56 protein-coding genes (2 of these 56 only partly in view) are annotated in these 55,459 nt (G+C 64.0%); 23 read left to right on the top strand and 33 right to left on the bottom strand.

What is annotated here, in order from left to right:
* From LB529_RS17690 to LB529_RS17675, 4 genes are all read left to right on the top strand, one after another.
* On the top strand, positions 1 to 257 hold the 3' portion of the coding sequence (locus LB529_RS17690; protein WP_224711814.1) for a hypothetical protein. The gene continues 226 nt to the left of window position 1, outside the view; 257 of the gene's 483 nt are visible here — the last part of the coding sequence; its start codon lies off the left edge, out of view; its stop codon occupies positions 255 to 257.
* 195 nt (positions 258 to 452) lie between these two features.
* Positions 453 to 1,358 carry a ribokinase gene (locus LB529_RS17685; protein WP_224711813.1) on the top strand — a complete coding sequence of 302 codons (906 nt, stop codon included), beginning with the start codon at positions 453 to 455 and terminating at the stop codon, positions 1,356 to 1,358.
* A gap of 5 nt (positions 1,359 to 1,363) precedes the next feature.
* Positions 1,364 to 2,815, top strand: a complete 1,452-nt coding sequence (locus LB529_RS17680) for an amidase (protein WP_224711812.1) — start codon at positions 1,364 to 1,366, stop codon at positions 2,813 to 2,815.
* A gap of 94 nt (positions 2,816 to 2,909) precedes the next feature.
* Positions 2,910 to 3,524 carry a LysE family translocator gene (locus LB529_RS17675; protein WP_224711811.1) on the top strand — a complete coding sequence of 205 codons (615 nt, stop codon included), beginning with the start codon at positions 2,910 to 2,912 and terminating at the stop codon, positions 3,522 to 3,524.
* 164 nt (positions 3,525 to 3,688) lie between these two features.
* On the opposite strand, the gene LB529_RS17670 is transcribed toward LB529_RS17675, so the two are convergent.
* The gene (locus LB529_RS17670) at positions 3,689 to 4,630 is read right to left on the bottom strand and encodes a nucleoside hydrolase (protein ID WP_224711810.1); all 942 of its coding nucleotides are present in this window, start codon (positions 4,628 to 4,630) and stop codon (positions 3,689 to 3,691) included.
* 242 nt (positions 4,631 to 4,872) lie between these two features.
* Between LB529_RS17670 and LB529_RS17665 the strand changes: the two genes are divergently transcribed.
* A complete protein-coding gene (locus LB529_RS17665) occupies positions 4,873 to 5,298 on the top strand; it encodes an Hsp20 family protein (protein ID WP_095769269.1) in 426 nt (141 codons plus the stop codon).
* Positions 5,299 to 5,361: 63 nt separating this feature from the next.
* A complete protein-coding gene (locus LB529_RS17660) occupies positions 5,362 to 5,619 on the top strand; it encodes a DUF1150 family protein (RefSeq protein WP_036257920.1) in 258 nt (85 codons plus the stop codon).
* 89 nt (positions 5,620 to 5,708) lie between these two features.
* Here LB529_RS17660 and ptsN read toward each other — a convergent pair whose 3' ends face one another.
* From ptsN to lptC, 6 genes are all read right to left on the bottom strand, one after another.
* Complete coding sequence (gene ptsN, locus LB529_RS17655; RefSeq protein WP_042641064.1) at positions 5,709 to 6,173, bottom strand: PTS IIA-like nitrogen regulatory protein PtsN; 465 nt, start codon at positions 6,171 to 6,173, stop codon at positions 5,709 to 5,711.
* A gap of 61 nt (positions 6,174 to 6,234) precedes the next feature.
* Positions 6,235 to 6,822 (bottom strand): ribosome hibernation-promoting factor, HPF/YfiA family, encoded by a 588-nt coding sequence (gene hpf / locus LB529_RS17650; protein WP_095769268.1) that lies wholly within the window; start codon positions 6,820 to 6,822, stop codon positions 6,235 to 6,237.
* Between the two features lie 305 nt (positions 6,823 to 7,127).
* Positions 7,128 to 8,657 (bottom strand): RNA polymerase factor sigma-54, encoded by a 1,530-nt coding sequence (gene rpoN, locus LB529_RS17645; RefSeq protein ID WP_224711809.1) that lies wholly within the window; start codon positions 8,655 to 8,657, stop codon positions 7,128 to 7,130.
* 176 nt (positions 8,658 to 8,833) lie between these two features.
* Entirely contained in the window at positions 8,834 to 9,652 is an 819-nt protein-coding gene (gene lptB / locus LB529_RS17640; RefSeq protein ID WP_095769266.1) for an LPS export ABC transporter ATP-binding protein, read from the bottom strand.
* Positions 9,652 to 10,242, bottom strand: a complete 591-nt coding sequence (locus tag LB529_RS17635; RefSeq protein WP_095769265.1) for an LptA/OstA family protein — start codon at positions 10,240 to 10,242, stop codon at positions 9,652 to 9,654. The genes lptB and LB529_RS17635 overlap by 1 nt, the downstream gene beginning before the upstream one ends.
* Positions 10,229 to 10,942 carry an LPS export ABC transporter periplasmic protein LptC gene (gene lptC / locus LB529_RS17630; protein ID WP_140710212.1) on the bottom strand — a complete coding sequence of 238 codons (714 nt, stop codon included), beginning with the start codon at positions 10,940 to 10,942 and terminating at the stop codon, positions 10,229 to 10,231. The genes LB529_RS17635 and lptC overlap by 14 nt, the downstream gene beginning before the upstream one ends.
* A 392-nt stretch (positions 10,943 to 11,334) precedes the next feature.
* Between lptC and sppA the strand changes: the two genes are divergently transcribed.
* The 4 genes from sppA to LB529_RS17610 all read left to right on the top strand — a co-directional run bounded on the left by sppA (position 11,335) and on the right by LB529_RS17610 (position 14,255).
* A complete protein-coding gene (gene sppA, locus LB529_RS17625) occupies positions 11,335 to 12,291 on the top strand; it encodes a signal peptide peptidase SppA (RefSeq protein ID WP_224711808.1) in 957 nt (318 codons plus the stop codon).
* Between the two features lie 77 nt (positions 12,292 to 12,368).
* Complete coding sequence (locus LB529_RS17620) at positions 12,369 to 12,653, top strand: integration host factor subunit beta (RefSeq protein ID WP_027165368.1); 285 nt, start codon at positions 12,369 to 12,371, stop codon at positions 12,651 to 12,653.
* A gap of 117 nt (positions 12,654 to 12,770) precedes the next feature.
* Entirely contained in the window at positions 12,771 to 13,103 is a 333-nt protein-coding gene (locus LB529_RS17615) for a LapA family protein (RefSeq protein WP_224711807.1), read from the top strand.
* Positions 13,104 to 13,292: 189 nt separating this feature from the next.
* A complete protein-coding gene (locus tag LB529_RS17610; protein WP_224711806.1) occupies positions 13,293 to 14,255 on the top strand; it encodes an ornithine cyclodeaminase family protein in 963 nt (320 codons plus the stop codon).
* A gap of 53 nt (positions 14,256 to 14,308) precedes the next feature.
* Here LB529_RS17610 and LB529_RS17605 read toward each other — a convergent pair whose 3' ends face one another.
* Positions 14,309 to 14,680 carry a VOC family protein gene (locus LB529_RS17605; protein ID WP_224606893.1) on the bottom strand — a complete coding sequence of 124 codons (372 nt, stop codon included), beginning with the start codon at positions 14,678 to 14,680 and terminating at the stop codon, positions 14,309 to 14,311.
* A 70-nt stretch (positions 14,681 to 14,750) separates the two neighbouring features.
* The gene (locus LB529_RS17600) at positions 14,751 to 15,461 is read right to left on the bottom strand and encodes a helix-turn-helix transcriptional regulator (RefSeq protein ID WP_224711805.1); all 711 of its coding nucleotides are present in this window, start codon (positions 15,459 to 15,461) and stop codon (positions 14,751 to 14,753) included.
* Positions 15,462 to 15,562: 101 nt separating this feature from the next.
* On the opposite strand from LB529_RS17600, the gene LB529_RS17595 reads away from it, so the two are divergent.
* The 7 genes from LB529_RS17595 (at position 15,563) to LB529_RS17565 (ending at position 23,102) form a co-directional block, all read left to right on the top strand.
* Positions 15,563 to 16,048, top strand: a complete 486-nt coding sequence (locus tag LB529_RS17595; RefSeq protein ID WP_224711804.1) for a DUF1772 domain-containing protein — start codon at positions 15,563 to 15,565, stop codon at positions 16,046 to 16,048.
* Between the two features lie 88 nt (positions 16,049 to 16,136).
* Positions 16,137 to 17,219, top strand: a complete 1,083-nt coding sequence (locus LB529_RS17590) for a class I SAM-dependent rRNA methyltransferase (RefSeq protein WP_224610870.1) — start codon at positions 16,137 to 16,139, stop codon at positions 17,217 to 17,219.
* Complete coding sequence (locus LB529_RS17585; protein ID WP_224532228.1) at positions 17,220 to 18,080, top strand: TrmH family RNA methyltransferase; 861 nt, start codon at positions 17,220 to 17,222, stop codon at positions 18,078 to 18,080.
* A 10-nt stretch (positions 18,081 to 18,090) separates the two neighbouring features.
* Complete coding sequence (gene lspA, locus LB529_RS17580; protein WP_224711803.1) at positions 18,091 to 18,579, top strand: signal peptidase II; 489 nt, start codon at positions 18,091 to 18,093, stop codon at positions 18,577 to 18,579.
* A gap of 55 nt (positions 18,580 to 18,634) precedes the next feature.
* Positions 18,635 to 19,624: an MDR family oxidoreductase gene (locus LB529_RS17575; protein ID WP_224532229.1), complete on the top strand. Its 990-nt coding sequence runs from the start codon at positions 18,635 to 18,637 to the stop codon at positions 19,622 to 19,624.
* 124 nt (positions 19,625 to 19,748) lie between these two features.
* On the top strand, positions 19,749 to 22,031 hold the full coding sequence (locus LB529_RS17570; RefSeq protein WP_224711802.1) for a PAS domain-containing hybrid sensor histidine kinase/response regulator: 2,283 nt from the start codon (positions 19,749 to 19,751) through the stop codon (positions 22,029 to 22,031).
* 183 nt (positions 22,032 to 22,214) lie between these two features.
* Positions 22,215 to 23,102, top strand: coding sequence for a GNAT family N-acetyltransferase (locus LB529_RS17565; protein ID WP_224711801.1), 888 nt, complete (start codon positions 22,215 to 22,217; stop codon positions 23,100 to 23,102).
* A 107-nt stretch (positions 23,103 to 23,209) separates the two neighbouring features.
* On the opposite strand, the gene LB529_RS17560 is transcribed toward LB529_RS17565, so the two are convergent.
* Together LB529_RS17560 and grpE are read right to left on the bottom strand one after the other, a co-directional pair.
* Positions 23,210 to 23,842, bottom strand: a complete 633-nt coding sequence (locus tag LB529_RS17560) for a trimeric intracellular cation channel family protein (protein WP_224711800.1) — start codon at positions 23,840 to 23,842, stop codon at positions 23,210 to 23,212.
* 101 nt (positions 23,843 to 23,943) lie between these two features.
* A complete protein-coding gene (gene grpE, locus LB529_RS17555; RefSeq protein ID WP_224633644.1) occupies positions 23,944 to 24,576 on the bottom strand; it encodes a nucleotide exchange factor GrpE in 633 nt (210 codons plus the stop codon).
* 218 nt (positions 24,577 to 24,794) lie between these two features.
* On the opposite strand from grpE, the gene LB529_RS17550 reads away from it, so the two are divergent.
* The gene (locus LB529_RS17550; RefSeq protein ID WP_140845241.1) at positions 24,795 to 24,995 is read left to right on the top strand and encodes a hypothetical protein; all 201 of its coding nucleotides are present in this window, start codon (positions 24,795 to 24,797) and stop codon (positions 24,993 to 24,995) included.
* A 23-nt stretch (positions 24,996 to 25,018) separates the two neighbouring features.
* Here LB529_RS17550 and LB529_RS17545 read toward each other — a convergent pair whose 3' ends face one another.
* The gene (locus tag LB529_RS17545; protein WP_224711799.1) at positions 25,019 to 25,639 is read right to left on the bottom strand and encodes a DJ-1/PfpI family protein; all 621 of its coding nucleotides are present in this window, start codon (positions 25,637 to 25,639) and stop codon (positions 25,019 to 25,021) included.
* Positions 25,640 to 26,498: 859 nt separating this feature from the next.
* Here LB529_RS17545 and LB529_RS17540 point away from each other — a divergent pair.
* Positions 26,499 to 27,467: a LysR substrate-binding domain-containing protein gene (locus tag LB529_RS17540; protein WP_224711798.1), complete on the top strand. Its 969-nt coding sequence runs from the start codon at positions 26,499 to 26,501 to the stop codon at positions 27,465 to 27,467.
* A gap of 2 nt (positions 27,468 to 27,469) precedes the next feature.
* Here the strand turns inward: LB529_RS17540 and LB529_RS17535 are convergent, their stop codons facing one another.
* The 5 genes from LB529_RS17535 to cysG all read right to left on the bottom strand — a co-directional run bounded on the left by LB529_RS17535 (position 27,470) and on the right by cysG (position 32,375).
* A complete protein-coding gene (locus LB529_RS17535; protein WP_224711797.1) occupies positions 27,470 to 28,003 on the bottom strand; it encodes a DUF934 domain-containing protein in 534 nt (177 codons plus the stop codon).
* 171 nt (positions 28,004 to 28,174) lie between these two features.
* Positions 28,175 to 28,936: a phosphoadenylyl-sulfate reductase gene (locus tag LB529_RS17530; protein WP_095769247.1), complete on the bottom strand. Its 762-nt coding sequence runs from the start codon at positions 28,934 to 28,936 to the stop codon at positions 28,175 to 28,177.
* On the bottom strand, positions 28,911 to 30,581 hold the full coding sequence (locus tag LB529_RS17525) for a nitrite/sulfite reductase (protein ID WP_224711796.1): 1,671 nt from the start codon (positions 30,579 to 30,581) through the stop codon (positions 28,911 to 28,913). Before LB529_RS17525 ends, LB529_RS17530 begins: the two co-directional genes overlap by 26 nt.
* A 43-nt stretch (positions 30,582 to 30,624) precedes the next feature.
* The gene (locus tag LB529_RS17520; RefSeq protein ID WP_095769245.1) at positions 30,625 to 30,930 is read right to left on the bottom strand and encodes a DUF2849 domain-containing protein; all 306 of its coding nucleotides are present in this window, start codon (positions 30,928 to 30,930) and stop codon (positions 30,625 to 30,627) included.
* Positions 30,927 to 32,375, bottom strand: a complete 1,449-nt coding sequence (gene cysG, locus LB529_RS17515) for a siroheme synthase CysG (RefSeq protein WP_224711795.1) — start codon at positions 32,373 to 32,375, stop codon at positions 30,927 to 30,929. The genes LB529_RS17520 and cysG overlap by 4 nt, the downstream gene beginning before the upstream one ends.
* Before the next feature lie 416 nt (positions 32,376 to 32,791).
* Here cysG and LB529_RS17510 point away from each other — a divergent pair, with 416 nt between their 5' ends.
* A complete protein-coding gene (locus LB529_RS17510; protein ID WP_095769243.1) occupies positions 32,792 to 33,232 on the top strand; it encodes a host attachment family protein in 441 nt (146 codons plus the stop codon).
* Between the two features lie 214 nt (positions 33,233 to 33,446).
* Complete coding sequence (gene ybaL / locus LB529_RS17505) at positions 33,447 to 35,246, top strand: YbaL family putative K(+) efflux transporter (RefSeq protein WP_224711794.1); 1,800 nt, start codon at positions 33,447 to 33,449, stop codon at positions 35,244 to 35,246.
* A gap of 6 nt (positions 35,247 to 35,252) precedes the next feature.
* Here ybaL and LB529_RS17500 read toward each other — a convergent pair whose 3' ends face one another.
* Entirely contained in the window at positions 35,253 to 36,059 is an 807-nt protein-coding gene (locus tag LB529_RS17500) for an AraC family transcriptional regulator (RefSeq protein ID WP_224711793.1), read from the bottom strand.
* 124 nt (positions 36,060 to 36,183) lie between these two features.
* On the opposite strand from LB529_RS17500, the gene LB529_RS17495 reads away from it, so the two are divergent.
* Positions 36,184 to 37,101, top strand: coding sequence for a zinc-binding dehydrogenase (locus LB529_RS17495; protein WP_224711792.1), 918 nt, complete (start codon positions 36,184 to 36,186; stop codon positions 37,099 to 37,101).
* 10 nt (positions 37,102 to 37,111) lie between these two features.
* Here LB529_RS17495 and LB529_RS17490 read toward each other — a convergent pair whose 3' ends face one another.
* The 7 genes from LB529_RS17490 to LB529_RS17460 all read right to left on the bottom strand — a co-directional run bounded on the left by LB529_RS17490 (position 37,112) and on the right by LB529_RS17460 (position 45,016).
* Entirely contained in the window at positions 37,112 to 37,861 is a 750-nt protein-coding gene (locus LB529_RS17490; RefSeq protein ID WP_224513785.1) for an SDR family NAD(P)-dependent oxidoreductase, read from the bottom strand.
* A gap of 65 nt (positions 37,862 to 37,926) precedes the next feature.
* The gene (locus LB529_RS17485) at positions 37,927 to 40,203 is read right to left on the bottom strand and encodes a transglycosylase domain-containing protein (protein WP_224711791.1); all 2,277 of its coding nucleotides are present in this window, start codon (positions 40,201 to 40,203) and stop codon (positions 37,927 to 37,929) included.
* A 200-nt stretch (positions 40,204 to 40,403) separates the two neighbouring features.
* Complete coding sequence (locus LB529_RS17480) at positions 40,404 to 42,371, bottom strand: acyltransferase family protein (RefSeq protein WP_224711790.1); 1,968 nt, start codon at positions 42,369 to 42,371, stop codon at positions 40,404 to 40,406.
* Between the two features lie 48 nt (positions 42,372 to 42,419).
* Entirely contained in the window at positions 42,420 to 42,566 is a 147-nt protein-coding gene (locus LB529_RS17475; protein ID WP_095769237.1) for a hypothetical protein, read from the bottom strand.
* A 60-nt stretch (positions 42,567 to 42,626) separates the two neighbouring features.
* Positions 42,627 to 42,833: a hypothetical protein gene (locus tag LB529_RS17470; protein ID WP_095769236.1), complete on the bottom strand. Its 207-nt coding sequence runs from the start codon at positions 42,831 to 42,833 to the stop codon at positions 42,627 to 42,629.
* Between the two features lie 39 nt (positions 42,834 to 42,872).
* A complete protein-coding gene (locus tag LB529_RS17465) occupies positions 42,873 to 43,493 on the bottom strand; it encodes a ribonuclease D (protein ID WP_095769235.1) in 621 nt (206 codons plus the stop codon).
* Positions 43,494 to 43,630: 137 nt separating this feature from the next.
* Positions 43,631 to 45,016: a M20/M25/M40 family metallo-hydrolase gene (locus LB529_RS17460; protein ID WP_224711789.1), complete on the bottom strand. Its 1,386-nt coding sequence runs from the start codon at positions 45,014 to 45,016 to the stop codon at positions 43,631 to 43,633.
* A gap of 426 nt (positions 45,017 to 45,442) precedes the next feature.
* Here LB529_RS17460 and polA point away from each other — a divergent pair, with 426 nt between their 5' ends.
* Positions 45,443 to 48,409 (top strand): DNA polymerase I, encoded by a 2,967-nt coding sequence (gene polA / locus LB529_RS17455; RefSeq protein ID WP_224711788.1) that lies wholly within the window; start codon positions 45,443 to 45,445, stop codon positions 48,407 to 48,409.
* Between the two features lie 240 nt (positions 48,410 to 48,649).
* Here polA and LB529_RS17450 read toward each other — a convergent pair whose 3' ends face one another.
* From LB529_RS17450 to LB529_RS17415, 8 genes are all read right to left on the bottom strand, one after another.
* The gene (locus LB529_RS17450; RefSeq protein ID WP_042640862.1) at positions 48,650 to 49,054 is read right to left on the bottom strand and encodes a Fur family transcriptional regulator; all 405 of its coding nucleotides are present in this window, start codon (positions 49,052 to 49,054) and stop codon (positions 48,650 to 48,652) included.
* A gap of 148 nt (positions 49,055 to 49,202) precedes the next feature.
* Positions 49,203 to 50,249, bottom strand: coding sequence for an L-glyceraldehyde 3-phosphate reductase (gene mgrA, locus LB529_RS17445; protein ID WP_224711787.1), 1,047 nt, complete (start codon positions 50,247 to 50,249; stop codon positions 49,203 to 49,205).
* 112 nt (positions 50,250 to 50,361) lie between these two features.
* A complete protein-coding gene (locus tag LB529_RS17440; protein ID WP_095769230.1) occupies positions 50,362 to 51,504 on the bottom strand; it encodes a Gfo/Idh/MocA family protein in 1,143 nt (380 codons plus the stop codon).
* A 5-nt stretch (positions 51,505 to 51,509) separates the two neighbouring features.
* A complete protein-coding gene (locus LB529_RS17435) occupies positions 51,510 to 52,262 on the bottom strand; it encodes a sugar phosphate isomerase/epimerase family protein (RefSeq protein ID WP_224711786.1) in 753 nt (250 codons plus the stop codon).
* A 24-nt stretch (positions 52,263 to 52,286) separates the two neighbouring features.
* Positions 52,287 to 53,387: an ABC transporter ATP-binding protein gene (locus LB529_RS17430; protein ID WP_224606961.1), complete on the bottom strand. Its 1,101-nt coding sequence runs from the start codon at positions 53,385 to 53,387 to the stop codon at positions 52,287 to 52,289.
* Positions 53,388 to 53,389: 2 nt separating this feature from the next.
* Positions 53,390 to 54,322 (bottom strand): carbohydrate ABC transporter permease, encoded by a 933-nt coding sequence (locus LB529_RS17425; protein WP_224548178.1) that lies wholly within the window; start codon positions 54,320 to 54,322, stop codon positions 53,390 to 53,392.
* Entirely contained in the window at positions 54,315 to 55,208 is an 894-nt protein-coding gene (locus tag LB529_RS17420) for a carbohydrate ABC transporter permease (protein ID WP_140544557.1), read from the bottom strand. The genes LB529_RS17425 and LB529_RS17420 overlap by 8 nt, the downstream gene beginning before the upstream one ends.
* A gap of 85 nt (positions 55,209 to 55,293) precedes the next feature.
* Positions 55,294 to 55,459 carry the 3' portion of an ABC transporter substrate-binding protein gene (locus LB529_RS17415; RefSeq protein WP_224633656.1) on the bottom strand. Its footprint extends 1,073 nt past the window's final position, so the window shows 166 of its 1,239 coding nt (coding positions 1,074–1,239); the start codon falls outside the window, past its right edge — the gene reads right to left on this strand; it ends in the stop codon at positions 55,294 to 55,296.

Raw genomic sequence — 55,459 nt, 5'->3', positions numbered from 1 at the left:
TGAACCTGCTAGACTGCTATACCGTCTCCGCGCCGGCGCCGATCGCCTTCACCTCGGCTCCGAGCGGCGGCGACACCGATGTCTCTTTCGCCTCCGTCTTCCGCCTCGACGGCTCGGGGCTGGATAACCCGGGCGGCTCGCCGCAAAAGCTGACCAACGGCACCCATACGATCCAGGTCGATCTGACCGCCACGAAGTCGCCGGGCATCTTCCCGGCCGGCAGTTACCAGGCGGAGGTCACTGTCCGTTGCGAATGATGCTGGGGGCCAGACCGCGCCAGCGACGACATGATCTGGCAACCGGCGGCCTTTGCGGCTAGCTTCACGCCCAGTCTGCAATTCCAGGGGAAAAACACTCCATGTATTTTCACCTGAAATTGCGCAAGAAAGCAGAAGTCTTGAAGCAGGTCCGCCTTTCAGCGCAGGCTGACCCGCTTCACCGGGAGGCAGTTTTTGATTATTGTTGTCGGTTCGATCAACCTCGACCTCATCGCCAATGTCGACCGCTTGCCGGAACCCGGCGAGACGGTGCGCGGCTCCGGCTTCGCCACCGCGCCCGGCGGCAAGGGCGCCAACCAGGCGCTGGCCGCGGCGCGCGCCGGCGCGCAAGTGCGCATGGTGGGCGCGGTCGGCAAGGATAGTTTTGCCGCCGAGGCACTCGCCCTTCTCAAGGCCGGCGCTGTCGATCTGTCCGGTGTCGGCGAGAGCTTCGCCTCCACCGGCACGGCGTTGATCCTGGTCGGCGGCGACGGCGAAAACGTCATCGCCGTGGTGCCGGGCGCCAATGATTCGGTTGTGCCGGGCGATGTCGCCAAGGCCTATCTCAAGAAAGGCGACGTCGTGCTCCTGCAGCACGAGATCCCGTTGCAGACCGTCGAGGCCACGCTCGACGCAGCGCGCGCGGCCGGCGCCGTCAGCGTGCTCAACACCGCCCCCTTCCGTGCCGAAGCCGCCGGCCTCCTCGGCAAGGCCGACTATGCCGTCGCCAACGAAACCGAGTTCGATCTTTATGGCGAGGCGCTCGCGCTTTCGGGGCGCGACCGCCCGGCCCGCATGCGCGACTATGCCAAAAAGACGGGCCGCATCATCGTCGTCACGCTCGGCGGCGACGGGGTGCTGGCCGCCACACCGGGCGATTTCCTTGCCGTTCCGGCGCTGAAGATCACCCCGGTCGACACGGTCGGCGCCGGCGATACGTTTTGCGGCTATTTCGGCGCCGGCCTATCGTCCGGTCTCTCACTTCAGGATGCGCTCACCCGCGCCGCCGCGGCCGGGTCGCTCGCCTGCCTGAAGCCAGGGGCGCAACCGGCGATCCCGCTGGCCAAGGATGTCGACGCGGCTTTGGCGGCGGCGCGGTAGCAGCCATGCGTCCGATAACGAAGCACGCAGTGCCGCCGGCCGGCGATATCTGCCGCCTTTCCGCCGTCGAGCTCGCAGGCGAGATCAGGCAGCGCCGTTTGTCGGTGCGCGAGGTGGCCGGCGCCTTCCTCGACCGCATCGAGGCGGTGAACCTGCTGGTCAACGCCATCGTCTCGCTGCGCGAGCGCGCCGATGTCTTTGCCGAGGCCGACAGGGCCGATGCCAATCTGGCGCAAGGCGGTGAGGCCGGATCGCTGTACGGCCTGCCCATCGCCATCAAGGACCTTGCCCAGACCAAGGGGCTCAGAACCACCTTCGGCTCGCCGATCTTTGCCGATTTCATTCCCGACACGGACGATTTCTTCGTCGAGCGCGTCCGCAAGGCCGGCGCCATCATCATCGGCAAGACCAATGTTCCGGAATTCGGCCTGGGCTCCAACACCTACAATCCGGTTTTCGGGCCGACGCTCAACGCCTTCGACCCGGCACTGACCGCCGGCGGCTCGAGCGGCGGCGCGGCCGTGGCGCTGGCGCTCGACATGGTGCCCGTCGCCGACGGCAGCGACTTCGGCGGTTCGCTGCGCAATCCGGCGGCCTACAACAATGTTTACGGTTTCCGTCCCTCGCAGGGTCTTGTGCCTGCCGGCCCGGACGTCGATGTCTTCCATTCGCAGATGGGCGTCGAGGGGCCGATGGGCCGCAACATTCGCGACATCGCGCTGCTCCTCGACGAACAGGCCGGCTATCACCCGCATGCGCCGCTTTCGCACGACAAGGCGGGCTCGTTCCTTGACGGTTTGCGGACCGAAGCGTCAGGCGGCCGCATCGCCTGGTTGGGCGACCTCGGCGGCCACCTGCCGATGGAGCCCGGCGTGCTCGACCTTTGCGAGGCCGCGCTTGCCCGCTTCGCCGATGCTTCCTTCCATAGCGAGGCCTTGGTTCCGGATGTCGACTTCGAGGCGCTGTGGCAGGCTTTTGTCACCTTGCGCCAGGCGAGCAGCGGCTGCGGGCTGAAGGCGCATTATGACGATCCGGCAAAACGCAGGCTTCTGAAGCCCGAGGCTGTCTGGGAAGTGGAGCAGGCGATGCGCCTGACCGCGCCGCAGATCCATGCCGCGACCGTCCGACGCACCTCCTGGCACAGGACGCTGCTTGCGCTTTTCGAGGGCTTCGACCTGATCGCGCTGCCCACCGCGCAGATCTTCCCGTTCGACGTGACCACCCACTGGCCGCGCGAGGTCGCGGGGCGGGCCATGGACAGCTATCACCGCTGGATGCAGGTCTCTGCCTTCGCCACGCTGGGCGGCTGCCCGGCGCTCAACGTGCCGGCCGGCTTCGACGAGAGGGGCCGGCCCATGGGCATGCAGTTGATCGGCCGCCCGCGCGGCGATCTCTCCGTGCTCAAGGCCGGCGCCGCCTATGAGGCGACCCTGCCATGGGCGGCGGGGGCTGCATGACGGGCCGCCCTGCCCGACCAGCTTGCGCCAGCATCAATCCCGTGCATTGATCGCGCTCCGCCCAAGTCGGCGCTGTCCTGTTCGGGGGAAGATCATGTCGCTGGAACTCTACGCCACCTATGTCGTCGCCTGCATCGTCATCATCCTGGTGCCAGGACCCACGGTCACGCTGATCATCGCCAACAGCATCCGCCACGGCTCGCGCGCGGGCTTGGCCAACGTCGCCGGCACCCAGGCTGGCCTTGCCATCATGATCGCCATCGTCGGCATCGGCCTCAACACGCTGATCGCCGGCATGGGCCACTGGTTCGAATGGGTGCGGCTGATCGGCGCCGCTTATCTCATCTGGATGGGCGTGCAGATGTTTCGCGCCAAAGGCGCACTGAACCCCGACGGCTCGGCCAAAAAGCCGCGCGGCGGCTTCTTCCTGCAGGGTTTTCTGGTGGCGATCTCAAATCCGAAGACTTTGGTGTTTTTCGGCGCCTTCTTCCCGCAGTTCATCGCCCCGCAGGGCAACTATTCGCTGCAGATCGTCGTCATGGGCCTGACAGCGATGATCTTCGCCGCCATGTCGGACTCGACCTATGCCCTTGCCGCGGGCCGCGCCGGGCGCGTTCTGTCGGCCAGCCGCGTCAAGCTGATGTCGCGCATCAGCGGCACTTTCCTGGTCGGCGGCGGGCTGTGGCTGGCGTTCTCGAAGGCGAAGTAGCATCTCTCCCTTCTCCCCTTGTGGGAGAAGGTGGATCGGCGCGATAGCGCCGAGACGGATGAGGGGTGTTCCAGCGGAGTGAGACGTCGGCGTTCCCTGGAACACCCCTCATCCGACCGAGCTTCGCTCGGCCACCTTCCCCCACAAGGGGGGAAGGAAAGGCGCTAAAGCCGCCCGAGCCGCTCTACCAGCAGCGCGAAGAAGCCGTCATGGTCGATGTCGCGCATCACCATGGCGTTCTTTTTGCGCTTGGCGACGCCCCACCAATCGATCACCGTCATGCCCATAGTGAGCTCGGAGGTCGTCTCGACGCTGACATTGCAGTGGCGGCCCTTGAACAGCTCCGGCTTGACGAGATAGGCGATCACGCACGGGTCGTGCAGCGGCCCGCCATCGGTGCCGTATTTTTCCTCGTCATAGCGCTCGAAGAACTCCAGCATCTCGGCGGTCGCGGTGCCGACCTTGGTGCCGAGCTTGCGGAAGGCCTGGATGCGCTCGGACGTGGTCAGCGCCTTGTGGGTGACGTCGAGCGGCATCATCACGATCGGAATGCCCGATTTGAACACCAGATCGGCGGCCTGCGGGTCGACATAGATATTGAATTCGGCGGCCGGCGTGACATTGCCGCCCTCGAAGAAGCCGCCGCCCATCAGGACGATTTCCTTGATCCGCGGCGCGATCCTGGGCTCGCGGATCAGCGCCAGCGCGATGTTGGTGAGCGGTCCGAGCGGGCAGAGCGTGATGGTGCCGCTTTCCTCGCGCATCAGCGTCTCGACGATGAAATCGACGGCATATTGTTCCTGGAGCGGCATGGTCGGCTCGGGCAGCTGCGGGCCGTTCAGGCCGGTCTTGCCATGCACCTCTTCGGCGGTGACGAGTTCACGCGCCAGCGGCCGGATGGCGCCGGCATAGACCTTGATGTCGGGCCGGCCGGCCAGCTCGCATATCTTGCGGGCGTTGTTCTGGGTCAGATTCAGCGGCACGTTGCCGGCTACCGCGGTGATGCCGACGATCTCCAGCTCGGAACTGCCGAGCGCCAGCAATATGGCGACGGCATCGTCCTGGCCGGGATCCGTGTCGATGATGATCTTTCTGGACTGGGGCATTTCAATTCCTTTTGGGAAGTCTTTTTGGGCGGGTTTTAGAGCATGGTTCCCGGAAGGTGGGAACCGGTTTTCGGACGAAATCATGCTCCAATGAAAGGCTGGATGAAGATGACGGTTCGACGAAACGCCATCCTGATTTGGCGGCTTGAACTTGATCGCGCGACGGACCATATCAAGACCATCGGGAAAAATGCCATCCGGGTTTTTCCAGTTTGTGTCGCTCTTCAGAGGACAGTGTAACAATGAGTCGAATGACGCCTTTCTCCAGCCCGCTTCTCCTGGGTTTTGATGCCATGGAAAAGACGCTTGAGCGTCTGGCGAAGTCCGGAGACAGCTACCCTCCGTACAATATCGAGCGCCTCAATGCCGCCGACGGCAAGGCCGAAAGGCTGCGCATCACGCTGGCGGTTGCCGGTTTTGCAGAAAGCGACCTCGATGTCACCACGGAGGAAAACCAGCTGATCGTGCGCGGTCGTCAGACCGACGACACCGAGCGCGAATTCCTGCACCGCGGCATCGCCGCGCGCCAGTTCCAGCGCTGCTTCGTGCTGGCCGACGGCATGCGGGTGATCGCGGCGGAACTGAAGAACGGTCTGCTGTCGATCGATCTCGATCGGCCGGAGTCCGAGCGGATGGTACGGAAAATAAACATATCGGTGAAAGACTGACCTTTGCCGACGGCTCTATGCGAGGCGGCCGATCCTGGCGTCCTCGCGCCAAGGAGGCTTGAAATGACCAGAACTGACGAAACGATCACCATGACCAGCGGCGAACTCGCTCATCTCGGCGAAGGTTCGGTCGCTTATCTCAGGAAAGTGTCGAGCGACGACCTGCGCGGCCGCTTCCCCGGCCTCGGCGAGATCGCGCCCGGCCTGGAGCTGTGGGCGCTGTTTGCCGCCAACGGCCAGCCGATTCTGCTTTCCGACGCCCGTGACCGGGCACTGGCGGGTGCGTTGGAGAACGACCTGACCACTGTCGCCATTCACTAAGGCGATTGCTGGCAGTCTGAAATGGAAAGGGCCGCTCCCGGCGGCCCCTCTAGGGTTTTATCCCAAAAACCAGGTTCGATCTCAAAACGTCAGGCCGCGTGCGAGGCCTGCGTATCCGACAAGAGCGCGTGGATCGCCACCGCGTCGCGCGTGCCCCTGATTTTGGCCACCGTGTCGGCATCGCGCAGCACGCGTGCGATGCGCGACAGCGCCTTGAGATGGTCGGCGCCGGCACCTTCCGGCGCAAGCAGCAAAAACACCAGGTCGACCGGCTGGTCGTCCAGCGCCTCGAAATCGACCGGCGTTTCCAGCCGGGCGAAGACGCCGGCGATCCGCTTCACGCCGGCGAGCTTGCCATGAGGAATGGCAATGCCGTTGCCGACGCCGGTCGAGCCCAGCCTCTCGCGCTGCAGGATGGTGTCGAACACCTCCCGCTCCGGAATCCCCGAAATCGCCGCCGCCCTCTCCGACAGCAATTGCAGAAGCTGCTTTTTGGAATTCGCCTTCAACGCCGGCATGATCGCCGGAACGCTGATGAGATCGCTGAGATCCATGCTTGAAAAATCCCTTGCTCGCCTGCCGCGCCAGTCGTCGCCCCCTTGCGCGGCTGGCTTTTTATCCTTGCGCGACTTTGGTCGTCGACGGATCGATCCAGCCGATGTTGCCATCCGGCCGGCGGTAGACGATGTTGAGATGGTCGGTTCCAGCGTTGCGGAACAGGAAGACCGGGCTGTCGCTGTTGTCGAGCTCGATGACCGCGGAAGCCACCGACATGGTCCGCAGCGTCAAGCTTGATTCGGCGACGATGACCGGAGCGAAGTCCTCCGGAATGTCTTCCTCGTCATCGGTGAGGGGAGCCATCACGGTGTAGGCGATGTCGGTCGGCTCTTCGCCATTGCCGTTGCCGGTGTTACGCGACTTCAGCCGGCGCTTGTAGCGTCGCAGCCGCGTTTCCAGGCGGTCGGCCGCCGCCTCGAAGGCAAGCGTCGGGTCCTGGGCGTCGCCGGTCGCCTGCAAAGAAGCGCCGGAATCGAGCCGGACCATGCAGTCGGCGGAGAAACGCGACCCCGATTTGATGACCGTGACATGTCCTGAAAAACCCCGATCGAAATATTTCTCGATCGCCTCGCCGACCCGGTCGTTGATGCGCGTGCGGAACGCATCGCCGATGTCCATGTGTTTTCCCGAAATGCGTAGATTCATCTGAAAACTGACCTTCCTTGCTCAGGCTTCAAACTGTTCCCGAGTTTATACCCGTGGTGCGCGCGCACAAGCTTTGCAGCGGCATGCGCGCCGATTTTAGACCCGAACTTTCCGGTTGATCACAAGTCGCCTTCTTGGCCGTCCATGGCCGTGTCTGACGGACCCATTCGCTAGCGGGCATCACCGCCCTGCTCCATGCGGGCGGGCTTCTAGACACTTCATTGCGGCTTGTCAATGAAACTCGGGAATTGTGGGAAATCAGCACCGTCTCGCACCGGCCAGGGCTTGTCGAGATTCGCATCGGCCTAGCGGCCGGCGTTCGCGAGCGCCCGCTTCTCCCGCCGCCGCTGCACCGACGAGGGAATGTTCATGCCTTCGCGATATTTCGCGACGGTGCGGCGCGCGATGTCGACCCCGCTTTCCTTGAGCATGTCGACGATGGCGTCGTCGGAAAGCACGTCGATGGGCTTTTCCTCGTCGATCATCTGCTTGATGCGGTCGCGCACGGCCTCGGACGAATGCGCTTCGCCGCCTTCCGCGGAGGCAATCGACGCGGTGAAGAAATAGCGCAGCTCGAAGACGCCGCGCGGCGTCAGCATATATTTGTTGGCGGTGACGCGGCTGACCGTCGATTCATGCATGCCGATGGCGTCGGCCACCGTACGCAGGTTGAGCGGCTTGAGATGGCGCACGCCATGGACGAGGAAAGCGTCCTGTTGCCGCACGATCTCGGACGCCACCTTGAGAATGGTCTTGGCCCGTTGATCGAGGCTGCGCGTCAGCCAGTTGGCGTTCTGCAGGCATTCGGCGAGAAACTCTTTTTCCGCCTGGTCCTTGGCATGGCTCGAAATGCGGGCGAAATAGACATTGTCCACCAGCACGCGAGGCAGCGTATCGGCATTGAGCTCCACCGCCCAGCTGCCGTCATTGGCGGCGCGCACCTCGACATCGGCGACGATCGCGTCGCTCGCGCCGCCCGAAAACGCCAGGCCGGGCCGCGGATCGAGCGCGCGGATCTCGGCCAGCATGTCGAGCAGGTCTTCCTCGTCGACGCCGCAGATGCGTTTCAGCGACTGGAAATCCCGCCGCGCCAGAAGCTCGAGGTTGGCGACCAGCGCCTTCATCGCCGGATCGAGCCGGTCGCGCACCGCCAGTTGCAGCGACAGGCACTCGGCAAGGTCGCGCGCGAAAAGTCCTGCTGGCTCGAAGGTCTGGCACACGCCAAGCACCCGCGCCACCGCCGCGCCGTCCGTGCCGAGCCGAACCGCGATCTCGTCGAGTTCGGTGCGCAGGTACCCGGCTTCGTCGAGCCCTTCGGCCAGCTCACCCGCGATAAGGCGTTCGCCGGGGCTCAGGGAGGCAAGCGCGATCTGCTCGCCGACATGTTCGCGCAGCGTGATGGCGGCCGCGGCCATGTCGCCGATGTCGAACCCCTCGGACGATGCTGCGCCCGCGCCGCCCCCGGCGGCCGACTTCCATTGCGCCGTGAGATCCGGCCCCAGCCTCTCGCTGGTGCCCGGATCGTCGGGAAACAGGTTCTCCAGGGAAGAATCGAGCTTTTGCGAGATCGCTTCCGCGCTCCACTCCATCTCGCCCTCGAACCAGTCGCCTTCGGTGTTCTTTTCCGGCGATGTCTCGCTTTTCTGGGATAGATCGCCGGCGGCATCGTCCTGCGGCTCGGCCCGTTCCAGCAGCGGGTTGCGCTCGATCTCCTCGTCGATGAAGCGCTCGAGCTCGACATGGGTGAGCTGCAGCAGCCGGATCGACTGCATCAGCTGCGGCGTCATCACCAGCGACTGGGATTGTCTGAGCTGCAGTTTGGCTGCCAGCGCCATGATGGACTTCAAACGCCTCGTCTACGCGTCGACTGTTTTTCGGTCGGGCATAGAAACTGGCCCGGCTTTTGCTTGTCAAGCAAAACGCTAGCAGCTGCGGCTTACCGGAGCGTTATCGAGCGCTAAAATGACCGAAAGCCGTGACGAGGCTATCCAAACCGCGTCGAAACCCGCCGTCAGAGCGTGAAACCCTCGCCGAGATAGAGACGCCGTACATCGGCATTGGCGACGATCTCGTCGGCGCGGCCATGCGTCAGCACCTGACCGGCATGGATGATGTAGGCGCGGTCGATCAGGCCGAGCGTCTCGCGCACATTGTGGTCGGTGATCAAGACGCCGATGCCGCGCGCCGTGAGATGGCGAACGAGTTGCTGGATGTCGGCGACGGCGATCGGGTCGATGCCGGCGAAGGGCTCGTCGAGCAGCATATAGGCAGGCCGCGTCGCCAGCGCCCGCGCGATTTCGAGGCGACGCCGTTCGCCGCCCGACAGCGACATGGACGGCGCCTTGCGCAGATGGCTGATGTGAAACTCCTCGAGCAGCTCGTCGAGCGTGCGCTCGCGTTCCTTGCGGCTCTTTTCCACCACCTCCAGCACGGCCCGGATGTTCTGCTCGACATTCAGGCCGCGGAAGATCGACGCTTCCTGCGGCAGATAGCCGATGCCGAGGCGGGCCCGCCGGTACATCGGCATCGAGGTGACATCGAAGCCGTCGATCTCGATCGAACCTTCGTCGACGGGAACAAGGCCGGTGACCATGTAGAAACAGGTGGTCTTGCCAGCGCCGTTGGGGCCGAGCAGGCCTACAGCCTCACCGGCGCGCACGCCGAGCGTCACACCGCTCACCACCTTGCGGCCCTTGTAGCTCTTGGTCAGCCCCTTGGCGATCAGGGTGCCCTTGAACTTCGCCTTGTCGGCGCCGACCGTCGCCGGCGCAGCGGGTTGTGCGGCTGCCCGTCCCGGGAGACGGGCCAGCAGCGAAGTCACGCCGGCCATTACTTGCTCGACGCTCCCTGCTGCGCGTCCTGTTTCTGCGGCTTGAACATCATGATGACGCGAGGACAGCCTTCGACATTGCCGAGGCCGCTCTTCATCTGCACGGTGAGCTTGCAGCCCTTGAGCACATTGTCGCCCTGCGACAGCACCACTTCCTTGCCGGAAAGCACCAGCACCTGCGTCTTCATGTCGAATTTGCCGGTGTCGCCGGTGGCGATCTGGTCGTTCGATTTGATGTAGACTTTGTTCTCGACCTCGAGATGGTCGATATTGGCGGCGCCCGTCATCGCCGATGCGCCTGCTGCGGCACTTTTGCCGGCATTGGCATCCTTGACATAGTAGACCGTCATCTTGCCGGCCTTGAGCAGGGTCGGCCCCTGATTAACCGTCACATTGCCGCTGAACACGGCCATGCTGTCGGCCTGGCGGACCTCGAGCTTGTCGCTTTCGATCTGGATCGGCTGGTCACCCGACAGCTTGAGCCCGGGAATCTGGCTGGTCGCGCTCGACTGCGCGAACGAATGCGCCGTTGCCAAAAACAGCAATGCGGAAGCAGCGCCCGGAAGCCATGCGGATTTACTGCGACGCATTCTGTTCTCCACCGTTTACCCCCGCTGCCTTCAGCGCAGTTGGATCTATGTTGACGCGAACCCGGCTCTCGAAGACCACGAGCCTGCCATTGTCCTCGACCGACATCGAGTCCGCGGTGATGCGCGACCCCCCACGGCTGACGTCGACCGGATTGCTCGTCTTCATAGAGCCTTTGCCCATGTCTAGGAAGATCGATTTGAACTTCGCCATCAGGCCGTCGGTCGTCGTCACGCTGACGTCGCTGGTCAGATCCATCGTGTTGGCGTCGCGATTGTAGATACCGTGCGCGGCATCCACCGAGACGATGTTGTCGGTGGCGACGGGCAGTCTGGCGTTGATGCCTTCGAGGTCGATGACGGCCTGCTGGCCAACATCCTGCGTCGCCCTGGTCGCCGTCAGCGAATATGGCAGCTTCTGCTTGGTGAAGCCGTTGAGCTTCGGATTGGCCATCACCAGCTTGCCATCGGAAAACGCCGTGCCGTCGGCCTGCACCGATACCGACAGCGGCGCTTTGAGGTAGGAATAGACCGGAAAGGCGACGGCGATCGCGACCGCGAGCAGCGGTACCGCAAATTTCAGCACGCGGACGCGGCGCGAGTGCCGCCGGGCGCGGTTGAACGCATCGCCACGCGTGCCGCCTTGGTTCGCGGGAGCCGATGCCTCACCGGCATCGCTCGTTTCGTCAGATCGCGCCAACATGACTTTTCTAATGGACCTTTGCCCGCCCAAACACCGCCTATAGGTGGTATGCCGGCACCTACAAGCAAGCACAAGCGGAGGAAAACTGCAAAAATGTGACAGCTGCCGCGCGCAAAATCGAAAGGAATTCGGCGAGACGGCCTGTACTTCATAGCAGATACGGACTGCTTGCGTTAATTTTTCGTGAGCCCGGCGTCACCGCCGGAGGCCGAAGCCGGGCCTTTCGGAACAGTTCCGGGAAAGCTGCGAGCGGTTTCCGACAGGAATTGCATCAGGACAAGAAAGTAGAGGGGTCACCCTTCTGTGAAGCGGATGACCCGCGCCAGGAAACGGTAGCCGTGTGTAGAAGCTTGCTTTAAAAGCGTGCTTTCCCACCACCCATGAGGCTGACAATGGCAATGAGAGCCGACGACTTGATCGACCGCCGCCGCTTGCGCCGCAAGCTGACATTCTGGCGCGTGGTCGCGTTTCTGGTTCTGGCGGCAGCGATCATCGCTTTCTCGACCTGGGTCTATGACGACAATTTTACCGGCCGGGCGGTCCCCCACATCGCCAAGGTCAAGGTTGAAGGCACCATCACCGAGGACGAGGAGCTGCTCAAAAGGCTGGAATCGATCCGCAAGTCGCCGGAGGTGAAGGGCGTCATCCTTTCGATCGATTCGCCCGGAGGCACCACGGTCGGCGGCGAGTCCACATTCGACGCCGTGCGCAAGCTTGCCGGTGACAAGCCGGTGGTGGCCGAAGTCGGCACGCTGGCGGCATCGGCCGGCTATATGATCGCAAGTGCAGCCGACCACATTGTCGCCCGCAAGACATCGATCGTCGGCTCGATCGGGGTGCTGATCCAGTATCCCGACGTCAGCGGTCTCATGGACAAGCTCGGCATCAAGCTGGAGGAGGTGAAATCGTCGCCACTCAAGGCTTCGCCCTCGCCCTTCAAGCCGACCAATGACGACGAGCGCGCCATGGTGCGCAAGCTGATCCTCGACAGCTACGACTGGTTCGTCGGCATCGTCGCCGATCGCCGCAAGATGACGCATGAGCAGGCGCTGGCGCTGGCCGACGGTTCGATCTTCACCGGCCGCCAGGCTTTGGCCAACCACCTGGTCGACGCCGTCGGCGGCGAGCAGGAGGCGATCGACTGGCTGGCGACGAAGGGCGTGGACAGCAAGCTCAAGGTCGTCGAGTGGAAGGACAAGGACAGGCGTGGCGGTTTCCTGTTTTCCCAGTCGATGGCAAAAGTGGCGGCCAAGGCGCTCGGCCTGCCGGATGCCGGCGGCGATATCATTCACGAACTTGGCGCCGACCGCTTGTTTCTTGACGGTCTCGTTTCGGTCTGGCACCCTTAAGGTGCCGTTGGGACGAGCCGAAAAAGCAATAAAATCATCCTGATAATCGGTTGCAGTGGTTTTACGGGGAATGTTCTATGATCAAATCCGAGCTTGTGCAGATCATTGCTGCACGCAACCCGCACCTTTTCCTGCGCGACGTCGAAAACATCGTCGGCGCGATCTTTGACGAGATCACCGACGCGCTTGCTGAGGGCAACCGGGTCGAGTTGCGCGGTTTCGGCGCCTTTTCGGTGAAGAACCGTCCGGCCCGCACCGGCCGCAACCCGCGCACCGGCGAGTCCGTCGAGGTCGAGGAAAAATGGGTGCCGTTCTTCAAGACCGGCAAGGAGTTGCGCGAAAGGCTGAACGGCGGCAAATAGGCGCCGGGCCGGCGGTCGAAACGGCATCTTGGCGCCTAAAGGCATGTCTCCCGAAAGTGGAGACCGGTTTCAGGACAAGGACATGCGCGCTTCAAGAAGCCTCTCCATGGAGATTTGATGTTCAATCGCTTCATCCTCGTCGTGGTCTTCGTGCCGCTGGCCGTCATCCTGATCGCGCTCGCCGTCGCCAACCGCGGCCCTGTCGCCTTCACGCTTGATCCATTTCATCCCGGCAATCCTGCGCTGACGCTGAGCCTGCCGCTTTTCATCTTCCTGTTCCTGGCTTTGGCCATCGGCATGGTCGTCGGAAGCCTGGCCACCTGGGTGAAGCAGGGACGCTATCGCAAGCTCGCGCGCCAGCGCGGCCTCGAGGCGGAAAACCTGCGCCAGGCGGTGAGCCGCACGCCCGTGGCGCCCAAGGGACCGGCGCTGCCCAACCCGACGAACTAATGCATGTCGCCCAGAAGTGCGCAGCGGTTCTGGGACAACGACATGCATCGAACAAAGACTTAAAGCGTGCCGCCTGATTCTGTTTCAGCGCGACGCGCTTTAGCAATTCCAGGCAAAGTGCGTAGCGGTTTTCCGTCCGGAATTGCGTAGAAGATAGTCGAGCGTCCTTTCGACACCACGGAGCTTTCAATGCTGACCATTTCGGCCGCCGAGGTCGACCGCGCGCTGACCTTTCCGGGCCTTGTCGAGACTCTGCGCACGGCTTTTCGCGATGGCGCCGTGCAGCCGGTTCGCCACCATCATGGCGTCGAGCGGCCGGACGGCGCCGCCTCGACCTTGCTTTTGATGCCGGCCTGGACCGACTTCAACGCCGCCGGCACCTCCGAGGGAGGCCATATCGGCGTCAAGATCGTCACCGTGTCGCCGGACAACAATGCCATCGGCAAGCCGGCGGTCATGGGCCTTTACCTTTTGCTCGACGGCGTCACCGGCGAGCCGCAAGCGCTGATCGACGGCCAACGGCTGACCCAGTGGCGCACGACCTGCGCCTCCGCGCTCGCCGCCTCCTATCTCGCCCGCAAGGACGCCTCGCGGCTTCTGGTGATCGGCGCCGGCGCGCTGTCGCCCTTCCTTGCCAAGGCGCATTCGGCGGTCAGGCCGATCACATCCATCCGCATCTGGAACCGCACGCCGGCCAATGCCGAAAAAGTGGCCGCCGCGTTGGGCGCCGAAGGCCTTCCGGCAAATGCCGCCGGCGATCTCGACGCGGAGCTTGCCGAGGCTGACATCGTCGCTTCCGCGACCATCTCGAACACGCCGCTGGTCAAGGGCGCGCTGCTGAAGCCGGGCGCCCATGTCGACCTCGTCGGCGGCTTCACGCCGACGATGCGCGAAAGCGATGATGACGCCATTGTCCGTGCCCGCGTCTATGTCGACACCCGCGCCGGCGCCACCAAGGAGGCAGGCGACATCGTCCAGCCGCTGGCCTCCGGCGTGCTGAAACCGGAAGCGATTGTCGCCGACCTGCACGAGCTCGCGCGTGGCGAGAAACAGGGCCGGCAAACCGACGACGAGATCACGCTGTTCAAGTCGGTCGGCGCGGCGGTAGAGGATCTCGCCGCCGGCGTCGCCGTCTACAAGGCGCTCAAATAGGCAGTAGGGATTGGGCAGCAGGCAACAGGGAACATAGGCCTGCTGCCTACTGCCTACTGCCCATTCGGCCAGTAGACGCGCAGGCGATGATTGTCGGGATCGAGCGCGACGAAGGTGCGGCCGAAATCAAGATCTAGTGGCGCCTGAAGTACCTTAAGGCCTCTGCCAGCCCAATCCGCATGGGTGGCATCGACCGCTGCCGCGTTCTCGACTGCCATCACGAGCTCGCCGCCACCGCCCGCTGCCGCCGCAGCCGGTTCCACCGTGTGGCGCGACCAGAGGCCGAGCTTGAACCCCTTGTCGAGCACGAACATGACGAAGGTCGGCGAGGATTCAACCGGCTCGCGTCCGAGCAGCGAAGCGTAGAACGCGCCGCTCTTTTCCGGGCTGTCGACATAGAGGATGACGAAATTCGGCGTGGTCATATCTGATCTCCAAAGTGTCTGAACCTTGGAGACGATATGCGAACCTGCTGTCAGATTCTGGCAGCAGCGATCAGCCGGAAGCGTCTTTCGCGCCGTTCCGGCCGGGCGTGTCAAGGCTCGCCCGCCACTCCTTCAGCATTACCTGGCGGCGGCGCGGATAGCGGATGTCTGTCGCTGTCAGGCCGGACATCCGGTCGGCGCGGAAATGCCGGAAATCCTGGCGCGTTTCGCACCACGCCACCATCACCCGTACCTTGTCGAAGAAGGCGAGCGCGAACGGCCAGACCAGACGCTTCGATGCCGCTCCCCCCGCGTCACGGTAGAGGAAGCCAAGCTTGCGCTCGTCCCGGATCGCCTGCCGCACGATGCCGAGGTCGATCGCTTCGGCATTTTCCGAGCGCGGCCCGACGAGCAGTGTCGTCGCGTCGAGATCGTCGCGCAGATCATCCGGCACCGCCGCCGCGATCTTGGCCAGCGCATCCGCCGCGGCGGCCGCCAGCCTTTTGTCCGGCTGCTTCGCCACCCAGCGCGAGCCGAGCACGATCGCCTCGATCTCCTCGTCGGTGAACATCAGCGGCGGCAGCATGAACCCGGGCTTCAGCACATAGCCAAGCCCCGCCTCGCCCTCAATCGGCGCGCCCTGCCCCTGCAGCGTCGCGATGTCGCGATAGAGCGTGCGGATCGACACGCCGATTGCGTCCGCAAGCGTGCGGCCGCTCACCGGCCGGCGGTGGCGGCGAAGGATCTGGACGAGGTCGAGCAGGCGGGCTGAACGGGACATGAATGGCTAACCGGCGTGCCGGACAATAGGGCTGGCCTGCACATCGCGGCAAGCGACCTTCTGCCACGGAACGCCCGCGTCCCGTTGCCGTTCTCCCCACAATGGAGATGCGCGGGACCCTGCTGTTCTGGTCGGTGCTGACCGCTTTCGTCGCGGCGCTCAGCCTTGGGCCGTCCTTTGCCCATGTGCTGGAATCGCTGCCGAGGCTGACGAAATGGTCGCCGGCGCTTTGGCGCGAGGCGACGGTCTTCAATGCGCAGTTCCAGCTCTTTGCCGTGATCGGAGCACCGCTGGATGTCGCTGCGATCCTCTGTCCAGCGCTGCTTGCCTGGATGCTGCGCGGCCAAGCGACAGACTTCTGGCTCGTGCTCGTCGCCGCGTTGCTTTATGCCGTCTCGCTGGCGCTCTGGTTCGGACTGGTCAAGCCGGCCAACGACATTCTTGCGACCTGGGCGCCCGGACCGATCCCGGACAATTTCGAGGCCGTCCGGCTGCGTTGGGAGACCGGCCACATGGCGGTGGCCGCGGCGAAGGCGCTTGGCTTCGTTTCGCTTTGTTTCGGCCTGCTCGGTATCCGGCATGGTTGATGACAGCACCATTGAATGAGCCAGGCTTTGTTGCGCCGGTGGGCTGAGCTGTGGCAGAAGCGGGCCGAACCGCCGGAGATGACCCTTCTTGAAATCTTTTCGCGACAAACGCCGCGATGGCCGCCCGCATCCCGCAAGGGCGGAACAGCCCCGCCCGCGTGATGCGTTCGCGGCCGGACGGCAGCAGGCCGCGCCAGCCGAGCGCCGCGAAACCAAGCCGGCGGAGCGGCAGGAAGCCAAGCCGGCGCCGCGCGTGCTTGCGCGCCGCGAAGGCGCGTTGCCTGCCGAGCGCCTGCCGTTGATCCTCGAAGTCGCGCCAAACGCCGATTACGCCCTGCTTGACAGCGGCGCCGGTGAGAAGCTCGAGCAATACGGCCCGTACCGCATCGTGCGTCCCGAGGGCCAGGCAATCTGGCAGCGGGCCCTGCCGGCGAAGGAATGGGAGCGCGCCGACGCCATCTTCACCGGCGACACCGACGAAGAAGGCATCGGCCGCTGGCGGTTTCCCAAAACGCCGCTCGGCGAAACCTGGCCGATGAAGCATGACGGCATCGATTATCTCGGCCGCTTCACCTCGTTTCGCCATGTCGGCGTCTTTCCGGAGCAGGCCTCGCATTGGGACCATATGGCGGGACTGATCGCGTCGGCGAGACGCCCGGTCAAGGTGCTTAACCTGTTCGGCTATACCGGCCTCGCCTCGCTGGTGGCGGCCCGCGCCGGCGCCGAGGTCACCCATGTCGATGCCTCGAAGAAGGCGATCGGCTGGGCGCGCGAGAACCAGGAGATGGCCGGCCTTGCCGACAAGCCGATCCGCTGGATCGTCGAGGACGCGATGAAATTCGCCGAGCGCGAGGAACGCCGCGGCAGCCGCTACGACATCGTGCTGTTCGATCCGCCGGCCTATGGCCGCGGACCCAAGGGCGAGGTCTGGCAATTGTTCGAGGACCTGCCGGGCCTCACCGAGCTTTGCCGCTCGATCCTGACGCCGAAACCGCTCGCCGTCGTCCTCACCGCCTATTCGATCCGCGCTTCCTTCTTCGCCATCCATGCGCTGATGCGCGATACCTTCGCCGGTATGGGCGGCACGGTCGAATCCGGCGAGCTGATCATTCGCGAGAAATCCGCCGGCCGCGCGCTGTCGACCTCGCTGTTCTCGCGCTGGGTGGCTTGAATGACGGCACATGACGGCGCTCGCCCGGTCGGGCAGGTCAAGGAAGTCACCAGCCTTGCCAATCCCCTGGTCAAGGACATCAAGGCGCTGGCGCTCAAGAAATTCCGCGACCAGCAGAACGCCTTCATGGCCGAGGGCCTGAAGCTGGTCATCGATGCCCTCGACCTCGGCTGGTCGATCAGGACCTTGGTCTTCGCCAAGGCCGGACGCGGCAACCCGGCCGTCGAAAAAGTCGCCGCGCGGACCGTTGCCGCCGGCGGCATGGTGCTCGAAGTTTCCGAAAAGGTGCTCGCTGCCATCACCCGCCGTGAGAACCCGCAAATAGTGGTCGGCGTCTTTGCGCAGCAGACGGTGCCGCTGAAGGACATCCGCGCCAGGGACGGCGATGTCTGGGTGGCGCTCGACCGGGTGCGCGACCCCGGCAATCTCGGCACCGTGATCCGCACCGTCGACGCCGTCGGCGCCAAGGGCGTCATCCTGGTCGGCGACACCACCGACCCGTTCTCGCTGGAGACGGTGCGCGCCACCATGGGCTCGATCTTCGCCGTGCCGGTCGCCAGGGCGACCGAGCAGGCCTTCCTCGCCTGGCGCCGCGATTTCTCCGGCCTTGTCGCCGGAACCCATCTCAAGGGCGCGGTCGACTATCGCTCGGTCGATTTCTCCAGGGGACCGGTCCTGCTGCTGATGGGCAACGAGCAGCAGGGCCTGCCGGACAGTCTCGCTGAAAGCTGCGACCGGCTGCTCAGAATTCCCCAGGCAGGCCGGGCCGATTCGCTCAATCTGGCGGTCGCCACCGGCGTGATGTTGTTCGAGATCCGGCGCGGCGCGTTGAAGCTCGAGCCTGCCAATGACATCCGATGAGAACCGCCAAATGAAATACTGGTCGCCTTACATCGTGCTGGTCGTCATCGCCATCGCGCTCGACCAGTGGATCAAGCAGCTGGTCGAGAACGGTCTCGCCTTTCAGGAGAAGGTCGATCTGCTGCCGTTCCTGGCGCTGTTCCGCACCTACAACACCGGCATCGCCTTCTCGATGTTCCAGTCCTTCGGCGATACCGGCCTGGTGGTCATCGCCGTGCTCGTCGTCGCCTTCGTGCTCTATCTCGCCACGCGCACGTCGGCCGGCCATGTCGTCGCTCGTATTGGCTTTGCGCTGATCATCGGCGGCGCGCTCGGCAACCTCATCGACCGCGCCGTCTACGGTCACGTCATCGACTACATCCTGTTCCACACGCCCGTCTGGTCCTTCGCGGTCTTCAATCTCGCCGACACCTTCATCTCGGTCGGCGCAGCGCTTGTCGTCTTCGACGAACTGATCGGCTGGCGGCGCGAAGCCAAGTCCCAGGACCTTGGCAATTGACCTCACGCTGTTGAAACCGCAGACTTCCTCATCAGCCAGAGGCGAGGAGAAAATCATGCCCGACACCTTCAAAGCCATCCTCGTCTCGCGCGATGCGGACAAGAAGCAGTCCGTCGATGTCGTCGACCTCGCCGAGGCCGACCTGATGGAAGGTGACGTCACCGTCGCCGTCGAGGCGACGACGGTGAACTACAAGGACGGGCTCGCCATCACCGGCAAGGCCCCGGTCGTGCGCCGCTGGCCGCTGGTTCCAGGCATCGATTTCGCCGGCACCGTGATCTCCTCCTCGCATGCCGACTGGCGCAAGGGAGACAAGGTGATCCTCAACGGCTGGGGCGTCGGCGAGACGCATTACGGCGCCTATGCCGGCCGCGCCCGCGTCAAGGGCGACTGGCTGGTGCCGCTGCCCGAGGGCATGAGCGCGCATGATGCGATGGCTGTCGGCACGGCGGGCTACACGGCAATGCTCTCGGTCATGGCGCTGGAGCGGCACGGAATCGTGCCGGACCGCGGTCCCGTGGTGGTGACGGGCGCTGCCGGCGGCGTCGGCTCGGTCGCCATCTCGATCCTGTCGAGCCTCGGCTACCATGTCATCGCCTCGACCGGCCGCAACGCCGAGAGCCCCTATCTGATCGACCTTGGCGCGGCTGAGGTGATCTCGCGCGAAGAGCTCAGCCAGCCCGCGAAACCGCTCGCCAAGGAGCGCTGGGCAGGCGGCGTCGACTCGGTCGGCAGCCATACCTTGGCCAATGTGCTGTCGATGACCTCCTATGGCGGCGCGATCGCCGCCTGCGGCCTGGCCGGCGGCATGGATCTGCCCGGAAGCGTCGCGCCCTTCATTCTGCGTGGCGTCTCGCTGCTCGGCATCGATTCGGTGATGGCGCCGAAGCCGGTACGCCTGGAAGCATGGCGCCGCATCGGCACCGACCTCGACTCCAAGAAGCTGTCGACGTTGTCCCGCACGATCGGTTTCGACGGCATTGTCGCCGCCGCGCGCGATATCGTCGAAGGCAAGGTCAGGGGTCGCGTCGTTGTCGATATGTAGCTCGCAACGACCTCGCGAAGCTCGGTTTCGCCCGCGCATGCGGGCGGTCGGAATCCGCGCGATTCGCTAAAATTCGAACGATCCCTCCCAGCCTTCCATAATTTCTGTCTGGCATGGTCTGCGCATGGTCGCGGTCTCCGACATCAGACAGGACAGCAAAGCCGCCGGCGCTGACAGGCTCATCCCCGATGCGCCGAAGCGGCAGGTGCTCGTCGCGCCGCCGCTGGCTCCCGACCTGCCGGGGGCCCGCCACGACGGCCTGCTCTTCCTGACGATCGTTGCCGCCATCGCCATCATGGCGGGGCTCGCGCATCTCACCGGAGCGCCGCTCATCATCACCGCCGGCCTCGCCGCCATAGCCTTTGCGGGCTTGGCCATGCATCTGCGCAGCCGTCGCGATGAGCGCCGCACCGCAGCGCTTCTCGACGAGACCGCCGCGCGCAGCCGCGCCGAGATCGAAACCCTCGCCGACCGCATGTGGGAGATGCAGGAGAGCGAGGAGCGCTTCCGCGGCCTGATCGACGCGCTGGGCGACCTCGTCGTCCATCGCGATCGCGACGGCCACATCGTTTATGCCAACAGCGTCTTTGCCTCGCTTGTCGAGCTCGATGCGCGCGATCTTGCCGGCAAGACCTTGTCCGAGCTTGGCATCGATGTCGGCATCGTTCCCGACGCCGCCTTCTCCGATCATGAATGCCTGAGCTCGACCGATGTCGCGATCCGCACCCCGAACGGACCACGCTGGTTCTCCTGGATCGAATTGTCGGTGCGCGACAAGGACACGGGCGCGGTCTCGCACCGGGCGATCGCCCGCGACATCACCGCCCGCAAGCGCGCCGAATCCTCGCTGATCACCGCGCGCGAACGGGCCGAATATGCCAGCCAGGCCAAGTCACGCTTCCTCGCCACCGTCAGCCATGAGATCCGCACGCCGATGAACGGCATCATGGGCATGGCGAAGCTGCTTGCCGATACCGACCTCTCGCCCGAACAGCGCACCTATGTCGGCGCCGTTTCCACCTCGGCCAGCGCGCTGCTCGCGCTCATCGAGGACCTGCTCGACTATTCCAAGATCGAGGCCGGCCGCTTCGAACCCGAGCCCCAGCCGACCTCGCTGCGCGAGATCGCCGACAACATCATCGAACTTCTGGCCGCAAAGGCCTTCGCCAAGAACATCGGCCTCGGCTGCCATGTCGAGCCCGATGTGCCGCAGATGATCACCGCCGATCCAGGCCGCGTGCGCCAGGTGCTGCTCAACCTCATCGGCAATGCGGTGAAGTTCACCGACACGGGCGGGGTGCTGCTGACCGTGGCGCGCGCCCGCAGCGAAACCACCGACCGTATCTGCTTCACCATCGCCGACACCGGCCCGGGCCTGCGCGAAGAGGACATGGAGCGCATTTTCGAGGAATTCGAGCAGTCCGACGGCACCTCGACCAGGGTGCATGGCGGCGCCGGTCTCGGGCTTGCCATCTCGAAGCGGCTGGCGACGGCGATGGGCGGCTCGATCTCGGTCTCGAGCCGGCTCGGCGAAGGATCCGAATTCGTCCTGGAGCTTCCGGCGGTCGCCGCGACCGAGCCGCCACCGCATCGCCACAACATCCTTGCCGACCGGCGGGCGGTAATCGTGTCGAAAAACGCCATCGAGGCCGATGCCATCGCCCGCGCGATCAAGGCCCATGGCGGCATCGTCGAGGTTGCCACGACACCGAGCCAGGCCGCCCCCTTCGCTGCGGGCTGCAACGTCCTTCTGATCGATGCCGCGCTCGAAAACAGCGACGGGAGGCTGCTCAAGCGGCTGCGCGATTCTGGCTTTGCCGACTGCGAGGCCATCACCCTGATTGCGCCGACGGATCGCGGCATGCTCGGCGAATTCCGGGCCAGCGGCTATGCCACCTTCCTGGCCCGGCCGGTACGGGGCGAGACCCTGCTGCGCGTGCTGTTGACCAGCCATGGCTCGGCGCTAGCCAAGCCGCTGCCGAAGCCGCGCGGAGCCCCCTCGGTGCGCAAGCGCGACCAGGGCCTGTCGGTGCTGATCGCGGAAGACAACGACATCAACGCCATGCTCGCCCGCGCCACGCTGCTCAAGGCCGGACACCGCGTCAAGATCGTCGGCAACGGCAAGGCCGCGGTCGATGCCGTTACCGATGCCGGCCTCAAGTTCCGCTTCGATGTGGTGCTGATGGACCTGCATATGCCTGTCATGGACGGGCTGGACGCGATCGCCGCCATACGTCGCCACGAAGAGTCCCTGGCCATGCCCCCGATTCCGATCATGGTGCTTTCGGCCGACAGCCAGGAAAAGACCCGGCATGCCGTGCTTGCCCATGGCGCCAGCGGTTTCGTGACCAAGCCGCTCGACCCGGACGCGCTCGTCCAGGCGGTCGAGGGCCAGGTTGCCGCCTGAGGAAATTTCTAACCGTTGAACGCCTTGGCTTGCTTGGCTTTCGCGATCACAAGATAGCCGGTTGAGTGTATTGCCCAGCCGACAAAGTATTGCTCGCCACGTCGTATCACGGTACTGTCACAATCCTGTTGCACCTACACCGTATCCCCGTGCCAAGAGGGATGGCTCGAAGGAGAATCACTCGTGCATACAGTCGTGCCTGAATGTGACACTCGGCCGAATGCCGGCGGCGCCCTGCTCGCCGCCCGTACCGCCGACGCCGTCGCAAGCGGCGCTCCGCTGGGCCGCATCGGCAATCTCGAAGTGCGGCTCGCGCGCAACGAGGCCGAGATCGCCGCCGCCCAGGAAGTGCGATACCGGGTATTCTACGACGAGCTTGGCGCGAGGAAGGACCTGTTCCAGGTGCAGGACCGGCGCGACGCCGACCGGTTCGACCCGCTCTGCGATCACCTTCTGGTGTTGGACAATTCCCTTCCCGGCCCTGAGCACCGCCGCATCGTCGGCACCTACCGCCTGCTGCGGCAGGAAATCGCCGCGACGGCCGGCGGCTTCTATTCCGAGGGCGAGTTCGAGCTTACCAAGCTGATCGCGCGGCATCCCGGCCAGCGCTTCCTCGAGCTCGGCCGTTCCTGCGTTCTGCCGGAATACCGCTCCAAGCGCACCATCGAGGCGCTCTGGCAAGGCATCTGGGCCTATATCAACCACTACGACATCGGCGTGATGACCGGCTGCGCCTCGTTCCACGGCATCGTGCCGGCGGCGCATGCCGAGGCGCTGACCTATCTCGCCCATCATTGCCGCACCAACTCCGCCTGGGATGTTCGCGCGGTTCCGGGACGTTACTGCTCGATGGACCTGATGCCGATCGAGGCGGTGAACGCCAAGGCGGCGATCGCCGCCATGCCGCCGCTGGTCAAGGGCTATCTGCGCGTCGGCGCCCGCATCGGCGACGGCTGCGTCATCGACCACGAATTCTCGACCGTCGACGTCTTCGTCGTCATGCCGGTCAAGGAGATCGGCGCCCGCTATGTCAACTACTATGGCGGCGAAGGGCAGCGTTTCGCGGCATAGCGAATAGCGAATAGCGAATAGCGAATAGCGAATAGCGAATAGAAGAAAGTGGCGGGATCTGTTCCGTTCAACCCCTATTCGCTACTCCCTATTCGCTACTCGCTCCCTCAGGGAATATCTTCCGGCCTTCGCCCCGGCCGGCTCTTATAGGCCGGAAATGACCAGCCGAATTTAAGCGCTCCGCCGCGCACCGCGAATGCCCCCGCGAAGCCGAGCAGGCTGGACGCCAGCGCCGGCAGGCCGGCAAGATCGCCTACGGTAAAGATGGCGGCGCCGGCAAGAGCGGCCGTGACATAGATTTCGGGCCTGAGCAGCACCGATGGCTCGCCGGCAAGCAGGTCGCGCAGAATGCCGCCGAAGGTCGCCGTCAAGACGCCGGTGATGACCGATACGACGGGCGAGCCGGTGATCGCCAGCCCCTTGGCCGCGCCCATCACCGAAAAAGCGGCAAGGCCGACGGCATCGAGCCACAGCAGCAGCTTGTAGCGGGATTCGAACCGGTGGGCGCTGAAGAAGACCAGCACCGCGACGACGGCGCAGATCAGCACATAGCCGCTGTTGGCGACCCAGAACACCGGCAGGTTGAGGATGACGTCGCGCAGCGTCCCGCCGCCGATGCCGGTGACGCAGGCCAGGAACAGAAAGCCGATGATGTCGAGTTCTTTGCGCGATGCGGCAAGCGCGCCCGTCGCCGCGAAGACGGCCACGCCGGCATAGTCGAGCAACGCGATGGGGTTCATGGGCGAGCGAGTAGTGAGTAGCGAATAGTGAGTAGGGAAATAGCACGAAGCCGCGGATAAATATCAGCCCCTACTCACTACTTCCTATTCGCTACTCCCTCTCACGCATCCTTCTCGGCCTGCTCGTTCACCGGGCCCGGCTCGACCTTGGCCTCGGCGGCCGCCTTCGGGCCGCCCTTGGCGACGCCGACCATCGCTGGCCGCAGCACGCGCTCGCCGATCGAATAGCCTGGCTGCACAACCTGGACGACAGTGCCTGCGGGAACATCCGGATTGGGGACCTCGAACATGGCCTGGTGGAAGTTCGGATCGAACTTCTCGCCTTCGGGCGCGAGTCTCTTCACCCCGTGGCGCTCCAGCGCCGAAAGCATGGCGCGCTCGGTAAGGTCGACCCCTTCGATCAGCGATTTGAAGCCGGCATCGCCGCTGGCCTTTGCCTCGGCGGGAATCGCGTCCAGCGCGCGGCGCAGATTGTCGGACACCGACAGCATGTCGCGCGCGAAATTGGCGACGGCATAGGCGCGGGCGTCCTGGACATCGCGCGCGGTGCGCCGCCGCAAATTCTCCATTTCGGCCGCCGCGCGCAGCGCGCGGTCCTTCAGTTCCTCGTTTTCCTTCAGCAGCCGCACCAGCGCTTCGTAGTCGCCGTCGACACCGCCCTCCGCACGCTCGCCGGAAGCCTCGGCGGCTTCCATCTCTTCGGGCGTGCGTTCGTCTTTTGCCTGGTCGCTCATCGCGTTTCCCGTCATTTCGAATTGCTCTGGATTTGCGCCCGATATCGAGGTTTGGAGGGCAAAAATCAAGGGGCAAGCGCAGGCGGCTGGTGGCAGGCTGCCGTTCCAAATTAATTCAAACTTTACCGTATCACGCAGCTTTGCTTGCTCTCGAGCACTGCCACGGGAACCATGAACCGCCCGCGGGAGTTTCGAAGCCGACACAGGATTTTGGGACGATGAACGGCAACAACGGCAACAGGCGCGCCGAATTGGCCAACGATATCAGGCGGCAGGCGGGCAGCGAAGCGACGAAGCGCTTTCTGCGCACCTTGCCAGTATTTCGCCTGGAAAGGGAGATGCCCCGGCAGTTGACCGACCTGCTTGACCGCCTCGACGGCGCCGAGGCGGAGAACGCGGACGACCCGCGGCGTCAGTAGCCGCGCGCCGCAACTGACAAGTTTCAGGCCGCCTTCCTGTCGTCGCGCATCAGCACTTCGCCGTGACGGATCTCGGTGCCGAGCACCTTCAGGCATTCCCGCATGAAGGCGGCTAGGCCCGGCCAGCCCTTGGCTGAAACCAGATTGCCGTCGACATGCGCGCCGGTCGGCGCGACATCGATATAGATGCCGCCGGCAAGCGTCACTTCCGGCTCGCAATAATGCAGCGCCGCCACTTCCTTGCCGCGCACCACGCCATCGACCGCGATCAGGATCTGCGCGCCGTGACAGATGGTGAAGATCGGCTTGCCGGTTTCATGGAAATGCCTGACCAGCGCCTGCACGCGCTTGTCGATGCGGATATATTCCGGCCCGCGGCCGCCCGCCGCATAGACAGCATCGTAGTCGGCTGGGTTCACTTCGGCGAAGGTCTTTTTGAGGATGTAATCGTGACCAGGTTTTTCGGTATAGGTCTGGTGGCCCTCGAAGTCGTGCAACGAGGTCTTGAGCACGTCGCCGGCCTTCTTGTCCGGGCACACGACATGGACGGTGTGGCCGACCGCGTGCATGGCCTGCTCGAAGACGAAAATCTCGTATTCCTCGCTGAACTCGCCAACGAGCATCAATATCTTCTTGCCTGCCATGCTGCTTCCTCCCTTAGCTGGCCATTATTTCGTAGCGCGAAATAATGGGCCTATACTAAGGGCTGGCCTGACAAAGGGGAAGTCAAAATCGCATAATTGGTCAGACCAGATGGATTGGATCTCACCAGTATGCTTATAAGAAGGGCGCCGCGAAGGAAAAATAGAAAAATCTGGTCCGGCCAAGCAGACAATAATCAGGTGACCACCCGGATCATGTCCGCGGACTCCTCGGCAATCATCATCGTAGCGCATTGGTGTTGCCGCCGATCAGGGTGGCTACCACCGAGGTGTCGACCACCCCAACGCCGTCAGAGAAGGCCTATTCGCGAGGCTTGTAAGAAGCCGCCCCATAAGCAATTCCTCCCTCGTGATTGAACGCCAGGAAACATCAACCCACCCGACATCCATGGTCCGACAGGGCCGGGAACCCCTATCTGCTCGAGCGAAGACCGCACGCACGCTACGGACATTAGATTTATTAAATTGCTCGGAATCTGGACATCGATGACAATGAGACAAGTTTACAAACCGGCTGACGAGCCACTGAGTCAGCGATTGTGCACGATTGGAGAAAGAGATGTCAGATCGAATTGACATTTCGAGTGTAGCAGCATTCCCCGCAGTTCTATGGGCTATCGGCTCTGCGCGCGAGAGCGCACTGTCTATCTGCAAACTCTTTGCAGGCTGCGACACGCTGTTCGACGTATGGAGCAGGCTGATTTCATTTGATCAAATCGTCTTCATGGGATTGCTGTGCAATTTTGCTTTTCTTTCAAGTCTAATTCTCACTTTCTGGGTGAATGCAAAATCAATGAAGCTACCCAGGAATACTAGATCGATGAAAGCCTGAGGAATTGCTATGCGCTTGCTTAGCCGCGTTAATCTTAATTCGTTGAAGATTGTGGAAAGCGCCGCTCGTCATAGGAGCTTCACACGGGCCGGCGAAGAGCAATTCATCACACCTTCTGCGGTAAGCCAGCGTATCAAGGGCCTCGAAGACCAATTGCGTTTCAAGATTTTTGAGCGCGGTCATAATACCGTGTCACTGACGCCGGAAGGTGAGGCCTATGTGGCGCGCGTGCGTGAGGCACTGGAGCGAATCGTCACGGCCAGCATGGAGGCTACCGGCCAGTCGCAGGCGCATGTGCTGCGGATCTGCGTGCTGCCGACTTTTGCCGCGCGTTGGCTGTTTCCCAGGCTGACGGCCTTCCAGCGGCAATATCCCGACATCGAGATGCGGGTGGCGACCTCCTACGCCACGCATGAATTCTCGACCTCGGAATACGATCTCGAGATCCGTTACGGCGATGGCAACTTCCCCGGCCTCAATTCAGAACTTCTATTCAAGGAGGACCTGACGCCGGTCTGCAACCGCAAGCTCTTCCACGAAGTGCTGGGCGACAAGCCGCTGTCGAAGGTGACGCCGGAAGACCTGCGCTACTTCACGCTGCTGCATTCCGAAACCTGCACGCAGAACTGGCAGGCGTGGCTCGATTTTGCCGATGCGAGCTTCGTGCTTGGCGAGGCCAGGAGCGTTTATTTCGACAGCTGCATGATGTCCTACGAGGCGGCCAATGCCGGCATGGGCTTTGCGGTCGCCAATCGCGCCTATATGGCAAGCGACATCCACGCCGAACGGCTGGTGGCCCCCTTCGCGGTCCACCACCCCAACACGGCCGGCTGGTATCTCGTATGCCCAGAGGACAAGCTTTCAGCCCGCAAACTTGCCTTGTTTGGGCAATGGTTGATGGCGGAAGCCGCCTTGACACAACGCCAATTAGATTTGGAGATCGTCAGCTTAACGACAACTAGGCGGGCGGTAGCCTAGCGTCAGCCCGGGCGCTTGCGGCGCCAGGAATATTTCGGCCCTTTGGGCTCAACCTCCACCGCCGGCTGGTAATAAAGCGGCAAGCCGCCGGTTCGGCCTTCCTCCAGCCGCTTCAAGAGCACCGGATTGGAGACCTCAAACTCGTCGAAGCCGAGCCGCAGCATATGCGGCAGCTGGTCGACCAGCACCTGCCCGGTGGCGCGCACCGCGCCCTTGAATTGATGCCGGGCGCGCAGCAATTCGCCCTTGGAAAAAGAGCGGCCGTCATTGAAGGCCGGGAAAGCCAGCGCCACCAGCGACAGCTGGTCGAGCAGGCCAGTTATCTTGTCCAGCTCGTCGCCGGGCTGCAGCAGGACGCCGAGACGCTCCTTGGCTGACTTGCGAACGTCTTCATCCAGCCCGAGAAAGGCCTGCAGAGGCAGGATGAAACGGCCGTTGCCGGCAAGCGCCTCGGCGCTTTCGACGTGGGTCCACTCATCCTCGCGAAAACCGTCACGGGTCCAGAGGCGGGTCCCCGCTGTCGTCGATCCAGTCATCAAAATTCCTAAAGTTCCAAAGAGTCCCAAGGATATGTCGAGATTCAGGTCAGGCCGAGCCGAAAATGGTGGCTTCCGAGAACCGGAGCGGAGCGTACTTGAAGTACGTGAGCACCGGAAGCGCAGGAAGTCGCCATTTGCAGGCCGGCATCACCTGAATATCGGCGTATCCTAAAGTGAGGCGTCGGTCAGCGACTTTTCCAGCCCCGACAAATGAATGCCGCACTCGGTCTTGGCGTGCCCCGCCCAGCGGCCGCTGCGCGCATCCTCGCCCGGCTGCACCGGCTGCGTGCAAGGGAAGCAGCCGATCGAGAGATAGCCATAGGCGACCAGCGGATTTTCGCGCAGCGCATGCGCCCGCATATAGTCGGCCTGGTCCGATGTCGTCCAATGCGCCAGCGGATTGATGCGGATGCGCGAGCCGACGGCCTCGAAGACGGGCAAAGCCGTGCGCGTCGAAGCCTGGAAGCGCTTGCGCCCCGTGAACCAGGCGCGGAACGGTTCGACGCCGCGCGCCAGCGGCTCGACCTTGCGCACATTGCAGCAGGAATCGGTGTCGGTCTCGTGCAGCCTGCCGGTCGGGTCGACGCGTTGGAGCGCGGTCTCTTCCGGCTTGATCACCCTGATGTCGGTGAGGCCGAAATCGGCGACCAGCGCGTCGCGATAGCCGAGCGTCTCCTCGAAATGCTTGCCGGTGTCGAGGAAGATGACCGGCAGCGCGCGGTCGATCTCCGAAATCATGTGCAGCAGCACGGCAGAGTCCGCGCCGAAGGAAGACACCGCGGCGACCGCGCCGCGGAATTCGTGCGCCGATCGTTCGATGATCTCGATCGGCTTCAGATGGCCCAACAGCGCGTCGAGCCCCGCTGCCTCGGCGGCAACGCCGGTCTCGACTTCGCCTGTCCGGTCAAGCGGCCTTGGTTTCGCCAGCATAGAGCGCCTCCTTGAACGGCGCGGGACCGACACGGCGGTAGGCGTCGATGAAACGTTCGTCAGGACTGAGCCGAAGGCCGAGATAGGTATCGACGATCTGCTCGATGGCATCGGTGATCTCATCCGAGGAGAAGCCGCGGCCGATGATCTCGCCGACGGATGTGTTTTCGTCGGCCGAACCGCCGAGCGTCACCTGATAGAGCTCGGTGCCTTTCTTCTCCACGCCCAGAATGCCGATATGGCCGACATGGTGGTGGCCGCAGGCATTGATGCAGCCGGAGATCTTCAGCTTCAACTCGCCGATTTCGCGCTGCCGCTCCAGCGAGGCGAAGCGGCGCGAGATTTCCTGCGCTACTGGGATCGAGCGCGCCGTGGCCAGCGCGCAATAATCGAGGCCCGGGCACGAGATGATGTCGCTGATCAGATTGGAATTGGCTGTCGCCAGGCCGATCTCGACCAGCGCGTCGTAGACCGCCTTGAGGTCGGCGCGCGCCACATGCGGCAGGATCAGGTTCTGTTCGTGGCTGACGCGCAATTCGTCGAAGGCGTATTTCTCGGCGATGTCGGCAACCGCTTCCATCTGGCTGTCCGTTGCGTCGCCGGGCACCTCGCCGATGCCCTTGAGCGAGATCGTCACCGCCGCATAGTCGGGATGGCGATGCGTCACGACATTCTGGTCGAGCCATTCCGAAAAGCTCTTGGAATCGAGCCTGGCCTGTTTCACCGCATCATCGCCTTCCGGACGGGAAACCAGCGCCGGCGGCGCGAAATAGGCGTTGATCGCCTGGATATCGGCGTCCGGCAGCTTGAGCTCGGCGTCCCTCAGCTCCTGCCACTCGGCCTCGACCTGGCGGGTGATCTCCTCCACGCCGGTCTCGTGCACCAGGATCTTGATGCGCGCCTTGAACTTGTTGTCGCGACGGCCATAGAGGTTGTACACGCGCAGGATGGCCGTGCAGTAGGACAGCAACTCCGCCTCCGGCAGGAAGTCGCGGATCTTTCTCGCCACCATCGGCGTGCGGCCCTGGCCGCCGCCTATGTAGACGGCAAAGCCCAGCTCGCCGGCGGCGTTCTTTTTCAGATGCAGACCGATGTCATGCGTCTGAATGGCGGCGCGGTCGCGCTCGGCACCGGTCACCGCGATCTTGAACTTGCGCGGCAGGTACGAGAACTCGGGATGCACCGACGACCATTGGCGCAGGATTTCCGCATAAGGACGCGGATCGGCGACCTCGTCGGCGGCGGCCCCCGCGAAATGGTCGGCGGTGACGTTCCGGATGCAGTTGCCGCTGGTCTGGATGGCGTGCATCTCGACGCTCGCCAGATCGGCGAGGATCGCCGGGATGTCCGACAGCGCCGGCCAGTTGAACTGGATGTTCTGGCGCGTGGTGAAATGGCCGTAGCCCTTGTCGTATTTGCGCGCGATGTGGCCGAGCATGCGCAATTGCCTGCTGTTCAACGTGCCGTAGGGCACGGCGATGCGCAGCATATAGGCGTGCAACTGCAGATAGACGCCATTCATCAGCCTGAGCGGCCGGAACTGGTCCTCGGTGATCTCGCCGGCAAGCCGGCGCTGCACCTGGTCGCTGAACTCGGCGACACGGGCGTGAACGAAATCCTGGTCGAACTCGTCGTAACGGTACATGCTTCGTCTTTCAGGGCGCGTCCGCCCGCTGCTTTTCTTGGGTTTAAGCCGCCCGTGCCGCTTCCGGGCTCGCCTGCTTGCCGAGATCGGTGCGGATGGTCGGGCCCGCGGCGCGGATCTTTTCGCGCAGCCGCACCGGCTCGACCAGGCCATCGACCACCGTAACGTCGATCAGGTTGACGTCGACCACCTCATTGTTGGCGCCAGCCGCGGCACCGATCGCTTCCAGCCGGTCCTCCGCCGTCTTGTCATGCGCGATATCGGCGTGACCAACCGTCTCCGCCCAGCCGCCGGCGGCGTACCAGACGGCGATGCCGTCGGAGAGCCTGTTCGCGGTGAGAACCTTCATTGCCGGACTCCTTCGGCCACGGCTGAAGCCGCGCCCTCATGCTTATGTGCCGCGAGCGGCTCGGATTGTTCAAAATTGGCGCCGGCGACGGCGTCGCCGATGATCGTCATCACCGGTCCGGTGAGATCGGCGCGCTCCTCCACCGACGGCAGGTCGGCAAGCGTGCCGTGGAAACGGCGACGGTTGCCGAGGCTGGCATTCTCGACGACGGCAACTGCAGTATCCGGCGACAGTCCCGCTTCGATCAGCCGGCCGGCGACTTCGGCAGCCACCGAACGGCCCATATAGACGGCAACGGTCGCGCCCGAAATGGCAAGCTTGGCCCAGTCGGGCAGCGAGTTGCCCTTGAGGTCGTGGCCGGTGGTGAACACCATCGAGGACGAAACGCCGCGCAACGTCAGCGGCAGCTCGAAGTCGGCGGCGGCGGCGAAGGCGGCGGTGACGCCCGGAACCACCTCATAGGCGACCCCGGCCTCGCGCAGCGCCGCCATTTCCTCGCCGGCACGGCCGAACACCAGCGGATCGCCGGACTTCAGCCGCACCACGCGCTTACCGGCGCGGCCCAGCTCGATGAGCAGTGCGTTGATCTCTTCCTGGCTCTTGGAATGGCAGCCCTTGCGTTTTCCCACCGGCAGGCGCTCGGCGTCGCGGCGGCCCATGGCGACGATCGCCTCCGGCACCAGCGCGTCGTAGACGATGGCGTCGGCCTCCAACAGCAGGCGATGCGCGCGCAAGGTCAAAAGGTCCTCCGCACCCGGACCGGCGCCGACCAGCGCGATATGTCCCTCGACCGGAGCATCGTGAGCCAAAAGCTCGAGCGCCGCGTCATGCGCCTCGGCGGGATCGCCGGCTTCGATGGCCTTGGCCGGCGTACCGGCGAAGAAATCGCTCCAGAAGCGGCGGCGCCGATTGCCTTTCGGCAGCGTCTCGGCGGCGGCGCGGAAAGACGCGGCAAGTGAAGCCAGCCGGCCGAGCGACGGCGACAGCATGCGGTCGATGCGCCCGCGCAGCATCTGCGCCAGAACCGGTCCGACGCCCTCTGTGCCGATGGCGATCGCCACCGGCGCCCGATTGACCAAGGCCGGGGTGAAGAAATCGCACAGCTCCGGACGGTCCACGGCATTGACCGCAATGCCCAGCCGCCGCGCGTCCTCGACGATGCAGCGATCGAGCGCCTCGTCGCCGCTGGCGGCGAACACCAGGGCGGCTCCTTGGAGATGCGCGGCCTCGTAAGCTGCGTTGATGTGAACAGCGCCGGCCGACGCGATGAAATCCAGCAGGCCGTCGCTGGCATCGTCGGCAACGATGCGCAACACCGCGCTCGATTGCGAAAGCAGCCGCGCCTTGGCGAGCGCCTCCTCGCCATTGCCGATGATGGCTACGGCTTCGCCGTCGACCCGCATGAAGACGGGAAAGGCATTGAGCTTGGCGTTGGCTGACGACATGGCAATGAGCAATATTGGAATAGTTTGGCAGTTTTACGCGGCCACGCCCAAAATCAGAAGGCAAGCACTCGCGCGTCGCCGAACGGCAGGCAATCGCTTTTTCGCAACTGCGAAGGCCAAGAGAAAAAAATTCTACTTTGACGGTGAGACGACCGGAGCGGCATAAGAAACAGCCTTGATCCGTCGTAATTTTTAGCGCCTGACCGAGAAAGCCGCAAAACAGTTTATTCTAAATTCTACTAAGTTAGTAGATTAAAGCTGACCCTGCGGGATAGACGCTCGACCGAGTCTGCCGGAAGCGATCGAGACGCCATCGCCGGATCGGAACAATCATGCCTCGCGGCTCGTTTGCCTAGCAATCCATTTGCGGATCCCAAGCTCCATCTATCGGCAAGCAGCAAGCAAGGAGGAACGCCATGAGCATCAAGCTGAAACACGGACTGTGGGTCATCGTGGCTGATGGCGAAAAGGCGCTTTTCCTGCGCAACCAGGGCGACGCCAAGTTCCCGAACCTCGAAGTGGTGCAGGAGATGGAGCAGGAGAACCCCGCCACGCGCGAGCAAGGCAGCGACAAGCCGGGCCGCCAGAGCAACGAGGGTCCCCGCAGCGCCGTCGAGGAAACCGACTGGCACCGTCTCGGCAAGGAGCGCTTCGCCGTCGAGATTGCCGACCGGCTCTACAAGCTGGCGCACCGCGGCGCGTTCGACGCGGTCGTGCTGATTGCGCCGCCGCAGGTGCTTGGCGAGATGCGCCAGAAGCTGCACAAGGAGGTTTGCGAGAAGGTGCAGGCGGAAATCCCGAAGACACTCACGAACCATACGATTCCCGACATCGAGAACCTGTTGCAAGCGGCATAAGGCACCGAAAAAAAGCGGCTTCGAGGCTGGGTCGCGTCCCGAAGCCGTCTCTTTGTCGGCGCGGCGCCGATTTCCGGTGCGCGCCGCCTTCAGCGTCGAATTCTGCGCGGCGGCGGTTGCATCATCGCCGCTGCGTCCATCATATTGCCGAAGGCGACGGCCTCGGCGGGCGCCCATCCGACATCGTGAATTTTCGAAAGGCGCGCAAAAGACAATGCCGCATGACACGCCCCTTATCGCCACCATCGTCGCCGGTCTGGGGCTTGCATTCGTCTTCGGGGCGTTAACCAACCGTTTCCGCATCCCGCCGCTCGTCGGCTATCTTGTCGCTGGCGTCCTTGTCGGTCCGAACACGCCCGGCTTCGTCGCCGACGCCAGCCTCGCCAACGAGCTCGCGGAAATCGGCGTCATCCTTTTGATGTTCGGCGTCGGCCTGCATTTTTCGCTGAAGGACCTTCTGTCCGTCCGCGCCATCGCGGTGCCGGGCGCCATCGTGCAGATCGGCTTTGCGACCCTGCTCGGCGTCGGACTTGCCTGGCTGCTCGGCTGGTCGCTTGGCGCCGGCCTGGTCTTTGGCCTGGCGCTTTCGGTCGCCTCGACCGTGGTGCTTTTGCGCGCCATGCAGGAGCGGCGGCTGATCGAGACCGAGCGCGGCCGCATCGCCGTCGGCTGGCTGATCGTCGAGGATCTCGCCATGGTGCTGGCGCTGGTGCTCTTGCCGGCGCTCGCCGGCGTGCTCGGGGGCCAGCCCCAGGTCGACGACCATGCGAGCCTGCTTTCGCTGCCCGCCAGCTACGGCATTTGGGGCGTGGTCGGCGTCACGCTCGCCAAGGTCGCCGCCTTCGTCGTCGTCATGCTGGTGGTCGGCCGCAGGGTCATTCCGTGGATCCTGCATTACGTCGCTCACACCGGCTCCCGGGAATTGTTCCGGCTCGCGGTGCTGGCCATCGCGCTCGGCGTCGCCTTCGGCGCGGCGAAGCTGTTCGGCGTCTCGCTGGCGCTTGGCGCCTTCTTCGCCGGCATGATCATGAGCGAATCCGAGCTCAGCCACCGCGCGGCGGAAGAATCGCTGCCGCTGCGCGACGCTTTCTCGGTGCTGTTCTTCGTCTCGGTCGGCATGCTGTTCAACCCGTTCAGCCTGATCAGCAACGGCCTGCCGATCCTCGCCACCTTGGCCATCATCGTCATCGGCAAGTCGATCGCCGCTTTCGTCATCGTCATTGTCTTCCGCTATCCGATCGCGACCGCGCTGATGATTTCGGCGAGCCTTGCCCAGATCGGCGAATTCTCCTTCATCCTGGCCGAGCTTGGCGTCGGCCTGAAACTGTTGCCCGAGCAGGGCCGCGACCTGATCTTGGCCGGCGCCATTCTCTCGATCCTGCTCAATCCGCTGATGTTCCTGGTTGTCGACTGGATGAAGCCGTGGCTGGAAAAGCGCGCCGGCAAGGCCGCGCCGGCCGAAGAGCAAAGGCCTATCGGCCCGGCGACCGAGCCCGGCCAGGTCGCTTCGGTGTCGGCGGCTCCAGAAAAGGAGGACGGCCCGCCGCCGAAGACGACCCTCGCCGGCCATTCCATCCTCATCGGCTATGGTCGAGTCGGCAGCCTTGTGGGCGCTGCGCTGAAAGAAGCCGCCCTGCCCTTCCTGGTGATCGAGGACGCCGACAAGACGCTGGCCAAGCTGCGCGACGACGGCGTCGAGACCGTCGCCGGCAACGCCGCCAATGCGGACGTCTTCGCGGCCGCCAACCCGGAGGGCGCCAAGCGGCTGATCCTCGCCATCCCCAATGCCTTCGAGGCCGGCCAGATCGTGCTTCGGGCCCGCACGGCCAATCCGGCGATCAGCATCATTGCCCGCGCTCATTCCGACGCCGAGGTCGAGCATCTGAAAGGGCTCGGCGCAGACATCGTGATCATGGGCGAGCGCGAGATCGCCCGCGGCATCGTCGAGGTGGTGACCGGCAAGACCACCGATCCGGCCGCGCCTGGCATGGAGATCGATCCGCAGCCCGCTTGATGGATGTCAGGCCAGGAACGCGGAGCCGCCATTCTGCGCGATATCGCTGAGGTATTTTGCCGGCGGCTTGCCCAGCGCCTTTTTGAACATGGTGATGAAAGCGGTCACGGATTCATAGCCGAGATCGCCCGACACCTGCTGCACGCTGGCGCCGGAAGACAGTTGCCTGAGTGCCACGATCAGATGCAGCTGCTGGCGCCAGCGGCCGAAACTTAAGCCCGTCTCCTTCACGACGAGGCGTGCCAGGCTGCTCTCGCTGAGCGCCAGGCGGTCCGCCCACTCTGCCAGCGTGCTGCGATCGGCGGGGTCGTCGGCCAGCGCTTCGGCGATCCGCCGCAACCGCGGCTCGGCCGAGATCGGCAAATGCAATTGCTGAACCGGCATACGCGGCAGTTCCGCGAGCAGCACGCTTCCCAGGAAATTGCCGCGCGCATCGTCCGGCGCGCAGTCCGACAGTTCGATGATCAGCTCGCGCAGCAGCGGCGAGATCGAAAGCGTGCAGCACCGATCCGGCAGGTCGGCGGCGCCCGGCTCGATATAGACGAAGAAAATCCGCGCATTGGCCGTTGCGATGTTGCTGTGTTCCATGCGGCTCGGCACCCACACGCCGCAATGCGGCGGCACCATCCAAAGCCCGCTCGGAACGCGGCAGGTGACGCCGCCGCCGAGCGCGAAGACGAGCTGCCCCTTGCGATGCCAATGCTCGCGCACCTCGGCCCTGGTCTCGGTGACATCGACGCCAACAGCGATCGCCGGCGCAGCCACGTCATCGACGTCGAAATCCAGCCACGGCCAACGGAGTGGCTGTCTCATATCTGATCTCTTTTAGCGATCATCTGGCTTTATCTCTAAATTCTTCGAGATCGAAAGTCGATAGGCTGCAGCCGTTCTGTCAATCGATCGCGACTCCCAAAGCCGATTTCAAAAGGAGGGGCCTGTGCTCGCTCTCGCCATTTCTTCCGACAGCCCCAACCGGTTGAAGCTCACCAGAGCCGAGGAGCCAAACTGCAATGGAAATGAAGCATTGGTGGCAGTTCATGCAATCTCGTTGAATCGTGGCGAACTGCGCCTGCTCGGCATACGTCCCGACGGCTGGATCCCTGGTCAGGACATCGTCGGCATTGTCGAGCGCGCGGCGGCCGATGGCTCGGGCCCGACCGCGGCGACGCGCGTTGCCGCCTTGGTCGACCAGGCCGGCTGGGCTGAACGGGTCGCCGTTCCGACCGACCGCCTCGCCGTCATACCCGACGGAGTCAGCTTCGCCGCTGCCGCCACGCTTCCGGTGGCGGGCACGACGGCGCTGAGGACCTTGCGCCACGGCGGTGATCTCGCCGGACAGCGGGTCCTGATCACCGGCGCGAGCGGCGCGGTCGGTCGTTTCCAGGTCCAGATCGCCTGCGAGCAAGGCGCTTCGGTGACAGCGGTCGCTTCGGCCCGGCACCACGATGATCTTCGCGATCTGGGCGCCGGGCAGGTCGTCGAGTCGATCGAACTGGCCGAGGGACCTTTTTCGCTGATCACCGAGTCGGTCGGCGGCAAAAGCCTCGCCGATGCGATCGAACGCATCGCGCCCGGCGGGACCATCGTCATATTCGGTTCGAGCAGCGGCGAGCTCACGCCGATCGGCTTCCGCCAATTCGTTCCCGGCCACGAAGGCGCGCGGCTACAGACCTTCGCCTATTACACGTCCGGTTCAGCCATCGGCGCCGACATCGCCGTGCTGCTCGATCTGGTCGCGGCCGGCCGGCTGGAGACCCGCGTGGCCATGACCGTGCCGTGGGCGGACATCGGCCGGGCCCTGGACGCGCTGCGGCAGCGCAGCTTCAGCGGCAAGGCTGTTCTCACCATGACTTGACGCCAGCCAATCACACGTGCTGGCCGCCATTGATGTGGATTTCCGAACCGGTCACGTAGGACGCCTGGCCGGAGCACAGGAAGAAGATGATGTCGGCGACTTCCGAGGTGGCGCCGAGGCGCCTGAGCGGGATTGTCTCGACGATCTTGTCGGTGCCGGGCGACAGGATCGCCGTGTCGATCTCGCCCGGCGCGATGGCGTTGACCCGGATGCCGTGCGGGCCGAAGTCATGCGCCATCTCGCGCGTCAGCGAGCCCAGCGCCGCCTTGGATGTGGCATAGGCCGTGCCGGCGAACGGATGCACCCTGGTGCCGGCGATCGAGGTGACGTTGACGATCGAGCCCTTGGCAGCGGCGAGCTCCTTGAACAGACCTCTCGCCAGCATGATCGGCGCGAAGAAATTGACCTGGAACACGTCGCGCCAGACATGCATCGGCGTGTCGATCGAGTTCATCCGGCTGCCGTCCTTCAGCTTCGGCGAGATGCCGGCATTGTTGACCAGCGCGTGCAGCTGTCCGCCATGCGCCTCCAGCCGGTGACGGATTTCCGAAACGGCGATACCGACATCCTCCTGGTCGGCGAGATCGACCTTGATGTGATCCTCGGGACCGGCCGGCCATGGACAGTCCTCGGCAAAGGCCTGGCGTGAGCAGGTGATGACGCGCCAGCCCTCGCGCGAAAAGCGCTTCACCGTCGCATGGCCGATACCGCGGCTGGCGCCGGTGAGCACGATGGTTTTTCTGCTGTCGGTCTCGGCCATGGCTTGATCTCCGGCCGGACATGTAGCCGAAGGCGCTTGCCATTGCGAGAGGTGAAGTTGCCGCTCTAACCCCCGCCCAGAATATCGAGGATCGAAGTCTGGCGCTTTTTCGTCGGGCCGCCGACATTGCCGGGCGGCACCGGATGCTTGATCGAGGCGGTCTCGCCGCTGTCGCTCGGCATATCGAAGCCGGCGGCATCGACGGTCTCGGCAGGTCGCGCGGTCCGCACCGGACGCGCGGGCGCCTGGGCGACAGGCTGCGATCGAGCAGCAGTCTGTGACTGGCCGACAGCCGCGGGCGGCGTAGGCGGCGGCTGCGAGGCGTCCGCCGACGGGATCTCGTCCGGCACGATCGTGTCGGACGGCGTCGACTTCCAGGTGCCGGGCAGCGGCCGCACCGGCACGCCCTCATGCGCGGCCACCATGAATTCGTGCCAGGCCTGCGCCGGCAGGGCGCCGCCGGTGACCTTCTTCATCGGGCTGCCGTCGTCATTGCCGAACCACACGCCGGTGGTGAGATTGGCGGTGTAGCCGACGAACCAGGCGTCGCGCGAGTTCTGGCTGGTGCCGGTCTTGCCGGCCGACGGCCAATTGAAGGCCGCCTTCTTGGCGGTGCCGATCTCGACCGTGCCGGTCATCATCGAATTCATCATGCCGACGGTGTCGGCCTTGACCACGCGCGGCGCGCTGCCGCCGCTGTTCTCGTAAAGCACCTTGCCCTCGCCGGTGGTGATGCGCCGAATGAAATGGACGTCCGGCTTGTAGCCGCCATTGGCGAACGGAACGTAGGCGGAAGTCAGCTCCAGCGGCGTCACCTCCGAGGTGCCGAGCGCGATCGAGGTGTTGGCCTGCAGATCGGACTGGATGCCCATGCGATGCGCGGCTTCCACCACCGCGTCGGGCCCGACTTCCATGGTGAGCTGCGCCGCCACCGAGTTCAGCGACTTGGCCAGCGCCGTCGCCAGCGTCACCTTGCCGTAGTATTTGCCGCCGTAATTGTCCGGCGTCCATTTGCCGATTTTGATCGGCGCGTCGTTGCGCACGCTGTCCGGCGTGCGGCCGGCCTCCAGCGCCGCCATGTAGACGAACGGCTTGAAGGCCGAGCCCGGCTGCCGGCGCGCTTCCGAGGCGCGGTCGAACTGGCTGGTCGAATAATCATAGCCACCGACCATGGCGCGCACCGCGCCGGAATCGTCGATCGACACCAGCGCGCCTTGGCTGACGTTGAGCTTCTTGCCGCTTTCGTCGATCAGCCGGCGGATCGACTGTTCGGCAAGCTTCTGCAGGGTCAAGTCGACAGTGGTGTCGACGATGATGTCGCCGCGCACCTCGCCGATGAGATCGGGAAGCTCCTCCATCACCGTGTCGGCGACATAATTCTCGGAGCCGGTCCAGTAGGACGGCGCGCGCGTCGCCGGCGCGCTCAGCGCCACCTTGTATTCCTTGTCGCTGATCTTGCCTTCCGCGCGCATGGCCGCGAGCACGAGCTGCGCCCGCTCCTCGGCCGCCTTCGGGTCGCGCGCCGGCGAAAGCTTGGACGGTGCCTTGAGCAGCCCCGCCAGCAGTGCTGCCTCGGAAAGGCTCACGTCGCGCGCGCTCTTGCCGAAATAGCGCCGCGAAGCCGCTTCCACGCCATAGGCTCCGGATCCGAAATAGACCCGGTTGAGATACATTTCGAGGATCTGGTCCTTGCTGTGCTTGTGTTCGAGCCAGAGCGCGAGCAGCACTTCCTGCACCTTGCGCTCCAGCGTGCGGTCCGGCGTCAGGAACAGGTTCTTGGCCAGCTGCTGCGTCAGCGTCGAGCCGCCCTGCGAGAAATGGCCGCCGAGAACGTTGGTGACCATGGCGCGTGAAAGCCCGATCGGATCGATGCCGAAATGCGAATAGAAGCGGCGGTCCTCGATGGCGACGACGGCTTGCGGGATATAAGGCGACATTTCGTGCAGGCCGACGGCCTCGCCGCCCGACATGCCGCGATTGGCGATCAGCCCGCCATCGACCGACACGATCTTGATGTTGGGCGCGCGGTCGGGGATCGACCAAGTGGTCGCCGCCGGCATCTTGGCGCCGTAATAGACGACGATGCCGGCCGCCGCGATGCCGCCCCAAATACAAAGCACGAAGCACCAGTAGACCAGGCGGGTTGCGATGCCGAGCAAGCCCCGCCGGCTGCGGTCGCGGCCGCGACCGCGTGATTTCTTTGCGGATCTGCCCTTTGCAGTGGATTTACGGCTGCGCGGCACGACGCGATCCTCCTCGCTCACCGAAAAGCCTTCGGAGGATTTCGCGCGCGGCGCCTCCTCGAAGCTCGGTTCGATGCGACTGTCTCTGCGGTTCGCCATGCGCTCTTGCTAACCTGCCCCCGGGGTGCCGATGGCGTTCGGGTTGAAGACTAGATGCGGCGGTTTAAAGGCGGGTTAAAGCAGGGTTTATGCAGCGTTTTGAAAACCCTTAGGATTTTCTAAATCCAACGGCATCGCACTATCCTTCGCTGTCGAATTCGCGCCTGCGGGACGCCGTATCATCGCGGGTGGACGGTTGCTCAAAGTCCCGCTGCCTTGGCCAGGTAGGGAGCCAGCGCCAGCGCGTAGGTTGCCGTGAGATGATGGTTGTCGCGCAGCACGACGATGTTGCCGACCACCGCCGGGCAGCTGTCCTTGCTGCATAGCGCATCGTTCATGTCGACCAAGGTCACCCCGGCCACGGACCGGGCGGCGAGCGCGTAGATGTTTTCCCGTTCGACCTCGGCGCGCGGATTGATGCATTTGGCCGGGTCCGTGCCCAGGCAGGTGCGCGGGTCGAACAGGCTGAAAGGTGTGTTGCGGATGGCGACGACGCGCACGCCCTGACTTGTGAGCTCGCCCCAGACGCTGCGCAATCCCTCAATCATCGCACCCTGGGCAACGCTGGTATAGTTGCTCTGGCTGGTGATCACGAAATCGGGCTTCAATTTGGCGATTTCAGCGAGAACTTTCTCCCGCCACAGCGCGCATTGCTGATACGGCTTGCCGTCGTCAAGGATGGTGACCCGGGTTACCGGGCATGCCGCCTTGGTGAAGGTGACGAGCCTCCATTTTCTGTCTTCGGCGATTTTGTCGACTGCCGGTACCCATTGCGCCGCGTGGGAATCGCCCATCACGACAATGGTCCTCGTCCCCGCCGGGTCGCCGAGCTGGCAACCGGTCGCGTCGGTTCCCTTCTGCTGCTGATGACACTTCATCCTGTAGATGACGGGCACGTCGCTGCCGATCTTGCTCAAGGGCGGCAAGGGCTTAACACCGTCGGGAACGGCAGCGTTCGCCAGCAGGGCAGCAGGTCCCGGATAATTCGGCGTTCCGATCAGTCCGGTGTCGATGGGCTGCCGGTCGATCGCGTAGACGAGTCCGCTGGCCACCGCCACGCACAACCCCACCGCCACCGTGCCGTCGATCAGTGGCCGCCATGCCGGGGACGAGCGCGAATGGCGATAGGGCTGTTCGACGAAGCGGTAGGAGAGTTCGGAAACCACCAGGGTGGCGACGATCAGCAGAAGACCATCGGCAAGGCCGATCGCGCCGCGTTGCGCGGCATAAAAAATGATCAGCGGCCAATGCCACAGGTAGATCGAATAAGAGCGATCGCCGACATAGCGCAGCACGGCGATATCGAGGCCGCGAAAGCGGCCCATGCGTACACTGCCGGCCGCAATGATCAAGGCCGCGCCGAGTGTCGGCAGCAGCGCCTTGAAGCCCGGAAAATCGGTCGACGTTGAAAACAGCATCGCCGATGCGAGCGCCGCTAAGCTGCCGGCGACAGCCATTGCTGTCCGCGCGCGCCCGTTCGGCTTGAACCGATCGAGGGTCAGCGCCAGCAGCCCGCCGAGCGCCAGCTCCCAGATCCGCGTGTGGGTGACGAAATAGGCCCAAGCCGGATCGGATCGGGTGAGAGCGACGGAAGCCGCGAGCGAGCCCGCCATGACCACGCCGAGCAGAAAGACGAGCGTCTGCATCGGCGAATGTCCGCGACGCCTGGCCCACCACAGCGCCGCCATCATAAGCAGCGGCCAGACGATGTAGAACTGCTCCTCGATCGACAGCGACCAGAAATGCTGCACGGGGCTCGGCGCGTCCTCGGCGCCGAGATAATCCACGGCCTGTTCGGCAAGCCGCCAGTTCTGCATGTAGATCGCGCTTGCGATCACCTGTTTGGCGGTTTCTTCCCACCATGCGTCTGACACGAACAGCAGCGTTCCAGCGAGCGTGACCAAGAGGGCGACGATCGCCGCCGGCAGCAGCCGCCTGACCCGGCGCGTGTAAAAGCCGACGAGCGAGATGCCGTCCTCGCTGAGCGCCATGCGGGTGAGCAGGCCGGTGATCAGGAAGCCGGAGATGACGAAGAAGATGTCGACCCCGATATAGCCGCCGGGGAGTGCTGCCGGCCAGATGTGGAAAATCACCACAAAGGCGACGGCAAGCCCGCGCAGCCCCTGTATCTCCGGCCGAAATCCCCCCGGCGCAATGTCGTCTCGCAAAGCCGGTCTAGCCCCTCACCGCGCCGGCCTCCCGGCTGGCCACCATGGTCAATTCTGCTGGATCGAAATGCCCTTGTCGTCGATCTTGAGCTCGACGCCTTTCGGCCTGGTCTGCTCGCGATAGACATAGATGCCGAGCGCGATGACAATCGCGACCAGCGCCCCGATGATGAGATAGAGCGTGTTCTGTCTCATTGCGCCCCCTTGTTGCGGCCAAGCCTCGCGCCCGCCCTGAAATCGTCAGGTGAGGATCACCTACTGGCCGTCGTCCCCATCATCGGTTGCCGGCCGCCAGCTCGTCGGTTCGACTTTCTTCTGCGTGTCGCTGTCGGTGTAGACCCACCAGCCGCCGTCGCGATATTGCCCGACGGATTCATTGACGACACCGTCGCGGTCCTTCCACATGATCGTGACTTTGGAGCCGTCCTTGGGCGCGCTCGCGATCGGTTTGCGCTCTGCCATTTCACTTCTCCACGGGCTGGGTCGACGGACCTTCGTCCCTCAACTATGCGCGAAAATATCTTCCTCAGCCCAGCCCATAAGGTCGAGCTTGGCGCGCGTCGGCAGGAAACGGAAGCAGGCGTCCGCCTCCTTGGTGCGGTTCTCGCGCGCCAGGCGCGCGCCCAGCACCTCGCGCAACCTGTGCAGGTAGAGCACGTCCGAGGCGGCATATTCGAGCTGTTCGGGCGAGAGCGTTTCGGCCGCCCAGTCGGAGGATTGCTGCACCTTGGACAGGCCGATGCCGAGCAGTTCGCCGCAGAGATCCTTCAGCCCGTGGCGGTCGGTATAGGTGCGGGTGAGCCGTGAGGCGATCTTGGTGCAGAACACCGGCTCGGCCATCACGCCGAAGGCATGGTAGAGCACGGCGATGTCGAAGCGGCCGTAGTGAAACAGCTTGGTGATCGTGTTGTTTCGCAGCAGGCTGGCGAGGTTCGGCGCCTCCTTCTGGCCTGGTGCGATCTGGATGACATCGGCGCTGCCGTCGCCGGGCGAGATCTGCACTACGCAGAGCCGGTCGCGATGCGGGTTGAGCCCCAGCGTTTCCGTGTCGATGGCCACCGCCCCGACATTGTATCGCGACAGGTCGGGCAGATCGTTTTTGTGGAAACGGATATCGGTCATTCTCTTCTCCGGGTCGCGCCTGCGGCGTTGGGGCATCCTCGCAACGCCGCAGCACTTCGCGCTAGCTAATTCGTCCTCGCCGCGATCCGAAGAAAAATCAACAGAAAGTTGAATTTCAAGGTTTTCCTGATTTTCGCTCAGCGGGTCAGCGCGTCGAGAATGCGCGCCCAGGACCGCTGCCCCTTGTGGAACGAGGTCAGCTCGTATTTCTCGTTCGGCGAATGAATGCGGTCGTCGTCGAGGCCGAAGCCGACCAGCAGTGATTCCATGCCGAGATAGGTCTGGAAATCGCCGACCACGGGAATGGAGCCGCCGCCGCCGGTGGTGACCGCCTGCTTCTCCCATTCGTCGGACAGCGCATCCTTGGCCTTGGCCAGGAACGGCGAGTCGTAGGAGAGCTGGATCGCCGGCGAGCCGCCATGCGGGTGGAATTCGACCGAGCAGTCGCCGGGAATGCGTTCGCGCACGAAAGCCTGGAAGGCGGCGCGGATCTTCTTTGGATCCTGCTTGTGAACGAGCCGGAACGACACTTTCGCCGACGCTTGCGCCGCGATTACCGTCTTGAAACCCTTGCCGGTATAACCGCCGATGATGCCGTTGAATTCCGCGGTCGGCCGCGCCCAGGTGAGCTCGAGCACCGAGCGGCCCTTCTCGCCGGCGGGAATGGAAAGGCCGACCGGTCCGAGGAAGGTCTCGGCCGTCTCGCCAAGTCCCTCCCAGGATTTCAGCACCTGCGAGGGCGTCTCTTCGACGCCGTCATAGAAGCCCGCAATGGTGACGCGGCCGTCCTTGTCGTGAATATCCGCCAGCACCTTGGCCAGGATGCGGATCGGATTGGCGGCCGGGCCGCCATAGAGGCCCGAATGCAGGTCGCGGTTGGCCGCCTTGACGGTGATCTCCTCGCCGACCATGCCGCGCAGCGACACGCAGATCGACGGCGTCTCGCGGTTCCACATGCTGGTGTCGCAGACCAGCGCGAAATCCGCCTTCAGCTCGGCCGCGTTGGCTTCCAGGAACGGCTTCAGCGACGGCGAGCCGGATTCCTCCTCGCCTTCGAACAGGATAGTGACGCGGCAAGGCAGGTTGCCATGCACCTGCTTCCACGCGCGGCAGGCCTCGACGAAGGTCATCAGCTGCCCCTTGTCGTCGGCCGAGCCGCGGCCGGTGATCACTTTGCGGCCGGGCTCGATCTCCTTGATCGACGGCGCGAACGGATCGGTTTCCCACAATTCGATCGGATCGATCGGCTGGACGTCATAGTGGCCGTAGAACAGCACATGCGGCGCGCCCGCCGGTCCCTCATGATGCGCCACCACCATCGGATGTCCGGGCGTATCGCGCATACTGGCTTCGAAGCCGATCAGCCTGAGCTCGGCGACCAGCCATTCGGCACCCGCGCGGCAATCGGCGGCAAAGGCCGGATCGGTGGAGATCGACTTGATGCCGAGCAGGCCGAACAGCCGCTCCAGGCTCTGGTCGAGGTTCTGGTCGAGACGGTCGAGGACCGGAGAGATTCTGGACATGCTTTTTGCCTTTCGATTTTGGGCAGACCCTAAAGGGCCATGCCGAAAACGAAAAGCCCGCGATCATTGGACCAAGCGGGAAAGGCTTGCCTGAAGGCAAAAAAGAACCGCCGTGGTGGAGGGGGAACCACGGCGGTCTCTACTCGAAACGTTGCGGCAGCCCGGAGAGGGGGGATAGGCTGCCGCAGTTTGCCCGGGATAGGCGGGGGACGGGCCTTACTCCGGACTTCGGCGAAAAACTGCCGATGACGTGTATTTGGGTCTGTGAACATGGCGATTCAAGGGCACGAAAATTACACTTTTGTAACATACCCGTGAGCGGCAAATTTCCAGCCGGACAGGATGTGTCAGGGGTGTTGCCCGAACCGGTGGGTTCCACAGCCTTAGCCATGGACCGCGAAGCCGGGCCGCGCTATCCCTGCCGGCATGAAAAAAGGCGATCACCTCTTCCTCGTCGACGGCTCCGGCTACATTTTCCGCGCCTATCACGCGCTGCCACCGCTCAACCGCAAATCCGACGGCCTGCCGACCAGCGCCGTGCTCGGCTTCTGCAACATGGTGTGGAAGCTGATGCAGGACGCCCGTAACACCGATGTCGGCGTGGTGCCGACGCATTTCGCCGTCATCTTCGACTATTCGTCGAAAACCTTCCGCAGCGATCTCTACCCCGAATACAAGGCCAACCGCTCCGCGCCGCCGGAAGACCTGATCCCGCAATTCGGCCTGATCCGCCAGGCGACCGCAGCCTTCAATGTCCCTTGCATAGAGACGGAGGGTTTTGAAGCCGACGATATCATCGCGACTTATTGCCGGCTGGCTTGCGAAGCCGGCGCTGATACCACCATCATCTCCTCCGACAAGGATCTGATGCAGCTGGTCGGTCCGACCGTCGGCATGTACGACCCGATGAAGGATCGCCAGATCGGCATTCCCGAGGTGATCGAGAAATGGGGCGTGCCGCCCGAAAAGATGATCGACCTGCAGGCGCTGACCGGCGACTCGGTCGACAATGTTCCGGGCGTGCCGGGCATTGGCCCGAAAACCGCGGCGCAATTGCTGGAGCAGTTCGGCGACCTTGACGGGCTGCTGGCGCGCGCTTCGGAGATCAAGCAGGAGAAACGGCGCGAGACCATCATCGCCAATGCCGACAAGGCGCGCATCTCGCGCGAGTTGGTGACGTTGAAGAACGACGTGCCGCTGAAGGAAGGGCTGGACGATCTTGTCCTGCATGCGCCGGATGGCCCGAAGCTGATCGGCTTCCTGAAGACGATGGAGTTCACCACACTGACCCGACGCGTCGCCGAAGCGACCGCAACCGACATTGGCGACGTCCAGGCCACCGCCGTCACCATCGAGCGCGCCGATACCGCGCATGGCCCCGATGTCGGCGCCGGCGCACCGCCGGTGCCAAGGCCGATCGCGTCCACACAGGGCGACGCCATAAAACCGGCTGCGCCGGTCAGGGGCGAGGACGCGCCGCCGCAAGGCGACACCCCATCGCTCCTCTCTGCCCTGCGGCTGGAGCAGGCGGCCGCCCGCAAGATCGACCCTTCGGCCTATGCGCCCATTCGCGACACGGCCGCGCTCGAGGCCTGGATAGCCGAAGCCCGCGAGGCCGGTGTCCTTGCGTTCGACGCCGAGACCAGCTCGTCCGACCCGATGCGGGCGGACCTGATCGGCCTGTCCATCGCGCTCGCGCCTGGCCGCGCCGTCTATGTGCCGCTTGCCCACAAGAGCGGCAATGGCGACCTGCTCGGCGGCGGCATGCTGGAGAACCAGATCCCGGTCCGCAAGGCGCTGGCGCTGCTGAAGCCGCTGCTTGAGGACCGATCGGTCCTCAAGATCGTCCAGGATATGAAATACGACATTGTCGTGATGAGCCGGCACGGCATCGAGATCGGTCCGTTCGACGACACGATGCTGATCTCCTACGTGCTCGATGCCGGCACATCCGGCGGTCACGACCTCGTCTCGCTGTCGGAGAAGTGGCTCGGCCACGCGCCGGCCTCGAAGAAGGAGCTCGCCGGCTCGGGCAAGAGTGCCATCGGCTTCGATCAGGTCGATATCGAACGCGCGACCGCCTACGCTGCCGAGCAGGCCGACCTGGCGCTGCAGCTCTGGCGGGTGCTGAAGCCGAGGCTTGCCGCCAAGGGCCTCGTTTCCGTCTATGAGCGTCTGGAAAGGCCGCTGGTGCCGGTGCTCGCCCGCATGGAACAGCGCGGCATCTCGGTCGACCGCCAGATCCTGTCGCGGCTCTCCGGCGAGCTGGCTCAAGGCGCGGCTCGCGTCGAGGAAGAGATCTACGGGATCGTCGGCGAGCGCATCAACATCGGCTCGCCGAAACAGCTCGGCGACATATTGTTCGGCAAGATGGGGCTGCCGGGCGGCTCGAAGACCAAGACCGGCCAATGGTCGACCTCGGCACAGTTGCTGGAGGATCTCGCCGCCGAAGGCCATGAGCTGCCGCGCAAGATCGTCGACTGGCGCCAGCTCACCAAGCTGAAGTCGACCTATACCGACGCGCTGCCCGGTTTCATCAACCCCGGCACCAATCGCGTCCACACTTCCTATGCGCTGGCAGCAACCACCACCGGGCGGCTGTCATCCTCCGATCCCAATCTGCAGAACATCCCGGTGCGCACGGCGGAAGGCCGCAAGATCAGGACCGCCTTCATTGCGGAGAAAGGCCACAAGCTGGTCTCGGCCGACTACAGCCAGATCGAATTGCGCGTGCTTGCCCATGTCGCCGAAATCCCGCAGCTCAAACAGGCCTTCGCCGACGGCGCCGACATTCATGCCATCACCGCGTCGGAAATGTTCAATGTGCCGGTCGAAGGCATGCCTTCGGAAGTGCGCCGGCGCGCCAAGGCGATCAATTTCGGCATCATCTACGGCATCTCGGCCTTCGGCCTCGCCAACCAGCTGTCGATCCCGCGCGAGGAGGCGGGCGCCTACATCAAACGCTATTTCGAACGTTTTCCCGGCATCCGGGACTATATCGAGGAGACCAAGGCCTATGCGCGGGAGAACGGTTTCGTCGAGACGATCTTCGGCCGCCGCATCCACTATCCGGAGATAAGGGCTTCCAACCCGTCGGTGCGCGCCTTCAACGAGCGCGCCTCAATCAACGCCAGGCTCCAAGGCACCGCCGCCGACATCATCCGCCGCGCCATGGTCCATATGGAAGAAGCGCTGGAGAAGGCGAAGCTCTCCGCCCGCATGCTGTTGCAGGTGCATGACGAGCTGATCTTCGAAACGGTGGAAGCGGAGGTCGAGGCGACGATCCCCGTGGTGCGCAAGGTGATGGAGAATGCGCCGATGCCGGCGGTCTCGATGTCGGTGCCGCTGCATGTCGATGCGCGGGCCGCGGATAATTGGGATGAGGCGCATTAGGCGTCTCACGTTCGTTCGTCATCCACGGGCGGAGCAAGGAGCGAAGCGACGCGCGCAGACCCGAGGATCCATGCCGCGACGCGCGCCGTAGTGCGCGGCGGTTGTGGATAGCTTGCCGAGCACGCCGCTTGTCAATGCAGATTCTGCACCGTGGCGGTGCGTGTATGTCACGGAATGGATACTAGGGTCTGCGCGCGTCGCTTCGCTCCTTGCTCCGCCCTAGTATGACGAAGTGAAGGCTTACGCCGCTTCGGCCCTGCACTTTGCACACACACCGCGAAATTCGATCACCGCCTTCTTGGCGGCAAATCCCGTCGAGCGCACCCATTCGTCCAGCCGGTGGCCGACATCGTGGTCGGACATCTCGGTCACCTGGCCGCAATTGTCGCAGATGGCGAAGGCCGTCATCGAATGGCTGTGGTCGTGCGGCTCGGCGCAGGCGACGAAGGAGTTTAGGCTTTCGAGCCGGTGCACGAAGCCGGACTTCACCAACGTGTCGAGCGCCCGGTAGACCTGCAGCGGCGCGCGGAAACCGCGCTCGCGCAACTGGTCGAGCAAAGTATAGGCGCTGAGCGGCCCGCTGGACGCCTCGAGCTTCTCGAGCACGCAGAGCTGGTTCTTGGTCAGCGCATCTCTTGCCGTCATCTTGTTCGCCCAATCGACGCTCGCGGCAGATCTCGCGAACGACTTCAATTCCCCTGAGATAACGACGAACGAGCGATTTTGCCACTGTTTCCGCAGCAGCGCATCCCTTCTGGTGCGCGCCACGACGAGATGGTTCTCCAGCTGATCGCTACTTGCGCGGCGGCCCCTTGCGTTCGGCCGAAGCCGCCCAGAGGTTGATGTCGGACTCGCGGGCGTGGCTGTCGATCTCGGCGAGCTCGGCGTCGGAGAACTCGAGCGCCTTGAGCGCGCCGACGCAATCCTCGACCTGTTCCGGCCGACTGGCCCCGATCAGCGCCGTGGTCACGCGGCCTTTGCGCAGCACCCAGGCCAGCGCCATCTGTGCCAAGGTCTGGCCGCGGCGGCCGGCAATGGCGTTGAGCGCCTTGATGTTGGCGATCGACTTGTCGTTGATGAAGGCCGGTCGCAACGACTTGCCCTGGGATGCGCGGCTGCCCTCGGGGATGCCGCCGAGATATTTGTCGGTCAGCATGCCCTGCGCCAGCGGCGAGAACACGATCGAGCCGATGCCGAGCCCCTCCAGCGTGTCGAGCAGCCCATCCTCCTCGACCCAGCGGTTGAGCATCGAATAGCTCGGCTGGTGGATGAGGCAAGGGGTGCCGAGCTGGCGCAGAATGTCGGCCGCCTCGCGCGTGCGCTGCGAATTGTAGGACGACATGCCGGCATAGAGCGCCTTGCCTGAGCGCACCGCGTGGTCGAGCGCGCCCATCGTTTCTTCGAGCGGCGTGTCGGGATCGAAACGGTGCGAATAGAAGATATCGACGTAGTCGAGCCCCATTCGCTTGAGACTCTGGTCGAGGCTGGCGAGCAAATATTTGCGGCTGCCCCATTCGCCGTACGGACCGGCCCACATCTCGTAGCCGGCCTTGGTCGAGATGATCATCTCGTCGCGATAGGCGGCGAAATCGCTGCGCAGAATCTCGCCGAACGCGGTTTCCGCCGAGCCGGGCGGCGGGCCGTAATTGTTGGCGAGATCGAAATGCGTGATGCCGAGATCGAAGGCCTTGCGAACGATCGCCTGCTTGGTCCTGTGCGGCGTGTCGTTGCCGAAATTGTGCCATAGCCCAAGCGAGATCGCCGGCAGCTTCAGGCCGGACCGACCGCAGCGATTATAGATCATCTTCTCGTAGCGGTTTTCGGCGGCGACATAGGACATGGGGAACCTTCGGGATCGAAACGGCGTGGCGACCACCGCCAACCTGATTTGAATCGATGCTTGCCCCTAACCCTTACCCTCTCCCCGCCGGAACGGGGAGAGGGGTTGCCACCTACTTTTTCTTCGCCAGCAACGCCTTCGCGTCCTTGACGCCGAGCGCGGCCGGCCGCTCGCAGGTCGTCTGCATGGCGACATATTTGCCGCTTTCGCCCGAGCGCAGGATGCCTGTCATGACATCGACGGCGTGCAGCGCCAGCTCCATCGAGCAGCGGTGCGGCCGCCCTTCGCCAATCGCGATTGCCATGTCGGCAAGGCCGGCGGTGCGATAATTAGCCATCATGCCTTGGCCGTGCATCTCGTTCGGCACGCCGAACGGATGGTTCCACTTGGGCAGCCTCTTCACCGGCTTGGCCGAGTCGGTGAAGCGTACATCGCCGCCGAAGAAATTCGGATCCGGCACGAAGACGGTGCCCAATTCGCCGTAGAGCTCCATCGGCGCGTGGCCATGACTCCAGACGTCCCAGGAGGTGTTGAGCGTGATCACCGCGCCATTCGCGAATTCGAGCAGCGCATGGATGGTGGTCGGCGTGTTCACCGGGATCTTCTCGCCCGCCCGCGGTTTGGAGCTGATGGTGCGCTCCTTGGCCGGCGTCGTTGCGAAGGCGGCCACCTGCTTCACCGGCCCGATCAGCTGAATCAGGTTGGTGACATAGTATGGCCCGATGTCGAGCACCGGGCCGGCGCCCGGCTGGAAGAAGAAATCCGGGTTGGGGTGCCAGTGCTCCATGCCGTGGCCCATCACATGGCAGGTGCCGCTGGTGATGGCGCCCAGCTTGCCGCTGTCGATGAGATCGCGGACCAGTTGGTGCGCGCCGCCGAGGAAGGTGTCCGGCGCCGAACCGATGCGCAGGCCCTTCTTCTCGGCCCGTTTCTTGAGATCGAGCCCTTCCTCGATCGACAAGACGAACGGCTTTTCCGAATAAACATGCTTGCCGGCGTCGAGCACCGCTTTGGAGATCTCGTAGTGCACGGCCGGAACCGTCAGGTTGACGATGATGTCGATCTCGTCGTCCTTGAGCAGGTCGTTGACCGTCTCGGCGCGGAGCTTGAACTCCTTCGCCCGCGCTTTCGCGGCCTCCATGTTAATATCCGCGCAGGCGCGCATCTTGATGCCGCGGAACAGCGGCGCCAGCGAGAAATACGCCTTCGAGATGTTGCCGCAGCCGATGACGCCGATGCCAAGTTTCTCTGCCATTTCGATTACTCCTGCCAGCTCTTGGCTGCTGCGATTGAGCGGCGGGCATAGCGCTCGATGTCGTTGGGGTTGTCCTGCTCCATGACGAAATACTGCGCCGCGCTCTTGGCGCGCAACGTCTTGAACAGGCCCGCCCAGTCGATCGTGCCGTGACCGACATCGGACCAGCCGTCCTCGTCCAGCCCCTCGCCCGGCTTCGCCATGTCCTTGACGTGGACGGCAACGATCCGCTTGCCATGCTTCTCGATCCAGGGCAGCGGATCGGCGCCGCCGCGCACCACCCAGGCGACGTCCATTTCCCAGCCGATGTCCGGTGCCGCGGACAGGATGTGGTCCTGCGGCAGCGAGCCGTCCGCAAGCGCCTTGAACTCGAAATCGTGGTTGTGCCAGGCAAAGCCGTAGCCGGCCTTTTTTGCCGCCTCGCCGACCTTGGCGAGGCGCTCGCCGAAGCCGCGCCAGCCGGCGGCATCGGACGGGCGCTGATCGGGCATCAGATAGGGGCAGATCAGAAGCCTGATACCGAGCGCGTCGGCGATCTTGCGCACGCCGTCGAAATCGTTCTCCAGCGCCTCGATCGAGAAATGCCCGGTCGGCATCGCAAGCCCGTTCTTGTCGAGCTCGGCGCGAAACGCCTTCGGGTTGTCATAGACGCCGCCAAAGCCTTCGACCTGGCTGTAGCCGAGCTCGCCGAGCATTTTCACCACGTCGTTCCATGGTTGAAAATTGCGAGCGCTGTAGAGTTGGAATGACCAGTTCATGTCCTGTCCGTTCTGCTTGGGAGGTTAAAGGCGGTTGCCGGTCTGGGCATCGAAGAGCGAAGCGCGCATCGGATCGAAGCCGACGGTCACCGCCTCATCATTCCGGGGCGTACGCTCCGAGGTAACCCGGACGCTGAATTTCTGTTGAGCGAGCTGCAGCCAGACCAGCGTGTCGGAGCCCATCGGTTCCACCACTTCGACTTTGCTGGCCGCCGAGAATGGCCAGCCGGCGCCGCTGTTCAGACTCACATGTTCGGGCCTGATGCCGAACACGGCTGGTCCGGGTTCCGGCTGCCGATCGAAATCATAGGTACTGAGTGGAATCTTCAGACCATCGGCGAGAAAATGCCAGCCGCCATCCGCGTTTTCCAAATGGCCGTCGACAAAGTTCATCGCCGGCGAGCCGAGGAAGCCGGCAACGAAGCGATTGACCGGACGGTTGTAGATGGTCTGCGGCGCGTCGAGCTGCTGGATGACACCGCCCTTCATCACGGCAATGCGGTCGGCGAGCGTCATTGCCTCGATCTGGTCGTGGGTGACGTAGATCATGGTGTTTTCGAGCTTGCGGTGCAGCAGCTTGATCTCGACGCGCAGTTCCGCTCGCAGCTTGGCATCGAGATTGGAGAGCGGCTCGTCGAACAGGAAGACGTCGACGTCGCGCACCAGTGCCCGCCCGATCGCCACGCGCTGGCGCTGGCCGCCGGAGAGCGCCGAGGGCTTGCGCTGCAACAGCGGCTGGATCTGCAGGATCTCGGCGGCGCGTGCGATGCGCTTGGCGATCTCGTCCTTGGCCAGGCCCGCAACGCGCAGACCGAAGGACAGGTTCTTCTCCACCGTCATCTGCGGATAGAGCGCGTAGGACTGGAACACCATGCCGATGCCGCGGTCCTTAGGCTCCTCCCAGGTGACGTTCTTGCCCTTGATGAAGATGCGACCTTCCGAAATGTCGAGCAGGCCGGCTATGCAGTTGAGCAAGGTGGATTTGCCGCAGCCGGACGGTCCCAGAAGCACGATGAACTCGCCCTCGGCGACGTCGAGATTGAGCGTCTTCAGCACCGACATCACACCGAAATTGAGCGACAGGTCCTGGATCGACACGCTGGGATTGGCGATTGCCGCTGCCATCATCATCCTTTCACTGCGCCGGCCGCGATGCCGCGCACGAAGAGCTTGCCGGAAATGAAATAGACGATGAGCGGAACGAGTCCGGTGAGGATCGTCGCGGCCATGTTGACGTTGTATTCCTTCACGCCCTGCACCGAATTGACGATGTTGTTGAGCTGCACCGTCATCGGGTAGGTGTCGGGGCGCGTGTAGACGACGCCGAACAGGAAGTCGTTCCAGATGCCGGTGACCTGCAGGATGATGGCGACGACGAAGATCGGCAGCGACATCGGCAGCATGATGCGCAGATAAATGCCCCAGAAGCCGGCGCCGTCGACGCGCGCCGCGCGGAACAGTTCCTCCGGCATCGACGTGAAATAGTTGCGGAACAAGAGCGTCAGGATCGGCATGCCGAAGATCGAATGCACGATCACAAGGCCGGTCAGCGTGCCGTATATGCCGATCTCGCGCAGGATGATGACGATGGGGTAGATCATCACCTGGTAGGGGATGAAGGCGCCGACGATCAGGATGATGAAGAAGGTGTCGGCGCCCTTGAAGCGCCAGTTGGCCAAGGCATAGCCGTTCACCGAGGCGATCGCGATCGACAGCAGCACCGACGGCACGGTGATGCGCACCGAATTCCAGAAACCGCGCGAAAGCCCGTCGCAGTTGAGGCCGGTGCAGGCGGTCGCCCAAGCTTTCACCCAGGGTTCGAAGGTGATTTCCACCGGCGGCGAGAAGATGTTGCCGAGGCGGATTTCCGGCATGCCCTTCAGCGACGTGACGATCATCACGTAGAGCGGCAAAAGGTAATAGAGCGCCACCACGATCAGCGTGCCGTAGAGGAAGATGTTGCGGCGCGAGAGCGCATGCCGCGGCTTCGCGCCGGCAGGCCCGGCTTCGTCGCGCCGAAGGACGCCCGCATCAGATGGGGAGGCAGCGACATCAACCACGCCGGCGGCCTCCGAATTCGAGATAGGCCCATGGCACGATGACGATCATCACCGAGAGCAGCATCATGGTCGAGGCGGCGAAACCCTGGCCGAGATTCTGGGCGAAGAACATGTAGTCGTAGACGTATTTTGCCGGCACTTCGGAGGCGATGCCCGGCCCGCCGCTGGTCTGCGCCACGACGAGGTCATAGACCTTGACGATGCCGGCGGCGATGATGACCAGCGTGGTGATGAAGACCGGCCGCATCATCGGGATGACGATGAACAGGTAGGTCTTCCACATCGGGATGCCGTCCACTCGCGCCGCCTTCCATATGTCTTCGTCGATGCCGCGCAGGCCGGCAAGCATCAGGCACATGATCAGCCCCGTGCCCTGCCAGAGCGCGGCGATGGAAATGCCGTAGATGACGATGCTGGAATTATAGAGCGGGTCGAAGCTGAAGCTCGTCCAGCCGAGGTCGCGCACGACGCGCTGGATGCCGAAATCCGGGTTGAGCAGCCATTGCCAGACCAGCCCGGTGACGATGAAGGAGAGCGCGAAGGGATAGAGGAAGATGGTGCGGAACGTATCCTCGAAGCGGATCTTCTGGTCGAGGAGCGCCGCCAGGACGAAGCCGATCACCAGCGAGAACACCAGCGAGATCACGCCGTAGATCAGGAGGTTCTCGATCGAGATCAGCCAGCGCGGCGTCGCCCACAACCGATGATACTGGTCGAGGCCGACGAAGTTGAGCCGTGGCAGCAGCTTCGAATTGGTGAAGGAGTAGAGAACCGTCCAGGCCGTGCCGCCGACGAACACCACAAGCGCGGTGAGCACCATCGGAATCGATGCGATCTTCGCATTGAGGTTACGGAAAAGCTGGTTGGGACGTTCGCTATTGCTCATCTCGACAGCCGGGCTGGGGCAATGAGGACATCATGCTCCCGACCCCCGTTAGGCAGGGACCGGGAGCTGGCGGGGCGCCGGTAGATCAATCGGCCGAAGCGATGATGGCGGCGAAGCGCTTCTGCGCTTCTTCGACTGTCATGTCCGGTTTGGCGAAGAACTCGGAGAACAGGTCCTCCTTCTGCTTCTGGCTGTCCTGCGAAAGCAGTTGGTCCGTCCACGGCATAACGGCGCCCTTGGCGAGGATGGCG

Source organism: Mesorhizobium sp. CA5 (assembly GCF_020165105.1).
Taxonomy (GTDB): domain Bacteria; phylum Pseudomonadota; class Alphaproteobacteria; order Rhizobiales; family Rhizobiaceae; genus Mesorhizobium.
The sequence above is the reverse complement of the archived record's forward strand: the minus strand, read 5'-3'. Positions and strand labels throughout refer to the sequence as shown.

Excerpts from the sequence above, each read along its gene's own strand:
- LB529_RS17675 (WP_224711811.1), top strand. The coding sequence starts at position 2,910 with ATGTCGCTGGAACTCTACGCCACCTATGTCGTCGCCTGCATCGTCATC.
- LB529_RS17670 (WP_224711810.1), bottom strand. The coding sequence starts at position 4,630 with ATGCCCCAGTCCAGAAAGATCATCATCGACACGGATCCCGGCCAGGAC.
- hpf (WP_095769268.1), bottom strand. The coding sequence starts at position 6,822 with ATGAATCTACGCATTTCGGGAAAACACATGGACATCGGCGATGCGTTC.
- LB529_RS17560 (WP_224711800.1), bottom strand. The coding sequence starts at position 23,842 with ATGAACCCCATCGCGTTGCTCGACTATGCCGGCGTGGCCGTCTTCGCG.
- LB529_RS17420 (WP_140544557.1), bottom strand. The coding sequence starts at position 55,208 with ATGAGCAATAGCGAACGTCCCAACCAGCTTTTCCGTAACCTCAATGCG.
- LB529_RS17600 (WP_224711805.1), bottom strand. The coding sequence starts at position 15,461 with ATGTCCCGTTCAGCCCGCCTGCTCGACCTCGTCCAGATCCTTCGCCGC.
- LB529_RS17620 (WP_027165368.1), top strand. The coding sequence starts at position 12,369 with ATGATCAAATCCGAGCTTGTGCAGATCATTGCTGCACGCAACCCGCAC.
- LB529_RS17595 (WP_224711804.1), top strand. The coding sequence starts at position 15,563 with ATGGAGATGCGCGGGACCCTGCTGTTCTGGTCGGTGCTGACCGCTTTC.
- LB529_RS17530 (WP_095769247.1), bottom strand. The coding sequence starts at position 28,936 with ATGCTGGCGAAACCAAGGCCGCTTGACCGGACAGGCGAAGTCGAGACC.
- LB529_RS17510 (WP_095769243.1), top strand. The coding sequence starts at position 32,792 with ATGAGCATCAAGCTGAAACACGGACTGTGGGTCATCGTGGCTGATGGC.
- LB529_RS17575 (WP_224532229.1), top strand. The coding sequence starts at position 18,635 with ATGCCCGACACCTTCAAAGCCATCCTCGTCTCGCGCGATGCGGACAAG.
- ybaL (WP_224711794.1), top strand. The coding sequence starts at position 33,447 with ATGCCGCATGACACGCCCCTTATCGCCACCATCGTCGCCGGTCTGGGG.
- LB529_RS17540 (WP_224711798.1), top strand. The coding sequence starts at position 26,499 with ATGCGCTTGCTTAGCCGCGTTAATCTTAATTCGTTGAAGATTGTGGAA.
- LB529_RS17475 (WP_095769237.1), bottom strand. The coding sequence starts at position 42,566 with ATGAGACAGAACACGCTCTATCTCATCATCGGGGCGCTGGTCGCGATT.
- LB529_RS17680 (WP_224711812.1), top strand. The coding sequence starts at position 1,364 with ATGCGTCCGATAACGAAGCACGCAGTGCCGCCGGCCGGCGATATCTGC.
- lptB (WP_095769266.1), bottom strand. The coding sequence starts at position 9,652 with ATGGCCGGCGTGACTTCGCTGCTGGCCCGTCTCCCGGGACGGGCAGCC.
- grpE (WP_224633644.1), bottom strand. The coding sequence starts at position 24,576 with ATGAGCGACCAGGCAAAAGACGAACGCACGCCCGAAGAGATGGAAGCC.
- LB529_RS17430 (WP_224606961.1), bottom strand. The coding sequence starts at position 53,387 with ATGGCAGCGGCAATCGCCAATCCCAGCGTGTCGATCCAGGACCTGTCG.
- LB529_RS17525 (WP_224711796.1), bottom strand. The coding sequence starts at position 30,581 with ATGTACCGTTACGACGAGTTCGACCAGGATTTCGTTCACGCCCGTGTC.
- ptsN (WP_042641064.1), bottom strand. The coding sequence starts at position 6,173 with ATGGATCTCAGCGATCTCATCAGCGTTCCGGCGATCATGCCGGCGTTG.
- LB529_RS17520 (WP_095769245.1), bottom strand. The coding sequence starts at position 30,930 with ATGAAGGTTCTCACCGCGAACAGGCTCTCCGACGGCATCGCCGTCTGG.
- LB529_RS17550 (WP_140845241.1), top strand. The coding sequence starts at position 24,795 with ATGAACGGCAACAACGGCAACAGGCGCGCCGAATTGGCCAACGATATC.
- polA (WP_224711788.1), top strand. The coding sequence starts at position 45,443 with ATGAAAAAAGGCGATCACCTCTTCCTCGTCGACGGCTCCGGCTACATT.
- LB529_RS17665 (WP_095769269.1), top strand. The coding sequence starts at position 4,873 with ATGAGTCGAATGACGCCTTTCTCCAGCCCGCTTCTCCTGGGTTTTGAT.
- sppA (WP_224711808.1), top strand. The coding sequence starts at position 11,335 with ATGGCAATGAGAGCCGACGACTTGATCGACCGCCGCCGCTTGCGCCGC.
- LB529_RS17570 (WP_224711802.1), top strand. The coding sequence starts at position 19,749 with ATGGTCGCGGTCTCCGACATCAGACAGGACAGCAAAGCCGCCGGCGCT.
- LB529_RS17460 (WP_224711789.1), bottom strand. The coding sequence starts at position 45,016 with ATGTCCAGAATCTCTCCGGTCCTCGACCGTCTCGACCAGAACCTCGAC.
- lspA (WP_224711803.1), top strand. The coding sequence starts at position 18,091 with ATGAAATACTGGTCGCCTTACATCGTGCTGGTCGTCATCGCCATCGCG.
- LB529_RS17440 (WP_095769230.1), bottom strand. The coding sequence starts at position 51,504 with ATGGCAGAGAAACTTGGCATCGGCGTCATCGGCTGCGGCAACATCTCG.
- LB529_RS17435 (WP_224711786.1), bottom strand. The coding sequence starts at position 52,262 with ATGAACTGGTCATTCCAACTCTACAGCGCTCGCAATTTTCAACCATGG.
- LB529_RS17500 (WP_224711793.1), bottom strand. The coding sequence starts at position 36,059 with ATGAGACAGCCACTCCGTTGGCCGTGGCTGGATTTCGACGTCGATGAC.
- LB529_RS17545 (WP_224711799.1), bottom strand. The coding sequence starts at position 25,639 with ATGGCAGGCAAGAAGATATTGATGCTCGTTGGCGAGTTCAGCGAGGAA.
- LB529_RS17485 (WP_224711791.1), bottom strand. The coding sequence starts at position 40,203 with ATGGCGAACCGCAGAGACAGTCGCATCGAACCGAGCTTCGAGGAGGCG.
- LB529_RS17535 (WP_224711797.1), bottom strand. The coding sequence starts at position 28,003 with ATGACTGGATCGACGACAGCGGGGACCCGCCTCTGGACCCGTGACGGT.
- LB529_RS17635 (WP_095769265.1), bottom strand. The coding sequence starts at position 10,242 with ATGCGTCGCAGTAAATCCGCATGGCTTCCGGGCGCTGCTTCCGCATTG.
- rpoN (WP_224711809.1), bottom strand. The coding sequence starts at position 8,657 with ATGGCGCTGGCAGCCAAACTGCAGCTCAGACAATCCCAGTCGCTGGTG.
- LB529_RS17585 (WP_224532228.1), top strand. The coding sequence starts at position 17,220 with ATGACGGCACATGACGGCGCTCGCCCGGTCGGGCAGGTCAAGGAAGTC.
- LB529_RS17465 (WP_095769235.1), bottom strand. The coding sequence starts at position 43,493 with ATGACCGATATCCGTTTCCACAAAAACGATCTGCCCGACCTGTCGCGA.
- cysG (WP_224711795.1), bottom strand. The coding sequence starts at position 32,375 with ATGTCGTCAGCCAACGCCAAGCTCAATGCCTTTCCCGTCTTCATGCGG.
- LB529_RS17450 (WP_042640862.1), bottom strand. The coding sequence starts at position 49,054 with ATGACGGCAAGAGATGCGCTGACCAAGAACCAGCTCTGCGTGCTCGAG.
- LB529_RS17615 (WP_224711807.1), top strand. The coding sequence starts at position 12,771 with ATGTTCAATCGCTTCATCCTCGTCGTGGTCTTCGTGCCGCTGGCCGTC.
- LB529_RS17610 (WP_224711806.1), top strand. The coding sequence starts at position 13,293 with ATGCTGACCATTTCGGCCGCCGAGGTCGACCGCGCGCTGACCTTTCCG.
- lptC (WP_140710212.1), bottom strand. The coding sequence starts at position 10,942 with ATGTTGGCGCGATCTGACGAAACGAGCGATGCCGGTGAGGCATCGGCT.
- mgrA (WP_224711787.1), bottom strand. The coding sequence starts at position 50,249 with ATGTCCTATGTCGCCGCCGAAAACCGCTACGAGAAGATGATCTATAAT.
- LB529_RS17490 (WP_224513785.1), bottom strand. The coding sequence starts at position 37,861 with ATGGCCGAGACCGACAGCAGAAAAACCATCGTGCTCACCGGCGCCAGC.
- LB529_RS17470 (WP_095769236.1), bottom strand. The coding sequence starts at position 42,833 with ATGGCAGAGCGCAAACCGATCGCGAGCGCGCCCAAGGACGGCTCCAAA.
- LB529_RS17605 (WP_224606893.1), bottom strand. The coding sequence starts at position 14,680 with ATGACCACGCCGAATTTCGTCATCCTCTATGTCGACAGCCCGGAAAAG.
- LB529_RS17660 (WP_036257920.1), top strand. The coding sequence starts at position 5,362 with ATGACCAGAACTGACGAAACGATCACCATGACCAGCGGCGAACTCGCT.